This is a genomic window from Corynebacterium tuberculostearicum (genome assembly GCF_022347385.1).
GTDB classification, from domain to species: Bacteria; Actinomycetota; Actinomycetes; order Mycobacteriales; family Mycobacteriaceae; genus Corynebacterium; species Corynebacterium tuberculostearicum_M.
In genome coordinates this window covers 1-57,400 of sequence record NZ_JAKRDT010000001.1, presented here as the reverse complement: position 1 = coordinate 57,400, position 57,400 = coordinate 1, and the positions used below count along the sequence as shown (strand labels likewise).

Annotated in this window: 52 protein-coding genes and 1 pseudogene (1 of these 53 cut by a window edge); 18 read left to right on the top strand and 35 right to left on the bottom strand. The window is 61.8% G+C overall.

The window, feature by feature from the left end; translation table 11 throughout:
- Positions 1 to 114, top strand: the 3' portion of a protein-coding gene (locus MHK00_RS00265) for a YbjN domain-containing protein (protein ID WP_179386696.1). The gene continues 783 nt to the left of window position 1, outside the view; the window shows 114 of its 897 coding nt (coding positions 784–897); its start codon lies beyond the left edge, outside the window; the stop codon is at positions 112 to 114.
- Positions 115 to 123: 9 nt separating this feature from the next.
- Here MHK00_RS00265 and MHK00_RS00260 read toward each other — a convergent pair whose 3' ends face one another.
- Entirely contained in the window at positions 124 to 528 is a 405-nt protein-coding gene (locus tag MHK00_RS00260) for a hypothetical protein (protein WP_250409997.1), read from the bottom strand.
- 82 nt (positions 529 to 610) lie between these two features.
- Positions 611 to 1,405, bottom strand: coding sequence for a hypothetical protein (locus tag MHK00_RS00255; protein ID WP_250409996.1), 795 nt, complete (start codon positions 1,403 to 1,405; stop codon positions 611 to 613).
- A 164-nt stretch (positions 1,406 to 1,569) separates the two neighbouring features.
- Here MHK00_RS00255 and MHK00_RS00250 point away from each other — a divergent pair, with 164 nt between their 5' ends.
- The 5 genes from MHK00_RS00250 (at position 1,570) to MHK00_RS00230 (ending at position 7,381) form a co-directional block, all read left to right on the top strand.
- Complete coding sequence (locus MHK00_RS00250) at positions 1,570 to 2,109, top strand: TetR family transcriptional regulator (protein WP_250409995.1); 540 nt, start codon at positions 1,570 to 1,572, stop codon at positions 2,107 to 2,109.
- Positions 2,110 to 2,130: 21 nt separating this feature from the next.
- Positions 2,131 to 4,329: a glycogen debranching protein GlgX gene (gene glgX / locus MHK00_RS00245; protein WP_250409994.1), complete on the top strand. Its 2,199-nt coding sequence runs from the start codon at positions 2,131 to 2,133 to the stop codon at positions 4,327 to 4,329.
- A 13-nt stretch (positions 4,330 to 4,342) separates the two neighbouring features.
- On the top strand, positions 4,343 to 5,674 hold the full coding sequence (locus MHK00_RS00240) for an exonuclease domain-containing protein (RefSeq protein ID WP_250409993.1): 1,332 nt from the start codon (positions 4,343 to 4,345) through the stop codon (positions 5,672 to 5,674).
- A gap of 80 nt (positions 5,675 to 5,754) precedes the next feature.
- Complete coding sequence (locus MHK00_RS00235; RefSeq protein WP_005328828.1) at positions 5,755 to 6,372, top strand: hypothetical protein; 618 nt, start codon at positions 5,755 to 5,757, stop codon at positions 6,370 to 6,372.
- Between the two features lie 10 nt (positions 6,373 to 6,382).
- Positions 6,383 to 7,381, top strand: coding sequence for a GTP pyrophosphokinase (locus tag MHK00_RS00230; protein WP_250409992.1), 999 nt, complete (start codon positions 6,383 to 6,385; stop codon positions 7,379 to 7,381).
- A 22-nt stretch (positions 7,382 to 7,403) separates the two neighbouring features.
- On the opposite strand, the gene MHK00_RS00225 is transcribed toward MHK00_RS00230, so the two are convergent.
- The 4 genes from MHK00_RS00225 to ilvA are packed head-to-tail and all read right to left on the bottom strand — an operon-like array spanning position 7,404 to position 9,942.
- Complete coding sequence (locus tag MHK00_RS00225; RefSeq protein ID WP_023021235.1) at positions 7,404 to 7,793, bottom strand: RNA-binding S4 domain-containing protein; 390 nt, start codon at positions 7,791 to 7,793, stop codon at positions 7,404 to 7,406.
- Positions 7,794 to 8,033 (bottom strand): hypothetical protein, encoded by a 240-nt coding sequence (locus tag MHK00_RS00220; RefSeq protein ID WP_250409991.1) that lies wholly within the window; start codon positions 8,031 to 8,033, stop codon positions 7,794 to 7,796.
- A gap of 2 nt (positions 8,034 to 8,035) precedes the next feature.
- Complete coding sequence (locus MHK00_RS00215; RefSeq protein WP_250409990.1) at positions 8,036 to 8,674, bottom strand: YigZ family protein; 639 nt, start codon at positions 8,672 to 8,674, stop codon at positions 8,036 to 8,038.
- The gene (gene ilvA / locus MHK00_RS00210) at positions 8,674 to 9,942 is read right to left on the bottom strand and encodes a threonine ammonia-lyase IlvA (protein ID WP_250409989.1); all 1,269 of its coding nucleotides are present in this window, start codon (positions 9,940 to 9,942) and stop codon (positions 8,674 to 8,676) included. Before ilvA ends, MHK00_RS00215 begins: the two co-directional genes overlap by 1 nt.
- A 99-nt stretch (positions 9,943 to 10,041) precedes the next feature.
- Between ilvA and MHK00_RS00205 the strand changes: the two genes are divergently transcribed.
- Positions 10,042 to 11,898, top strand: a complete 1,857-nt coding sequence (locus tag MHK00_RS00205; protein ID WP_250409988.1) for a choice-of-anchor I family protein — start codon at positions 10,042 to 10,044, stop codon at positions 11,896 to 11,898.
- A gap of 63 nt (positions 11,899 to 11,961) precedes the next feature.
- Entirely contained in the window at positions 11,962 to 12,447 is a 486-nt protein-coding gene (locus MHK00_RS00200; RefSeq protein WP_250409987.1) for a hypothetical protein, read from the top strand.
- 49 nt (positions 12,448 to 12,496) lie between these two features.
- Here MHK00_RS00200 and MHK00_RS00195 read toward each other — a convergent pair.
- Positions 12,497 to 13,686 (bottom strand): annotated as a pseudogene (locus MHK00_RS00195) (cobalamin-independent methionine synthase II family protein).
- Between the two features lie 72 nt (positions 13,687 to 13,758).
- Positions 13,759 to 17,331, bottom strand: a complete 3,573-nt coding sequence (gene dnaE, locus MHK00_RS00190; protein WP_250409986.1) for a DNA polymerase III subunit alpha — start codon at positions 17,329 to 17,331, stop codon at positions 13,759 to 13,761.
- A gap of 27 nt (positions 17,332 to 17,358) precedes the next feature.
- Between dnaE and rarD the strand changes: the two genes are divergently transcribed.
- Positions 17,359 to 18,228: an EamA family transporter RarD gene (gene rarD / locus MHK00_RS00185; protein ID WP_250409985.1), complete on the top strand. Its 870-nt coding sequence runs from the start codon at positions 17,359 to 17,361 to the stop codon at positions 18,226 to 18,228.
- On the opposite strand, the gene MHK00_RS00180 is transcribed toward rarD, so the two are convergent.
- Genes MHK00_RS00180 through lspA form a run of 5 tightly spaced genes read right to left on the bottom strand, consistent with a single transcriptional unit; the run spans position 18,215 to position 21,538 of the window.
- Positions 18,215 to 18,484 (bottom strand): hypothetical protein, encoded by a 270-nt coding sequence (locus MHK00_RS00180; protein WP_005324562.1) that lies wholly within the window; start codon positions 18,482 to 18,484, stop codon positions 18,215 to 18,217. The two genes, rarD and MHK00_RS00180, sit on opposite strands and share 14 nt — an antisense overlap.
- A 9-nt stretch (positions 18,485 to 18,493) precedes the next feature.
- Positions 18,494 to 19,534, bottom strand: a complete 1,041-nt coding sequence (locus MHK00_RS00175) for an HNH endonuclease signature motif containing protein (protein ID WP_250409984.1) — start codon at positions 19,532 to 19,534, stop codon at positions 18,494 to 18,496.
- 60 nt (positions 19,535 to 19,594) lie between these two features.
- The gene (locus tag MHK00_RS00170; protein WP_040425205.1) at positions 19,595 to 20,131 is read right to left on the bottom strand and encodes a hypothetical protein; all 537 of its coding nucleotides are present in this window, start codon (positions 20,129 to 20,131) and stop codon (positions 19,595 to 19,597) included.
- Positions 20,128 to 21,054, bottom strand: coding sequence for an RluA family pseudouridine synthase (locus tag MHK00_RS00165; protein WP_250409983.1), 927 nt, complete (start codon positions 21,052 to 21,054; stop codon positions 20,128 to 20,130). Before MHK00_RS00165 ends, MHK00_RS00170 begins: the two co-directional genes overlap by 4 nt.
- Positions 21,047 to 21,538: a signal peptidase II gene (gene lspA, locus MHK00_RS00160; RefSeq protein WP_436232057.1), complete on the bottom strand. Its 492-nt coding sequence runs from the start codon at positions 21,536 to 21,538 to the stop codon at positions 21,047 to 21,049. The genes MHK00_RS00165 and lspA overlap by 8 nt, the downstream gene beginning before the upstream one ends.
- 41 nt (positions 21,539 to 21,579) lie before the next feature.
- Here lspA and MHK00_RS00155 point away from each other — a divergent pair, with 41 nt between their 5' ends.
- A complete protein-coding gene (locus tag MHK00_RS00155; RefSeq protein WP_250409982.1) occupies positions 21,580 to 22,521 on the top strand; it encodes a hypothetical protein in 942 nt (313 codons plus the stop codon).
- Here MHK00_RS00155 and MHK00_RS00150 read toward each other — a convergent pair whose 3' ends face one another.
- Complete coding sequence (locus MHK00_RS00150) at positions 22,522 to 23,172, bottom strand: WKL family lipoprotein (RefSeq protein WP_005324554.1); 651 nt, start codon at positions 23,170 to 23,172, stop codon at positions 22,522 to 22,524.
- Between the two features lie 108 nt (positions 23,173 to 23,280).
- Between MHK00_RS00150 and MHK00_RS00145 the strand changes: the two genes are divergently transcribed.
- Entirely contained in the window at positions 23,281 to 24,174 is an 894-nt protein-coding gene (locus MHK00_RS00145; protein WP_250409981.1) for an asparaginase, read from the top strand.
- Here MHK00_RS00145 and MHK00_RS00140 read toward each other — a convergent pair.
- A complete protein-coding gene (locus MHK00_RS00140; protein ID WP_250409980.1) occupies positions 24,171 to 25,559 on the bottom strand; it encodes a DNA polymerase IV in 1,389 nt (462 codons plus the stop codon). The genes MHK00_RS00145 and MHK00_RS00140 overlap by 4 nt on opposite strands.
- Positions 25,560 to 25,717: 158 nt before the next feature.
- On the opposite strand from MHK00_RS00140, the gene MHK00_RS00135 reads away from it, so the two are divergent.
- The 6 genes from MHK00_RS00135 (at position 25,718) to MHK00_RS00110 (ending at position 31,989) form a co-directional block, all read left to right on the top strand.
- A complete protein-coding gene (locus MHK00_RS00135; protein ID WP_250409979.1) occupies positions 25,718 to 26,698 on the top strand; it encodes an ABC transporter ATP-binding protein in 981 nt (326 codons plus the stop codon).
- 9 nt (positions 26,699 to 26,707) lie between these two features.
- Positions 26,708 to 27,769, top strand: coding sequence for an ABC transporter substrate-binding protein (locus MHK00_RS00130; protein WP_250409978.1), 1,062 nt, complete (start codon positions 26,708 to 26,710; stop codon positions 27,767 to 27,769).
- A gap of 3 nt (positions 27,770 to 27,772) precedes the next feature.
- Positions 27,773 to 29,437, top strand: a complete 1,665-nt coding sequence (locus MHK00_RS00125; RefSeq protein ID WP_250409976.1) for an ABC transporter permease — start codon at positions 27,773 to 27,775, stop codon at positions 29,435 to 29,437.
- A complete protein-coding gene (locus tag MHK00_RS00120; RefSeq protein ID WP_250409974.1) occupies positions 29,427 to 30,050 on the top strand; it encodes a metallophosphoesterase in 624 nt (207 codons plus the stop codon). Before MHK00_RS00125 ends, MHK00_RS00120 begins: the two co-directional genes overlap by 11 nt.
- Before the next feature lie 65 nt (positions 30,051 to 30,115).
- Positions 30,116 to 30,760: a GntR family transcriptional regulator gene (locus MHK00_RS00115; protein WP_005324538.1), complete on the top strand. Its 645-nt coding sequence runs from the start codon at positions 30,116 to 30,118 to the stop codon at positions 30,758 to 30,760.
- Positions 30,757 to 31,989 carry an MFS transporter gene (locus MHK00_RS00110; protein WP_250409972.1) on the top strand — a complete coding sequence of 411 codons (1,233 nt, stop codon included), beginning with the start codon at positions 30,757 to 30,759 and terminating at the stop codon, positions 31,987 to 31,989. The genes MHK00_RS00115 and MHK00_RS00110 overlap by 4 nt, the downstream gene beginning before the upstream one ends.
- 70 nt (positions 31,990 to 32,059) lie before the next feature.
- Here the strand turns inward: MHK00_RS00110 and ileS are convergent, their stop codons facing one another.
- Positions 32,060 to 35,230 carry an isoleucine--tRNA ligase gene (gene ileS, locus MHK00_RS00105; RefSeq protein ID WP_250409970.1) on the bottom strand — a complete coding sequence of 1,057 codons (3,171 nt, stop codon included), beginning with the start codon at positions 35,228 to 35,230 and terminating at the stop codon, positions 32,060 to 32,062.
- A gap of 288 nt (positions 35,231 to 35,518) precedes the next feature.
- On the opposite strand from ileS, the gene MHK00_RS00100 reads away from it, so the two are divergent.
- Positions 35,519 to 36,520 (top strand): HNH endonuclease signature motif containing protein, encoded by a 1,002-nt coding sequence (locus MHK00_RS00100; RefSeq protein ID WP_250409969.1) that lies wholly within the window; start codon positions 35,519 to 35,521, stop codon positions 36,518 to 36,520.
- Positions 36,521 to 36,595: 75 nt separating this feature from the next.
- Here MHK00_RS00100 and MHK00_RS00095 read toward each other — a convergent pair whose 3' ends face one another.
- The 19 genes from MHK00_RS00095 to mraZ all read right to left on the bottom strand — a co-directional run bounded on the left by MHK00_RS00095 (position 36,596) and on the right by mraZ (position 57,140).
- Positions 36,596 to 36,817, bottom strand: coding sequence for a zinc-binding dehydrogenase (locus tag MHK00_RS00095; protein WP_250409967.1), 222 nt, complete (start codon positions 36,815 to 36,817; stop codon positions 36,596 to 36,598).
- Positions 36,818 to 36,916: 99 nt separating this feature from the next.
- On the bottom strand, positions 36,917 to 38,092 hold the full coding sequence (locus MHK00_RS00090; RefSeq protein ID WP_250409965.1) for a DivIVA domain-containing protein: 1,176 nt from the start codon (positions 38,090 to 38,092) through the stop codon (positions 36,917 to 36,919).
- A 203-nt stretch (positions 38,093 to 38,295) separates the two neighbouring features.
- Complete coding sequence (locus MHK00_RS00085) at positions 38,296 to 38,589, bottom strand: YggT family protein (RefSeq protein ID WP_005324523.1); 294 nt, start codon at positions 38,587 to 38,589, stop codon at positions 38,296 to 38,298.
- Between the two features lie 76 nt (positions 38,590 to 38,665).
- Positions 38,666 to 39,118, bottom strand: coding sequence for a cell division protein SepF (locus MHK00_RS00080; protein WP_005324522.1), 453 nt, complete (start codon positions 39,116 to 39,118; stop codon positions 38,666 to 38,668).
- 104 nt (positions 39,119 to 39,222) lie between these two features.
- On the bottom strand, positions 39,223 to 39,921 hold the full coding sequence (locus tag MHK00_RS00075; RefSeq protein WP_250409963.1) for a YggS family pyridoxal phosphate-dependent enzyme: 699 nt from the start codon (positions 39,919 to 39,921) through the stop codon (positions 39,223 to 39,225).
- The gene (pgeF, locus tag MHK00_RS00070; RefSeq protein WP_150850919.1) at positions 39,921 to 40,652 is read right to left on the bottom strand and encodes a peptidoglycan editing factor PgeF; all 732 of its coding nucleotides are present in this window, start codon (positions 40,650 to 40,652) and stop codon (positions 39,921 to 39,923) included. Before pgeF ends, MHK00_RS00075 begins: the two co-directional genes overlap by 1 nt.
- A 24-nt stretch (positions 40,653 to 40,676) precedes the next feature.
- A complete protein-coding gene (gene ftsZ / locus MHK00_RS00065) occupies positions 40,677 to 41,996 on the bottom strand; it encodes a cell division protein FtsZ (protein ID WP_250409961.1) in 1,320 nt (439 codons plus the stop codon).
- Between the two features lie 312 nt (positions 41,997 to 42,308).
- Positions 42,309 to 42,980 (bottom strand): cell division protein FtsQ/DivIB, encoded by a 672-nt coding sequence (locus MHK00_RS00060; protein WP_250409960.1) that lies wholly within the window; start codon positions 42,978 to 42,980, stop codon positions 42,309 to 42,311.
- Positions 42,980 to 44,443 carry a UDP-N-acetylmuramate--L-alanine ligase gene (gene murC, locus MHK00_RS00055; RefSeq protein ID WP_250409959.1) on the bottom strand — a complete coding sequence of 488 codons (1,464 nt, stop codon included), beginning with the start codon at positions 44,441 to 44,443 and terminating at the stop codon, positions 42,980 to 42,982. Before murC ends, MHK00_RS00060 begins: the two co-directional genes overlap by 1 nt.
- Positions 44,444 to 45,544 carry an undecaprenyldiphospho-muramoylpentapeptide beta-N-acetylglucosaminyltransferase gene (gene murG, locus MHK00_RS00050; RefSeq protein WP_250409958.1) on the bottom strand — a complete coding sequence of 367 codons (1,101 nt, stop codon included), beginning with the start codon at positions 45,542 to 45,544 and terminating at the stop codon, positions 44,444 to 44,446.
- A gap of 23 nt (positions 45,545 to 45,567) precedes the next feature.
- Positions 45,568 to 46,968 (bottom strand): FtsW/RodA/SpoVE family cell cycle protein, encoded by a 1,401-nt coding sequence (locus MHK00_RS00045; protein ID WP_250409956.1) that lies wholly within the window; start codon positions 46,966 to 46,968, stop codon positions 45,568 to 45,570.
- A gap of 29 nt (positions 46,969 to 46,997) precedes the next feature.
- On the bottom strand, positions 46,998 to 48,389 hold the full coding sequence (gene murD, locus MHK00_RS00040; protein WP_250409955.1) for a UDP-N-acetylmuramoyl-L-alanine--D-glutamate ligase: 1,392 nt from the start codon (positions 48,387 to 48,389) through the stop codon (positions 46,998 to 47,000).
- Between the two features lie 42 nt (positions 48,390 to 48,431).
- Entirely contained in the window at positions 48,432 to 49,538 is a 1,107-nt protein-coding gene (gene mraY, locus MHK00_RS00035; RefSeq protein ID WP_005328919.1) for a phospho-N-acetylmuramoyl-pentapeptide-transferase, read from the bottom strand.
- Between the two features lie 30 nt (positions 49,539 to 49,568).
- Positions 49,569 to 51,098: a UDP-N-acetylmuramoyl-tripeptide--D-alanyl-D-alanine ligase gene (locus MHK00_RS00030; protein WP_250409954.1), complete on the bottom strand. Its 1,530-nt coding sequence runs from the start codon at positions 51,096 to 51,098 to the stop codon at positions 49,569 to 49,571.
- A gap of 2 nt (positions 51,099 to 51,100) precedes the next feature.
- Positions 51,101 to 52,636, bottom strand: a complete 1,536-nt coding sequence (locus MHK00_RS00025) for a UDP-N-acetylmuramoyl-L-alanyl-D-glutamate--2,6-diaminopimelate ligase (protein WP_250409953.1) — start codon at positions 52,634 to 52,636, stop codon at positions 51,101 to 51,103.
- Positions 52,637 to 52,645: 9 nt separating this feature from the next.
- On the bottom strand, positions 52,646 to 54,517 hold the full coding sequence (locus MHK00_RS00020; protein WP_436232058.1) for a peptidoglycan D,D-transpeptidase FtsI family protein: 1,872 nt from the start codon (positions 54,515 to 54,517) through the stop codon (positions 52,646 to 52,648).
- Between the two features lie 195 nt (positions 54,518 to 54,712).
- Entirely contained in the window at positions 54,713 to 55,510 is a 798-nt protein-coding gene (gene ftsL, locus MHK00_RS00015) for a cell division protein FtsL (RefSeq protein WP_250409952.1), read from the bottom strand.
- Positions 55,507 to 56,547, bottom strand: a complete 1,041-nt coding sequence (gene rsmH / locus MHK00_RS00010; RefSeq protein ID WP_250409950.1) for a 16S rRNA (cytosine(1402)-N(4))-methyltransferase RsmH — start codon at positions 56,545 to 56,547, stop codon at positions 55,507 to 55,509. The genes ftsL and rsmH overlap by 4 nt, the downstream gene beginning before the upstream one ends.
- Positions 56,548 to 56,705: 158 nt before the next feature.
- Positions 56,706 to 57,140, bottom strand: coding sequence for a division/cell wall cluster transcriptional repressor MraZ (gene mraZ, locus MHK00_RS00005; RefSeq protein ID WP_005324499.1), 435 nt, complete (start codon positions 57,138 to 57,140; stop codon positions 56,706 to 56,708).
- Positions 57,141 to 57,400 lie beyond the last annotated feature (260 nt).

Sequence of the window (57,400 nt, the reverse complement as noted above, 5' to 3'; positions counted from 1 at the left end):
CTTACCCGGCCGCAACTATTTAGCGCCATCGGCCGCGGGCTCAAGCACATCCTGCACGGCATCGATGACATCGCGCACGAAGTAACCGGCGCCTCCCCCGTCGAATGGCCTTAGACGCGCGGATCACCAATCCTCATCGGCGCTCACAAAGGCCGTGGACCAATAGGCAAACATCGCCATAAAGGGCGCTACCGCCCACGAGATGGCCGGGGAGAAATTTGGGGCGAACTCTACGACTTCCCCTGGGTTTTCTGGCGGATGCGTAGCAGTGACCCCGCCAAAGACATAAAACGACGCCGCCCCAGCCAGGGCACACACCCCGACCCACAGGAGCATCGACAAGCCCCGCCCTTGCCGGCGGAGATACGCGCCCAACCCCAAGAACAAACCAAGCAGGCCGGTAATGAGGGCAAAAGTGATAAAGGCGACGAACTGGGCGTTTCCCATCGCATCGATGGCATAGCCGCCGTCATCCACCTCATGGCCGGTAAGTGTCGGCCGGAAAAGCCCCCACAGCGCACCGGCCACGCCATACGCCAGGAGCGCACACGCGAGTAACCCCGCACCAAAACCTAGGGTGCGGGGTAACCGGAGTTTTAACAATGACAACTTAGTTACAGAAGGTCCAGTTGCCGTTCTCGCGGCGGAAACGAACCGTAGAGGTCTCGGTGCCCTCAGAATTGGACACGCTGACGGTTGCAGAAGCATCGTCGCCATTGACCACAACGTCGTTGACGGACTGCAGCTTGGTCGACTGCGGGATGGACTCCAGCTGGCCAGCGAACTTCTCTACCTCGGGGTTGCCACCGCCCTGCTGGCGCATGGTGTTGGCGTACTCAGCAAAGGACTGGTTCGGCAGGCTATCGACGTACTGCTGGTACTGGCCGAACTCCTGGGACTGCTCATCGCGGACTGCCTGGCAGGCGTGCTGCGGCATGTAGTTGAAGTATTCCTTCACATTATCGATCTCGTGCTGGCCGCGAACCAGCTGCTCGATGGCCTGCTTATCGCCATCATTAGCGGCCTGGCCGCCTTCGATCGGCTTGATATCCTTCGCTCCAGCGAAAGGATCCTCCCCATTGTTCAGCGGGTTGGCCAGCTGATCCGGACCCTCGGCAGCGCCGTCCTCGCCTTCTTTGCCTTCTGCACCCGCAGCGGCGTCCTTCTTTTCGCCGTCCTTATTCTGATCCTTTTCTTTGTCTTTGTCCTTGTCCTTGTCCTCGGACTTATCGGCATCTTTGCCCTCGGACTTATCTGCAGACTTATCCTCAGAAGACTTGGATGCCGTGGTGGCGGCAGCCTTCTTGGAATCGTCATTGTCATCCGAACCACACGCAGCCAAAGCCAGCGGGGTGACCAGCGCAACTGCGATGAGGGACTTCTTTGCAGGGGTCAAAAAGGACAAGGGAAAGCTCCTGAATCAATCTTGCGAATGTGAAGCCACCCCAAGGGCGGCCTCTTATTTGTCTTCGCAATACTAACAACCCGACGATGGAAATGACATTGAGACTCCGTTAAAAGAACCTGTGAACTACCGTCCCGCCCGGCCAAGTCCGTACAATTGCCAAGGTGCACATAAACCGCGAGAGTATTATCGACGCCGCTCTTTCCCTGCTTGATACCTACGGGCTTGGCGACGTCACCATGCGCCGCGTTGCTTCCTCCCTCGGCGTCGCCCCCGGCGCGCTCTACTGGCACATTGCCAATAAGCAGGCGCTCATTGCAGCCTTAGCGCAGGACATCATCTCCCCCGTTTCTGGGGAGTCGCTCGAGGATATCAGCCTCAATCTTCGTGATTTACTGCTCGCCCGCCGTGACGGCGCCGAGGTAGTCATTGCCGGCCTCTCCCTCCCGCAGGCCCCCGCCTGGGACCGCCTCTTGGCGGCCTTCACCGCTGCTGCCACGCGCAGCACCCTTGCTGCCGACAGCGCCCACCGCGCCGCCGCGCTCTCCGCCATTCACCTCGTGCTCGGCGCCACCTTGATGGAACAGTCCCAACGCCAGCTTGCAGAAACCACCGGCGAGACTCCCGCCGCAGATTATCGCGCAGACCTCATTCGCGGCGTACGCATTATTAACGCCGGACTTACGCACGGCGCTGGGGACTAAAATGTGGTTATGCTCGTGGGCATGAACACTCCCTCCATGGACGCAGTCCCCACGCCCACCGAGCGCTACGGCCGCCAAATCTGGCCCGGCAAACCCACCCCACTGGGATCCACCTTTGATGGATCCGGCACCAACTTTGCCCTGTTTTCCGAGGTAGCAGACAAAGTCGAGCTCTGCCTCATCGACAAAGAAGGCACCGAGGAACGCATCGAGATGTCGGAGGTCACTGCCCATGTGTGGCATATTTACCTCCCCAATGTCACCCCTGGCCAGCGCTATGGCTACCGCGTCTATGGCCCCTATGAACCAGAAAACGGCCTGCGCTGCGACCCTTCCAAGCTCCTTGTAGACCCCTATGCCAGGGCGTTCGACGGCGAGTTCGACGGCGATGCCTCCCTTTACTCCTATGACATTCATGCCGAGGAACCCGGCACCGGCCGCAACGAAGAAGACTCGCTGGGCCACACCATGCTGTCGGTGGTCATTAACCCCTTCTTTGATTGGCGCAGCGACCACCGCCCCCATATTCCCGATAACGAAAAGGTCATCTACGAAACCCACGTCAAGGGTATGACCATGACCCATCCGGACGTGCCGGAAGAGCTCCGCGGCACGTATGCCGGCATGGCCCACCCTGCCGTCATTGACTACTTCAAAGAGCTTGGCGTTACCACCGTCGAGCTCATGCCCGTCCACCAATTCCTGCAGGACGATCGCCTGCGCAACCTGGGCCTGCGCAACTACTGGGGCTATAACACCTTCGGCTTTTTCGCCCCTCACCATGACTATGCCTTTGCCAAGAAGCCGGGCGAGGTGGTCTCCGAGTTCAAGTCCATGGTTCGCGCCTTCCACGAGGCCGGCATCGAGGTCATCCTCGACGTGGTTTATAACCACACCGCCGAGGGCAATCACATGGGCCCGACCATTGCTTTCCGCGGCATCGACAATGGCGCCTACTATCGCCTCGTCGAGGGCGATGAGGCCCACTACATGGACTACACCGGCACCGGCAATTCCCTCAATGTCCGCCACCCGCACTCGCTGCAGCTCATTATGGATTCGCTGCGCTACTGGGTTACGGAGATGCGTGTCGACGGCTTCCGCTTCGACCTGGCGGCGACCTTGGCGCGGGAGCTTGACGACGTCGACAAGCTCGCTACCTTCTTCGACCTAGTCCAGCAAGACCCCATTGTCAGCCAGGTTAAGCTCATCGCCGAGCCGTGGGACATCGGCCACGATGGCTACCAAGTGGGCAACTTCCCGCCGATTTGGAGCGAATGGAACGGCAAGTACCGCGATACCGTGCGCGACTTCTGGCGCGGCGAGCCCGCTACCCTAGGTGAATTCGCCTCCCGCCTGACCGGCTCTTCGGACCTCTATGCCGATAATGACCGCCGCCCCACCGCCTCCATCAACTTCATCACCGCTCACGATGGGTTTACCTTGCGCGATCTTGTGTCCTATAACAACAAGCACAACGAGGCCAATGGCGAGGACAACCGCGACGGCGAATCTTTCAACCGCTCCTGGAACTGTGGCGAGGAAGGCCCCACCGATAACGACGATATCCGCAAGCTGCGCCGCCGCCAGGCCCGCAACTTCCTGACCACTCTCCTGCTCTCCCAGGGCACTCCCATGCTCTCGCATGGCGATGAATTCGGCCGCACGCAGGATGGAAATAATAACGTCTACTGCCAGGACAACGAGCTGTCGTGGATGGACTGGTCCATGCTGGAGGAAGAAAAATCTGCCGCGATGCTGGGCTTTACCAAGCGCGTGCTGTCCATTCGCAACCATCACCCCGTCTTCCGCCGCAAGCGTTTCCTCGCCGGCGGCCCACTCGGCGCGGACGTCAAGGAACGCGATATCGCCTGGCTGGTTCCTTCGGGCCGCCTGATGACCCAAGACGACTGGGACCACGACTTCGGCCGCGCCCTCATGGTCTACCTCAATGGCAATGCGATTACGGAAACGACCGCCCGCGGCGAGCGCATCACCGATGATTCCTTCATCATGATTTTCAACTCCCACGACGGCGAAATCGAGTTCACCCTGCCCACCAAGGATCTCGGCGCTACGTGGCGGCTGATGGTCGATACCGCCGATTCCGGCGGCTACCCCGCGGAGGAAACCCTCATTGAGGCAGAGGGTACGATCACGGTGCAGCCGCGTTCAACGCTGATTCTGCGTCAGGTTGAACCGCCCGTTTTCGATTCCTAGAGAAAGGCCCCTCGTGTCATTTCCCGCGCACGGCGCACTCATCGATGTCACAGCGGATAAACTCGTGCTCCACCGCACCCTGCTGGCTACCAGCCTCGGTGCCCCCGCCACTGAAGATATCCCGCTTGAGTCCATCGACACCGTGCACGTGAGTGAACCGACCCCCACCGGCTTCGGCGCCCTGGACTTGGGCGCCGCCGGCACTATCGCCTTCGCCCCGCACCAAGACCCGCAGGCCGTCGCCCGCGCCATTTCCGCCGCACAGCGCGGCGAAGCACCCTCTTCCGCCGCCACCATCCCCGGCCTTGATTTCACTGCTGTGGACGTGGAAACGGCCAACGACAACTGGGGTTCTATCTGCCAAATAGGCGCGGTGCGCTTCCGCGATGGCCAGGAGACCGCCTCCCGGTCCTGGCTGTGCACCCCTCCACCAGGCCTCGAGCACTTCGCGGATATCAACGTCTCCATCCACGGCATTACCGCGGACGATGTGGAAGGGGCGCCGGCATTTGCCGACGTCGCCAAGGAGCTCTTCGATTTCCTCGGCGGCGACGTGCTTGTCGCGCACAACGCCCAGTTTGATTCCACCGCACTGCGCTCCGGCCTGCTTACTGCTGGCGCCGAGGTGCCCACCGTGCCGCTGGCCTGCTCCCTCGCGCTGTCCCGCGATGCCTCCAAGGCCAAGGTCATTTCGGTACGCAACCATAAACTGCCCACCGTCGCCGCCCACCTGTCTGCGCCGGACTTCAGCCACCACGACGCCACCGAGGATGCCCGTGCGGCCGGCGAAATCATCGCCCGCTTGGCCGAGCGCTTCGGGCACACCGGCAGCATCCGCGACCTATTCACCGCACGCGAATTCACCTTGGGCCGCCTCGATTCCGAGGACATCCTGCCTATCCTACGTGCCCACACCGCCCCCACCTCCGCCGCGGATCTCGGCGCTGGGACCGACTTCCGCGACCAGACCCGAGCGGCCGGCTCCGCACAGAAGAAGTCCCGCGGGCCCGCCCCGTGGCAGTCCGTCGCCACCCCGGACACAATCCCAGAGCCAAACCCCGACGCCGACCCGGACGGCGCACTCTACGGCCAGCACGTCACCCTCACCGGCGATTTCGAGCCCTTTGATAAGGGCGTGCTGTGGCAGGGCATCGCCGAGCGTGGCGGCCAAGTGGCAAAGAACGTCACCAAAAAGTCCACCCTGCTTATCGTGGGCGAATGGGCAAAGAAGACCTCCAAGGAAAAGCGCGCGGAGGAGCTGCAGGCCAAGGGCCAAGAAATCGACATCTGGCCGGCCGATAAGCTCTTTGCTGAGCTGCAACTCGACGCCGAGCCGCCCTTCTAGGCCCACCCCGGGAACCAAACGGCGGTTTCTCCAGTCCAATAAAGGCGACCGCACCCTACCGCCACACTGGAGAAACCGCCGTGACCGTCGCCCTGCGCCCGCCTCGTCCCACCACCGCAAACCTGCTGCCTGCGCTCTTTGCCCGCTCGTGGCTGAAAGAACAGCGGCTTTCTGACGACGGCTTCTGCGACTCCCTCGCCACCATCCAGCTCTCCCCCAGCCTGTCCATGGCTCTGGTCTTTCCCGGCAAGCAGACCTTTCGCCGGCTCAGTCACCGCGGCCTCGCGGACATGGATATCTCCGCGCGCCGAGCATGGAACCACGCCTCCCATAACCTGCAGCGCGCCGCACTCGATTCGCAAGGGCTGCGCTTTTGGACCCGCCCCGCCGCCTGCGAGCTTCCTTCCGCCGCCCGTTTCGGTGGCTTGCAGGTCCGCTCCCACGGCGCACCGATTTCCTCCTGGATTGCCCACCCAGAGACCTTTACCGTGCTGGACAAGCACATGCGCCGCCTCCTGCGATCGCACTCCCTGACCTACCTGGTGCCGGACTCCGCCACGCTCTTTGCCTTTGCCCACCTGCCGGACACCTATGCCCGCCAACTGGCCGCCGATGCCGTCGCGCGCGTGCCCCGCCATCGCACCGTGCTCCACCCACGCCCGCTAGTATGGTCTAACGGATTCCCGCGGGAGTTATGAAAGGAGCACCATGCCGGAAAGTAGGATGTCGCGGCTGAGCAACCAGTACCACGACTGGGCGCGCAGCCACCCCACCGCCGCGGTGGACTTCCGCACCGCCATCGAGGACCTCCTCAATGACGCCGGCATCATCTTCGACCGCGTCTCTACCCGCGTCAAAACCTGGCCCTCACTGAAGGCGAAGGCCAAAAAGCGCCGCGAGAACGGCGATTTTGTCTATCCCCAGCCCTGGCAAGAGATCCACGATGTGATGGGCGTGCGTGTGACGTTGTATCACTCCACCGCTATTCCAGAAGCGCTAGGCGTTTTTGGTGAATCCTTTAAGGTTGAACGCTCCGTTGACAAAGCGGCCGAGACTCGCATTTCCGGCGGCTTTGGCTACGGCTCCCACCACCTGGTGCTGACTGTGACCGAAGATAGCGCGGCTGCAATGGAAGAGCTCGCCGCCTACGTGGGCTGGACCTTTGAGGTGCAGATTCGCACCGTCCTGCAGCACGCGTGGGCGGAGTTTGAGCACGATATCCGCTATAAGCAGGGGCCGAACCCACCCTCGCCGGAGGTAGATCGTCTCTTTACCTTGGCCGCGGGGCTTATCGAGCTTGCAGACCAGCAATTCGATGAGATCGCCGCCCTCAAGGCCCCCGATACAGAAACCGACAAGGACGTCGAGCTTACCGCCGAGACCCTGCCGGGCGTGCTCGCCATCATCTTGGGTAATCGCTTCCCGCTCTCGCGCTCGGAGCACTACCGCTTCTTGGCGGAGCTCTTGGAGCAAAACGGCGTGCGCCACTTGGGTCAGCTTGAGCAGCTGCTGGATGATACCGCCATTGCTCACGTCCACGACGCCATGCGCTACCGCTTCCGCCCCGGCCAGGTGCGGCTTATCGACGACCTCCTGCTCAACAAATTTGGCAAGCAACACATCGAGGCCACCGCCGAATCCGGCGACCGCCCGGGCCGCAAGCGGCGGCTTACTGCGCGCCTGAAAGCGCTACGCGCCGCCCACTAGTCGCGCAGTATGTTTCGGTAACTTACCGGAAACCGCCGCGGAATTTCTCCATGTCGCGGCGTTCCTTCTTCGTCGGCCGGCCAGCACCGCGCGGGCGCACGGGAACCGACGGCATAAACTCCTTGGGCGGCGGCGGTGGCGCATGGTCCGTATAGCAGGTGCGCGCGACGGGCGCGCCGACGCGCTTGGCGACGGTCGCTAAAACCTCGAGGTCATGCTCGTGGTGGTTGCGCCATACGCGCACGCGGTCGCCCGGCACCACCTGTTGGGAAGGCTTGACGGCCTCGCCATTGATCTTTACGTGCCCGGCGCGCACGGCGGTCGCGGCCGCAGACCGGGTTTTAAACATGCGAACGGCCCACACCCAGGCATCGATCCTGACGGGGCGGCCGCTAGGTTGCGGTGCCGGCATCTAGTACTGGTTGTGGTTCTCGTTGACGATTTTCTGGATCTTTAGCCAGTTATAGCCGCCACCTGCGACGGCGACGATGGCCCCCAGTAGCATCCAGGCCCAGAAGTTAACCGAAAGCACGCCGAGCACTACGCCCACACCGAGGCCGCCGGCCACGCATACGACGGCGTTGCGGGAGTGCTTGCGCACCTGCTGCTTGCGCTGCGCAATGGGGTTATTCGGTCGTTGCTGCATACTCATGGTCAGGATCCTACCTCAACCCACGCGCTGCCGGCCTCTGCCGCCTCGAGCTGGCCCTGCGAGATCGCTGCCAGCGTTGCTTCCAGCTCGTCCAGCCCGCCTGGGTGCACGGCCACGGTAAAGGTGACCGCGGCCGCATAGGCGGTATCGGTTATCTCATAGCCGCGCCCGCGCAGGTCCGCTTCCACGCGCCCGGCCGTCGCATGCGGGCACTCCACCGCATAAAGCTCCCGGCGCGCCCTGGTTACCGCGCGCACCTTCTCCATGGCCTCGCTCACCGCGCCGCCATAGGCATGCACCAACCCGCCGGCCCCCAACTTGATGCCGCCGAAGTAGCGCACGACTACCGCGCACACATCGAGCATGCCGGAGCCCTTCACCACGTCCAACATCGGCTTTCCAGCCGTGCCGGAGGGCTCGCCGTCATCGGAGGAGCGCTCCACCGGGTTCGCGCCATCGACGTGGTAGACGTAAGCGGAGCAGTGGTGGCGGGCGTCGGGAAAGCGGCTGCGGGCGGCGTCGATAAACGCGCGGGCCTCTTCCTCATTGGTGACGCGGCCGATCAAGGTAATAAACCGGGACCGCTTAATTTCAATTTCGTGTTCAACCTGGCCTACTGGGCGACGATAAGAATCCTGCATTAGGCCACGAGGAATTCATACTCGGGGGTGCCGGGCTTGAGGTACTGCACCGAAATCTTGGATTCTCCCATGCGCTCTAGCAGGCCCTCGAGATCTTCGGCACGGCTAAGCTGCAGGCCCACCAGCGCGGCACCCGTCTCGCGGTTATTGCGTTTGAGGTACTCAAAAAGCGTGATGTCATCGGTCGGGCCCAGAATCTCGTGCAAGAAATGGCGCAACTGGCCCGGCTCCTGCGGGAAATTCACCAAGAAATAATGCTTCAGGCCGCGGTGGACCAGGGAGCGTTCCATGATTTCGGCGTAGCGCAGCACATCGTTATTGCCGCCGGAAATTACGCACACCACCGTTGAGCCTGGTTCCAGGTCCAATTGGTGCAAGCCCGCCACCGACAGCGCACCGGCCGGCTCCGCAATGATGCCCTCATTTTGATACAGGTTAAGCAGATCCGTGCACACCGCGCCCTCGGACACGGTGTCGAAGCTCAGGCGCTCGCGATTGGCTGCCAAAATCTCATAGGGCAGCGCGCCAAGGCGCTTGACGGCCGCGCCATCCACGAAGGGGTCGACCTCCTCCAGCGTGACCGGTCCGCCGTGGTCAAACGCCGCTCTGAGCGACGCCGCCCCCTCCGGCTCCATGCCCACCACCCGGGTCTGCGGCGCCATATCCGCCACGTAGGAGGTGATGCCAGAAATCAGGCCGCCGCCGCCCACAGGAACGACGATGGTATCGAGCGACTTGCCCTTGGCCGAAAGCTGCGCCAGAACCTCCGCCGCGACCGTGCCTTGTCCGGTGATGGTATCGCGGGCGTCGAAGGGCTCGATGAAGGTGGCGTCGCGCTCGGCGGCGTCGGCATGCGCGGCCGCGGCTGCCTCGTCGAAGTTGGCGCCGACCACCACCAGCTCCACCTGGTCGCCGCCATGGGCCAGGATGCGGTCGCGCTTTTGCATCGGCGTGGGCTCCGGCACGAAAATCTTGCCGGCAATGCCCATCGTGCGGCAGGCATAGGCCACGCCCTGCGCGTGATTGCCGGCCGAGGCCGTAACAATTCCCCGGCCGCGCTCTTCCTGGGGAACATTCGACATACCGTTTAACGCGCCGCGAATCTTATAGGAGCGCACGTCCTGCAGATCCTCGCGCTTGAGATAGACCTCGCAGCCTGTCTCGGCCGACAGCCGGGCGCAGTACTGCAGCGGAGTCGGGGCGATTTCCGAGCTAATCCGCGCCTGCGCCTGCTGGATATCGGATGCATGGATGGTCGAATCAGTCATGTCTTGACAGTCTACCCATTCACTGGAAATTCACTGTCCTTTAGTTGCACCGTTACCTCCATCAGCAATAGTGGACATAACCACAAGAAAGGAATACTTATGCTTAAGCGCATCTCTCTCTGCGTTACCTCCTCGCTCGTCCTCGCCTGTGCCCCGGCCGCCCACGCCCATATCGTGGATACCGTGCTGGAACACTCCGCCCCCAACGCGGCACTGCAGCTGACCCCCATCGGTTCCCATGAATCCGGCGTGCTGGGCAAATCCGCCGCCGAAATCGTCGCCTACCACGCTGCGTCCCAGCGCATCCTCACCGTCAATGCGCGCTCCGGCGAGGTCGATATCCTGGACGCCTCCGATCCCACTAAGCCGCGCAAGATCGGCGCCGTCTCCGCCGGCGGGGACAAGGAAATCAACTCCGTAGCCGTGCGACCCGATGGCCTGGCCGTCGCCGCGGTACAGCAGGCGGACAAAACCGACAACGGCGAGGCGCTGTTCTTCAACGCCGAAACCGGCGAGGAGCTTGGGCGCGTAGGCGTAGGCGCCCTGCCCGATAACGTGCACCTCACCGCCGACGGCCGCCACGCGCTGGTAGCCAACGAGGGCGAGCCTTCCGACGCCCTCAACGCCGAGGGCACCGCCTACCTCAAGGACCCAGAGGGCTCCATTTCCGTCATCAGCCTGCCCGAGGACGTCGCAGCGCCCGCGCTTGGCGACGTCCACACGGCCGACTTCAGCGCCTTTGACACCACCGACCTCGACCCCTCGATCCGCGTCTTCGGCCCCTCCGAACACCACAACCTGCCTTCAAGGGACTTCGAGCCGGAGTACATCTCCTCCGCGGGCGGCAAGGCCTATGCCACGCTGCAGGAAAACAACGCCATCGCGGTCATCGATATCGAGTCCGCCACCGTAGAAAAGGTAATCCCCGCTCATATCGCGGACCACTCCCAGGTGCCGCTGGATCCGTCCAATAAGGATGACGCCGCGGAGCTGCGCACCATTCCGGTCAAGGGCCTGTCCATGCCGGACTCCATCGGCGCCTTCGAGGCGGAGGGCCAGACCTATTTCGCCACCGCCAACGAGGGCGATGCTCGCGAGTGGGGCGGCTATACCGACGAAGTAGAGCTCAAGGACCTAGTAAAGGACGGCAAGGTCTGCGATGATCTCGAGCTTCCCGAGGGCATTGAGGATAAGAAGTTTGCCGGCAACCTCAAGCTCACCAACGCTTCTGGCTGGAATGAAGAGAAGGGGTGCTTCGACGGCCTGTATGCCTATGGCTCGCGCTCCTTTAGCATCTACGACGCCGAGGGCAACGTCGTCTTCGACTCCGGCGCGGACTTCGAGAACATCACCAAGGATATGCCCGGCCTGAACTTCAACGCCGATAACGAGGATCCGGATTTCGATGACCGCTCCGATAATAAGGGACCAGAGCCGGAAGCCTTGACCATCGGCAAGGTTGGCGATCGCACCTATGCCTTCATCGGCGCAGAGCGCGTGGGCGGCATCTTTGTCTACGACGTAACCACTCCCGCCGAGGCAAAGTTTGTCACCTACGTCAACAATCGCGATTTCTCCGTTGGCTACGACGAGGACGATGTCGCTGCAACCACCAAGGCCGGCGACCTCGGACCAGAGGGTCTAGCCTTCGTTCCCGCTGCAGATTCCCCTACCGATGACGCACTCCTCATCGCCGGCAACGAGGTCTCCGGCACTACCACCGTGTTCTCCGTCAAGGACCTGCTTGCCGACGCCTCCGACAACGCCGACTCCCCCTCCACGTCCGCGGGTTCCACTGGATCCAGCAACGGCAGCAGCGTCGCTGCCGGCGTGGGCATCGTGGCTGGTTTGGTAGGTCTTGGTGCCCTGATTGGCGGGGCGCTGGGCTTCCTGCCGAAGACCGTCGACGAGTTCTATGCGCTGTTGCCGGCACAGGTGCGCCAGCTTTTGCCATAGACCTTCCGGGGTTTACCTGCTAAATTATTTGAGGCTAATACCTCTCACTCTAAAAGGAGAACCATGCGCAACCGTCTCAGCACTTCGCTCGTCGCCGCCACCGCCGTGGCAGCGGGCCTCGTTGCACCAGCTACCGCTTCTGCCGCTGAAGCGCAGCCGAAGCAGATCTCGGCTGAATGCCAGGCCGAGGTCGACAACGCCAAGGCAGAGCACCTCAAGAAGATCGAGAGCGGCGAGCTCGGATCTTCCGCCCGCACCCCGCAGGAGCTCATGCAGGGCCTGGCCAACGGCTACGGCTCTTCCGGAATGCCAAAGGAGCCGGACTGCGTAGCCGAGGAGGCAGAGGCGCAGCAGATCGAGGCACTCAAGCGCCTGCCTATCTGGGGTTCCTCTTCCCCAGAGAAGTTCCTCGAGGTCATGAGCTGGGTTACCGTGGCTGCCAGCCTCGTTGCCGCGCTGCTGCAGGCCCTCACCATGGTTGCCAAGGTGAACCCGGCCGTGCTGGAGCCGATGAAGAATGCCCTCAAGCAGTTGGGCGTGCGCTTCTAAGCACTAAATAATTGAGCCGCTCCGGAACTCCGGAGCGGCTTTATGCGTTTTAGAAGAGTTCTCGGGTAGCAATCTCCGCGCCCTCGACCAAGGACTGCAGCTTCGCCCAAGCAATCTGGGGGTGCAGGCGGCCGCCCAAGCCGCAGTCGGTCGACGCGATGACGTTTTCTGGGCCGACTACCTCCGCAAACTGGATGATGCGATCGGCCACGAGACGCGGATGCTCTACCGCGTTGGTGGAGTGAGAGACCACGCCCGGGTAAATCACGGTGCCCTCCGGCAGCGCGTGGTCCTGCCACACGCGCCACTCATGCGCGTGGCGCGGCGAAGCGGCCTCGAAGGAGAAACCGCCGACCTCGGCACGCAGGATTTCCTCGACGATATCCGCAAAAGGCACGTCGGTAACGTGCGGGCCGTGCCAGGAGCCCCAGCAGATATGCAGGCGCGTTTGTTCCTTGGGCAGGCCGGCGATGGAATCATTGAACACATCGATGCGCTCGCGAATAAAACCGCGGAAGTCCTCCACGGACGGCTCGGGATTGATTTGGTCCCAAGCCTCGGCCAGGTCGGGCGCGTCGAATTGCACAGTAAGCCCAGCATCGGTGATGGCCTGGTACTCGGTGCGCATGGCGCGGCCGACGTCGGCAAGCAGCTCATGCTCATCGTCGTAGTAGCGGTTGGTCAGGCGCGCGGCCGAGCCGGGCGAAAGGGCGGCGATGAAGCCAGAGGTGCCGGTTGGGAGGCGTCGGCAAGCAAGCGCACATCGGCGGCGACCTCATCCTGGCCGATGTAGGTCACAGGGCCGGTGAACTCTGGGTTCGCCACCTTGGCGCGGCCGGTGAAGATGCCAGAATCCGGGTCATTATAGGCCTCCGAGAACAGCGCGCGGTCGCGGCGATCAATAAACGACGTCAGCCGCGGCTCACCCGGCTTGGAGCGCACCACCTCGGCCGATTCCCAGCGGTCAGTATCCGTCATCGTCAACCCGCCCAGGCGGCTAAACGAATAATTCCACCACGCGCCATAATCCACCGCGCCAGAGGTGATATGGCCGTACTCGCCCTCGTTAATGATATCGAGGCCGAGATCGAGCTGCCGCTTGACGACGTCCGCTACCGCAGCCTCCAAAATCCCCTGAAACTCCGCGGCCGGCAGCTCCGCGCGCTGCAGGTTGGCTTCCAGCAGTTCCGGGGTGCGCGGCAGTGAGCCGACGTGGGTGGTGCGAATCTTTTTGACCATCAGGTTTCCTCCATCGACATAGACTGTGCTGTCTAGATTAGTGGAGGGTGCCTGCCGCCGCCGAGTTTAAATTCAGCCTAATATGCCCGCACCCATGGTGGCCTTGAGGTCGCCCATGAGGTTTCCGGATCGCTCCACACGCAGGTGGTCGCCGAGGATCATGGTGGTGGACTCGGAGCCGTCGACAAGCTCGAGGTACACATCCGACTCGCCCTGGTTTTTGAGCAGGACCTGTTTGAGCCGGGCAATATTTTCCATGGTGCACTGGTCCGTGCGCATGGTCAGGCGCAGCGGCAGACCGGCGCCACCGCCAGGGCCCAGCTCCGGCACGCGGATATCGGAGCAGAATAGCGAGCGGCGCTCATCACGCACCTTGACGTTCACTCGAGCGAGGATGATATTGTCCTCGACAATCTGCGGGGCGACGAGCGAGTACACCTTGTTGAATACCAGGATTTCCACCTGCGCGCCGTTGTGGTCTTCCACCGTGACAATGGCCCACGGCGAGCCATCGCGCTTGGAAAAGCGTCGGTCCACGCCCGAAATGATGCCACCGATGATGAGCTCTTGGCCGTTATGCACCTCGTCGTTGAGGATCTTGGTCAGCGGGGTATCCGTCTGCGCGGCTAGCGCCTCCTCGAAGCCATCGAGAGGGTGGCCGGAAACGTACAGGCCCAGCATTTCGCGCTCGAGGGCAAGTTCGTGTTTACGATCCCAGTTGTCTTCTGGGATATCCAGGGCAAAAGCGTTGGAGGCCGCATCGTCTTCTCCCCTGCCAATTCCAGCGAAGAGATCGAACTGGCCCTTATCCGCGGCCTTCTTGGTGGTTTGCACCGCATCCACCGCGTCCTCGTGGATGAGCATGAGGCCTTTGCGCGGGTGGTTCAAGTCATCGAAGGCGCCGGCCTTAATCAGCGCTTCTGTCACGCGCTTAGTGCAGGCGGCGAGCTCGATCTTGTCCAGGTAATCGCTAAAGGAGGTAAACGCGCCCTTGTCGTGGCGGGATTTGATGATGGATTCCACCACTTCCGAGCCCACATTGCGGATAGCGCCCATGCCGAAGCGGATATCCTCTCCCACCGCCTGGAAGTCCTCCTCGGACTCGTTGACGGACGGCGGCAGCACCTTGATGCCCAGGTGGCGGCAGTCCGATAGGTAGATGGCGGACTTATCTTTCTTATCGCCCACCGAGGTCAACAACGCGGCCATGTACTCCGGTGCATAGTAGGCCTTGAGGTAGGCCGTCCAGAAAGACACCAGTCCGTAGCCTGCGGCGTGGGACTTGTTGAACGCGTAGGACGCGAAGGGCTCGATGGTGCCCCAGAGCGCATCCATGGCGGACTTGGAGTAACCATTTTCTTGCATGCCACCCCAGAACTTGTCGTACTGCTGGGCCAGCACTTCGGGCTTCTTCTTACCCATTGCCTTACGGAAGCCATCCGCCTCACCGGCCGTGTAGTTGGCGACCTTCTGCGAGATACGCATGATCTGCTCCTGGTAGACGATGAGACCGTAGGTCTCATCCAGGATTTCCTTGAGCGGCTCTTCCAACTCCGGGTGAATTGGAGTGATTTCCTTGCGGCCGTTCTTACGGTCCGCGTAGTCCCAGTGGGCGTTCACACCCATCGGGCCCGGGCGGTAGAGCGCAAGGGAGGCCACAATATCCTTAAAGCCGGTCGGCTTCATGCGCTTGAGCAGCTCCTGCATGCCGCCGGAGTCGAGCTGGAAGACGCCCAGCGTATCGCCGCGCGAGAGCAGGTCATAGACCTTGGAGACCTTGGGGTCGTCGGCATGCAGCTGCTCCAAGTGGATTTCTTCGCCGCGGTTGCGCTTGATGTTTTCAATCGCATCGCCGATAACGGTGAGGTTGCGCAGGCCCAGAAAGTCCATCTTCAGCAGACCGATGGCCTCGCAGGCCGGGTAATCCCAGCCGGTGATATAAGCGCCGTCGGCCGGGCGCTTCCACATGGGGATGTGGTCCATGAGCCGGACCGAAGCCATAATCACCGCACAGGCGTGCACGCCCGCCTGCCTGACGACGCCCTCCAAGCCCCGCGCCGTGTCATAGATCTTTTTCACATCCGGGTCGGATTCCACCATCTGGCGGACCTCGGCGGCCTCGGAGTAGCGCTCGTGGTCCGGGTCCGTGATGCCCTTAAGCGGAATGTCCTTGGCCATGATGGCCGGCGGCAGCGCGCCGTTGATGCGGTCGGCCATCTGGAAGCCGGGCTGGCCAAAATGCACCTTGGCCGAGTCCTTAATGGCCTGCTTGGTTTTCACCGTGCCGAAGGTAATCACCTGCGCCACCTTGTCCTCGCCCCAGCGCTCGGCCGCATAGGTAATCATTTCACCACGGCGGCGGTCGTCGAAGTCGATATCGATATCGGGTGCGGACGGGCGCTCCGGGTTCAAGAATCGCTCGAAGAGGAGATCGTGCTCCAGCGGGTCGATATTGGTAATGGTCAGCGCATAGGCGACGAGCGCACCGGCCGCCGAACCACGGCCCGGCCCCACACGAATACCCACGGAGCGCGCGTGCTTAATGAGCTCGGCCACGATGAGGAAGTAGGACGGGTAGCCCTTCATCTCGATAACGGAGATCTCATACTTGGCGCGCTCGATATATTCCTCCGGTACATCCTGGCCGGGGAAGCGCTTTTGCAGGCCCTCCATCACCTCATGGGTGAGCCAGGAGGTTGGGGTGTGGCCCTCGGGGACGTCGGCAATAGGCATGCGATCGTGGGTGTGTTCTTCCCAGATCTCGCCGTAGTCCTGCACGCGCTCGGCAATCCACAAGGTGTTATCACAGCCATCTGGAATCATATCGTCCCAGGTCTCGCGCATCTGCGCGGCCGACTTAATGTAGTAGCCGGTGCCGCCGAACTTGAAGCGGTCCGGATCCATGAAAGTCTTGCCGGTCTGCACGCACAGCATCGCCTCGTGCGCCGGCGCCTGGGACTCCAGCACGTAGTGGCAGTCGTTGGTCACCAGCGGCGGCAAGTCCAGCTTGCGGCCGATTTCTAGCAGGCCATCGCGCGTGCGCTTTTCGATGTCCAGCCCATGGTCCATCAACTCCAAAAAGAAGTTGTCCTTGCCGTAGATGTCCTGCCACATGGCCGCGGCCTCCAGCGCCTCGTTGAACTGGCCGAGGCGCAGGCGGGTCTGGACGTCGCCAGAGGGGCAACCGGTGGTGGCGATGATGCCGTCGGCATGCTCGGCGATGAGCTCGGCGTCCATGCGCGGCCACTTGCCCAACTGGCCTTCATAGGAAGCCAGCGAGGACAAGGTAAAGAGGTTGCGCAGGCCGGTGGCGTTCTCCGCGATCATCGTTTGGTGGAGGTAGGCGCCGGACGCGGAGACGTCGTCGCGCTTTTGATCCGGCGTGCCCCACAGCACGCGCTTTTTGTTGAAGCGGGATTCGGGCGCCATATACGCCTCGATGCCGATGATGGGCTTGACACCGGCACCGGTCATGCGGCGGTAGAAGGCATCAGAGCCATACATGTTGCCGTGGTCGGTCATGCCGACGGCCGGCATCTCCTGGCGAACCACCTCGTCGGCCAGCATATCGACCTTGGCCATGCCGTCCAGCATGGAAAACTCGGTGTGGTTGTGCAGGTGGACGAAGGAGGAGTTTTTGGCCATGCGGCTCATCATAGCGGGGCGGTCAAAATGGGCTATTATTTTGTGATGCTCTACACGCTCGCCGCCTACATCATGTGGGGATTTTTCCCCGCGTTCTTCCCCCTGTTGCTGCCGGCATCGCCGCTGGAAATCTTGGCTCACCGCGTGTTGTGGACCGCGGTGCTGGTCACGGGATTTTTGCTCCTCAGCGGCCGGTGGCGCGAAATGGCGCGCATGGACAAGCGCACCTGGGGTTGGCTTGCGGCCGCGGGCGTGTTCATCACGGTCAATTGGGGTACCTACGTGGTGGCGATTAATAGCAACCACGTGGCCGATGCGGCGCTGGGGTATTTCATCAATCCCCTGGTGTCGGTCGCCCTCGGCATGGTGTTTTTGAAGGAGCGACTGCGGCCGTGGCAGGCCGGCGCGGTGGGCGTTGCGGCCATCGCGGTGCTGTACTTGACGTTCTTTACCGGCCAGGCGCCGTATATATCGCTGCTATTGGCGTTCAGCTTCGGCTTTTATGGGCTGCTCAAAAAGCAGGTCCGGGTGTCCTCGGCCGTCTCGGTCGCGGCGGAGGCGCTCGTGATGTCACCGCTGGCGGTGGGCTACATCCTGTGGCTAGAAACAAGCGGCCAGGGCACATTCGCCAGCGAGGGAGTCGGCCACGCGCTGCTTTTGGTCAGCGCCGGCTTGATTACCGCGCTGCCGCTCCTCTGCTTTGCGGAGGGCGCACGGACACTGCGCTTATCGACGATCGGCATGCTCCAATACCTCACCCCCATCATGCAGATGCTGTGGGCTCTCTTTGTCACCCACGAGCACTTTTCGACGCACCGCTGGATCGGCTTCGGCATCATCGGCGTGGCGGTGGCGATTTACGTCGCCGACTTGGTGCGCATGGCTAGGAGCGCTTAAGTTCCTCGCGGGCGGCGCGGGCGCGGCGACGCGCCGCCTGTTCCTCTTCTGCGCGCAGCGCCCAGCGCGGCATCACCACGACGAGAAAAATGCCATAGGCACATACGATCCCGGAAAACACCAGCGTCATCGGGGTGCCGCCGGTGACAAGGCCGATGAAAAGCGCGATGCCGGAAACCACCACCGCGACCCACGCGGCGATATAGCCAAATTTGTAGTTGGGCATCCACTGCGAAAAGGGCTGGCGTGAGGACATAGGTCTAGTCTACGCGGTGGTCGTATTCGTGGGCCCGGTATCGACGAGGTCCGGTGGAGGCGGATCCCAAGGGTTGACCCAGCGCACGCCGCGGGCAGTGCGCTCGAAGCGGCCATTGCGTGGCGGGCCGGTGCGATGATCATCGTTGCGACCGTTGTGGTAGGCGCAGGCGGTGGTGAGGTTCTTCGCATTGGTCCACCCGCCGCCGGCCCAACTGAAGATGTGGTGAACCTGGCACTCATCGGCGGGCTTATTGCATCCCTTGACCGGGCAGGTGGGATTTTCCGCCGCGGCCATCATGAACTGCTTCCAGGTGGCCCCACGGCGCATGCGGTACAAGTTCACTGGGCCCTCTACGGGGTGGAGCAGGGTGACAAATCCCTCCTCGGCAAGCGCACGCTGGGCCAATTCAGCACCCGTAATCTGCGCGCCATTGGTCATGGTCAACACCACATCGTCGCTGCCATGGGCCACGCCAACCAACTTATCCAGTGGCACCACAACGTTGGTGCGCACGGTTGCGGCGGCGCCGGTACCGGCGCGGAAGAGGGAGGCGACGTCGGCAAGCGAACCGGCATGCTGGTGCAACTCGGCGATGAGTGCGGACGGCCCAGTGATGGACAGCGTCCAGGGTTTGCCGGCGGCGCGGCGCCGCAACCGCACCCCCGGCTTGGGTTCGCGCGGCGCGCGCATCTCGCGCAGCTTTTTGCGAGCACGCCTTTCCATCTCCCGCGTATCGCACGCGATATGGGTGAGCTCGGCGCGCAGGGCCCAGGCGCGGGCTTGCGTGGGCGCGCGCCGGGCATGCTTTTCGATGACCGCCAGCGTCGGCAGCGAATGTCGGTTGCGGCGGGCCCCGTCCACCGCGCGGCGTTGGCGGCGGCGAAAGCTGGTGGTCCCGAAGTAGACCTGCGCGAGCTGCGCTACGGATTCTGCTTCTGCGTCGGGCATGCCAGCGGCGGTAAGGTCCGCGGCGGAGGCGTCGGCGGCCTCGGCGAGGAGGTCCATCGCCGAGTTGAGCGCCGCGATATAAGCCCGAATGTGTTCCATGCCCTCGATGCTAAAAGCGCTGGGCGGCCACCGCGCGCCACAGGTCCCAGGAGGGCGATATTAGCTGGGAGGGCGGATGGCGAAGCTGCCCCAGGCGGCGTCCGCGGGTGCGGGTTCGACGGCGGCGACGGAGGGGGTGGAGGCGACGTCGGCAAGCTGCGCGCCCGACCCCCACACCACGGCGGCGCTCACCGCGGAGGGGCGCTGGCCATAGGAGGCATCGATGCGGTCGAAGGCGCGTTGGATGACAGCGGCGCGGTCCTCGCCGGCGGTGGGTTCGGGGACGTCAATGGGGGCGGTGGAGCCGATAAGGATGGCATCCATGCGCGGGGCGGCGGCGACGGCGGCCGCGGCGGCTACGGGTGGCAAATCCTCGTCGAAGGTAACAAGGGCGTAGGCAGGCGCGTCCGGAATGTCGCTACCGGATACGCGCGCAATATACTCCGCGCGCGTCTCGCCATCCGGGCCGAGCTGATCGCCTTGTACTTGCGAAGAGGCCTGGGTCCCTAGGGCGCCAAAAAGCGCGAGCGCGGCCAAAAAAAGCACCGCAAGCACCGCCAGGGCCGCTAGCCGACGCCGCCGGTAGACCTTCCTCATCCCCGCAGAACCTCCAAAGCGTGCTCGAGATCGGCCGGGTACGGCGCTTCAATCTCGAACCACTTGCCGGTGCCGGGGTGGGTAAAGCCGAGCTTTACCGCGTGCAGCCATTGACGCTGAAGCCCAAGGCGCTTAGCCAAGTTGGGATCCGAGCCGTACATTGGGTCGCCCACGCACGGGTGGCCGGTGGCGGACATGTGCACGCGAATCTGGTGGGTGCGGCCGGTCTCTAGGTGCACCTCGATGAGGCTGGCCTCGCGGAAGGCCTCGATGAGGCTGTAATGGGTGACGGCCGCTTTGCCGTCGTCAAGCACGGCGAATTTCCAGCCCGACTTGGGGTGGCGGCCGATAGGTGCATCGACGGTGCCCTCGATGGGATCCGGCAGGCCCTGCACCACGGCGTGGTAGGTCTTTTTCACGCTGCGGTACTTAAAGGCATGCTTAAGCGCGGAATAGGCGCGCTCCGAAGAGGCCACGACCATCACGCCTGACGTGCCCACATCGAGGCGGTGCACGATGCCCTTGCGCTCGGTCGGCCCGGACGAAGCCACGGTATAACCGGCCGCGCGCAGCCCGCCGATGACCGTCGGCCCGTCCCAGCCCACGCTGGGGTGCGCGGCCACGCCCACCGGCTTATGCACGCAGATGATATCGGCATCGCTGTAGAGCACATCCATGCCCTCGACCAGCTCTTCGCGCGGCAGCAACGGTTTTTCTGGCTCCGGCAAAAGTACCGAAACCACGTTGCCGGAGGTCAACCGCTCGGATTTGCCCAGCTCCTGAGAATCAATGGTCACGCTGCCCTCGGCGCACAGCTGCGCGGTGGCGCTGCGGGAAAGGCCGAGGAGCTTGGCTAGGGCGGCGTCGGCACGCATACCCTCTAGGCCTTCAGGAATGGGGAAGCTGCGCATCTGCCTATTCATGCTCGGCCTTCCTTTCCTCCAGCACCATGGCGATGATGAACAGCACCACGCCGCAGGTAATGGCCGCGTCCGCAATATTGAACACGGCGAAAGAGCCAACCGAAATATAGTCCACCACGTGGCCGAACCAGAAGCCGGGGGCGCGGAAGATGCGGTCGGCGAAATTACCTAGCGCACCACCGGCGATGAGCGCTAAGCCCACCGCCTGGCCGGAGTGGGTAATGCGCGGGGCGGCAATGGCCACGCCGAGCACAAAGATCAGCTGGATGGTGGTAAAAAGCCACGTCGATCCCTCCCCGCCCATGGAAAAGGCGGCGCCAGGGTTAAAAAGCAGAGTAAACCGGAACCAATCCCCAATGACCGGCAGGGGCTCGCCCTCCGTGAGGACGGAGAGCATTATTTGTTTCACGGCTTGGTCCACCAACGCCACGGCGATGACAACCGCGGCGATAAGTCCTGTCTTGCTCCTTCGTTTTTGACTCACCCGCTCTATTCTAAACGGGAGCGTCCGGTATTTTGGTAAGCGTGTTTCGAGTCAAAGTTTTTGCAGCCCTGACCACAGCCGCCGTGGCGCTTACGGCGTGTTCCTATGAAAAGCCGGGACCCGCGGTAGAACAGCCCGTGGGCCTGACTATCGACGCTCCACGCGTCACCGTGGACAATCCCGGCACCGGGGAGAAAAAACTCCTGGAATACCGCGATATCGACTCCACGCAGGACGTGAACTACCGCGTTACCGAGGGTTTTTCGCAGGACCTGCTCAAAAAGTCTGCGGCCGAGAAGTTTCAGGCCTCCGACGTCGATTCCACCACCACTACCCTGCCGCTATCGGCCAAGGTAGATAAGGCTAGCGAGGACGTTGAAGATCAGCTGCCGGCCACCCGCAATGCCTTCGTCACGGCCGGTGCGCCGGAAACTTCTGGCGACACCGACGTCTCTTCGGCCGAGGGATTTCAATTTGGCTGGCGCGGTCAAAATACTGGCCAGATGAATTCGCTGCGCCTGGCCGCACCCCAAGACGCCACGGATGAAGCCCGTGGCTCTGTCGAACAGGCGATTATGAAGCTTACGGCCTTACCCGTGGTTTTCCCCACCGAGGAGGTAGGCAAGGGAGCGAGCTGGACGGTGGATTCGCGCGTTACCGGCGAGTCCACTCTGCTGCAGACCACGCGCTATACGGTCGATTCCATCGAGGGCGACCAGGTCAAGCTCAACGTAGAGGTAGAACAGCGGCCGTCGCTAGGCGCACTGTCCTTTGAGGGCCAGGCCCAGGGCACGGAGTTGGAGGACAAGGAGCTCAAGGTTGTAGACTCCAGCACCCAGTCCAAGGGCAACATCACGGTAGACCTGAGCAAGCCGCTGCCCGTGGGCGGTGACGTGTCTTTCGACACGAAGGTCATCTATGGCGCCGCCGGCTCGGAGCTGCGCGTGGTGCAGTCGAGCCTGACGGAGCTGAACTTTTCCTAATTACTCGGCCGGTGCCTCAACGGGGGCCTCGGCTGGCGCTTGCTCGGCGCCGGCAGCCGGGGCGTCGCCTTCAGCCGGGGCAGCATCGCCCTCGGCCGGTGCCGGGGCGGGTGCGGAGGCACCGGCGCCGGTATCCGCGCACATCTCCGGAACCTGCTCCGGCGGCACGGTGTTTTGGATGAGCGTGCAAGCCCAGGCCTTGGAAAGCTTCCAGGTGCCATCTTCGTAGACGAATTCCACCTGGTCAGCGGTCTGCTGCTGGCCGTCAGCGGTGGTGAAGTTCACGGTGGTCAGCACGGACTGCGGGTCATAGCCCGGAAGTACGGGATCGACGACCTCGAACTCGGCGCCGGATTCCGCCTTGGACTGTGCCATGGTGTCAAAGATTTCCGGTGCGGTCTCGCCGCCCTGCACGGTGGCGGTCTTTTCCTGCTCAGAGGCGTTCGGATCGGTGGCCTTGGCCAAGATGGCGTTGAGGTCCGCCGGGGATGGCAGCGCTGGGGCGGCGGAATCGCCGTCGGAAGAGGCGGATTCCTGCGCCTCGGTGTTGGTGGCGGCGGTATCGTCCTGCTCGTCGTCGGAAGAGCAGGCGGCCAGGGCGGTGGCCGCGGTCAGTGCGAGGCACGCGGCGCTAAACTTGCGGAATTTCACTTCTAACTCCTCACGTCTGGGTTCTAAACTCCCATCAGTTTACAGCTGCACCAGCCTTTTCCGGGCTGCGCCCGCCGCGTGGGCGGAGATTTCTTTAACCTTGAGTGCATGACCCGACTTGCTTTGATCGCCACCGGCGGCACGATCGCGTGCACCACCGTGGCCGATGGTTCCCTGGTTCCCACAATCTCCGGCGCGGACCTTGCCGCTGAAATCGACGCCGAGGTAGTGGAGTTTCGCCAGCTCGACTCGTCCTCTATTACTTTGGCGGACCTCGATGAGCTCATTGCGGTGGTCAATGAGCACACCGCGCGCGAGGACATCGGTGGCGTGATCATCACCCATGGCACCGACTCCATGGAGGAAACCGCGTTGGCGTTGGAGATTTTCTGCGCAGGGGCAAAACCCATCGTGCTTACTGGAGCGCAGCGCGCCTACGATCACCCTGCGGCCGACGGCCCCACCAATCTGCGCGCTGCCCGCGAGCTAGCGGCCAGCGGGCGCCCTGGGGTTTTCCTCTGCTTCGGCGGCGAGACCATCCCGGCGCGCGGTGCGCGCAAGCGACACACCAGTGACCTGCGCGGGTTTGAGTCGCTGCCGGTTCCTGGCACCACCCCGCGTTTGCATCCTGCCCCGCTGGCGTCGCAGCATATCGAGATCATCCCCGCCTATCCGGGAGCGGGGCGCCTGCTGGTCGACGCCGCCGTAAACTCCCCCGCCTCCGGTCTCATTGTGGAGGCCATGGGCTCGGGAAATATGGGCGAGGGCATGGGCCGCGCGCTTGCCGACGCCCTCCACGCCGGCCTCCCCGTCATCATTTCTACCCGCACCCCCTATGGCCCGACGGCGCTGGCTTACGGTGGCGACGGCGGTGGCGAGAGCCTGGGCAAACGTGGCGCCATCAACGCCGGATGGTTCCGCCCGAGCCAAGCGCGAATCCTACTCGCGGCGGCGCTAGCCACCGGTACCGATCCGGCAGAGCTTTTTGCTCAGGAGGGCTAGTCCTCGCTGGTCAGCCAGTCCTGCCAATCCAGTGAGTCGAGCGGGTCTGCTGGCACGAGCGCGGGATCATTAGCCGCGAAGGATTTGGTGCGGCCAGGACCCGTGGCGCGGGTTTCAAAGCGCACGCTGACCACCCCGTGGCCGGCACCTTGAATCCAACCGTGGCCGTAATCGGGGTGGAAGACGTCTTGCGTGGCGTGCCACTGGTTATCGGTTTCTTTTTCCACCGTCACCGTGGGCGCTGGAATGGTCGGCGTTGCGTCGTCACTCACCCCCGTCTCATAGTCCGTATCCGCCGGTGCAGGGCGCACTATTTCGCGGTCGAGCTCCGGAAAAAGCACGTCTTGGCGAGCGGCCTCCAGGCCGGAATAGCTCACCCCTACCAGGCGGATGGGCCCCAGCTCATCGGGGTAGCGGGCAAGCTTGAAGGCGGCGGCGGTGAGCACGGCGGCGTCGTCAGTCGCATAAGGCAAGGTGGTCGAGCGCGATTCGATATGAAAATCCGCCATGCGTAGCTTCACCGTTACGGTGCGCGCCCCGCGCCCATCCTTAAGCAGCCGGCGGTGCGCACCCTCCGCAGCCCGGGCGATGGCCGCATCGACCTCCGGGGCGGTCTGCAGGTCTTTCGGATAGGTGTGCTCAGTAGAAATCTGCTTAGAAATAGCACGCGGCGCCACCTCACGGTCATCGATGCCACGGGCTAGCTGCCACAGCTGCAGCCCCACCACGCTGCCGATGGAAATCTCTACTTCCTTGCGCGTCATCGCCGCAAGCTGCCCAATGGTTTCTACGCCGATGGACTTGAGCTTCGCACCAGTCACCGGTCCGACTCCCCACAGCTTGTTCACCGCAAGGGGGTGCAGCATATCTAGCTGGCGCTCCGCCGGGATAACAAAGGTGCCATCAGGCTTCGCTTCGCCCGATCCAATCTTGGCAAATTGCTTGCCCGATCCCGCCCCAATGGAGCACGGCAGACCCGTTTCCTCCCGAATGAGCGCGCGCAGCTCATCCGCCCAGCGCTTGACCTCCTCCGGGCTCGCCCCTTCCAGGGCGGCGGGTTCCATAAAGGCCTCATCGATGGAAAGTTGCTCGATGACCTCCACGTGTTGCGCGATGATGCCAAATACGCGGCGCGAGGCCGCCGAATACACCGCCCGGCGCGGCTGCACTACCACCGCGCGAAGTCCAACAAGCTGCTGCGCGCGGTACATCGGCATGGCCGAATGCGCACCGTACACGCGCGCCTCATAGGAGGCGCCAGCCACCACGCCGCGCCCACTGGTACCACCCACCAAGACGGGACGCCCTTGCAAGGTAGGCCGGGTCAGCTGCTCGACGGAGGCGAAAAACGCGTCCATGTCGATGTGTAGAACCCAGCGTTGCATGCGGACCAGTCTAATAGGCGCGCTCACGGGTGCACTCCTGGGTGTTTGCGTGCCGTTAATTAAAGCTTTTATTTCTTTCCATCTCCACGTCACCCACATGCAATATTACGGCCTTATCTTTTTCGAGGTTATTTCTTGAAGAAAGTATTTCGCTGATTATGAACTCACCCCACGTCATCTTGCGCGGCGTTAAGCGCGAATTCGCCGATAATACGGGCCTCCACGAGACCGATCTAAGCATCAACCGCGGTGAATTCATCTCTATTCTGGGTCCCTCCGGCTGCGGTAAGTCCACCCTGCTGCGTTGCATAGCCGGATTAGAAACGCCTGACTCGGGAACCATCTCTTTCGGAGAGATGGAGGTATTTGGTCCACGAACCAACGTGGCCGTCAATAAGCGCCGGCTTTCGATGGTCTTCCAGGACCTCGCACTGTGGCCGCACATGACGGTGGAAAAGAACATCGAGTTTCCGCTGACCACCCCAGGCAATAAGGTGGCAGCAGGCCAGCGGGCCGAGAAGGTCCGCGCCTGCATGGACATGGTGGGCATCGCTTCCAAGGCGAAGGCGCGGCCGAACCAACTTTCCGGTGGCCAACAGCAGCGCGTTGCCATCGCCCGCGCGTTGGTTTCTAATCCAGATGTCCTGCTTATGGATGAGCCGCTGTCCGCCCTCGACGCCGCGCTGCGCGTGCAAATCCGCGCAGAGCTCACCCAGCTGGCACAGGAGCTGGGGCTGACGGTCATCTACGTCACGCACGACCAAGCCGAGGCACTTGCCATGTCGGATCGCGTCGTGGTTATGAATCAGGGCCATATCGAACAATTCGCGGATCCGGTCACCCTTTACGAACAGCCGGCCACCGATTTCATCGCTGGCTTTGTAGGCACCATGAACCGCCACCCACAGCTGCCCAATGTGCGTCCAGAAAATCTCACCGTCACCACTGCGGAGGAAGACACCGGCGCCTCCCCGCGCCGGGTCGAGGCGCAGGTTCTTGGCGCTCACTACATCGGTGGGCGCTACGAGTTGCGCTGCGACGTCCCCGGGGCGGAGGAACCCTGGGTGACGTATTCACCGCATCGCTTCACTCGCGGCGAGACCGTCTACCTCAACTATCCATCTTCTCTTTCTGCATAGGAGCCACACATGTTTACCAAGAAGTTCACCGCCACCATCGCCACCACCGCTGCTGGTGCGCTCGCCTTGACCGGTTGCGGATCCGTCGAGGACAGCGCCGATACCGCCACCGACCAGTCCACCTCTTCTGCCGAAAAGTGGCAGGCACCTGAAGGCCTGTCCGGCGAGGTGGATTACTACTCGGCTAACCCGCAGGGGCTTACCGACGCCCTCGTGGAGGCCTTCGAAGAAAAGACCGACGTCCACGTCAACGTCTTTGCCGATACCACCGGCAAGATCACCGCCAAGCTCAAGGCCGAGGAAGCCAACCCGCAGGCTGACGTGGTCTACCTCGCCTCCTGGGCGGCAGCTAGCAAGCAGGAAAAGTCCGGTGCCCTTGAAAAGTACACGCCGGAGGGAGCGGACAAGGTTGTTCCCAAGTGGGCGTCGGAAAGCGGGGCGTTTACCGGCCGCGATGGTTCGGCCCTAGCGCTGGTAACCAACACCAACGTCGTGGACGAGGCCCCGAAGGACTGGGAAGATCTCACCGATGAAAAGTACAAGGACCAAATCATCATGCCGGACCCGCGCGAATCCGGTACCGCAGCCGACCTCATCGCGGCCATGGTAGATCAGTGGGGCGAGGAGAAGACCTGGGATCTCTTTGACAAGCTCTTTGACAACGGCATGATCGTCCAAGGTGCCAATGGCCCAGCGCTGGACCAGGTCACCTCCGGTTCTCGCGGCATCGTCCTCGGCGGCGTTGACTACTCCGCATACTCCGCACAGAAGAAGGGCGAGCCGCTCGAGGTTGCTATCCCAACCTCCGGCACCACGGTTACCCCGCGCCCAGTCATGATCCTCAAGTCCTCCGATAACAAGGAAGCAGCCGAGGCATTCGTGGACTTCATGTTCTCCGATGAGGCGCAGGAGATCTCGGCCTCCAAGAACATGATCCCGGCTAATAAGGACATCGCTCCAAAGAATGGCCCGAAGCTGGACGAGATTAAGACCCTCAACGATGACCTCGATGGCCTGGTTTCTCAGTCCAAGGACATCAAGGAAACCTTTGCTAAGCGCTACCTGAAGTAACCGATGAGCTCCACCACCACTCCCCAACGTCGCCTTGGGATCTACGGGGTCCTTCTCATCTTGCTTGTCCTCGTCGCCGCGCCGCTAGCCTCCGTGCTGGTCAACGCGGCCGTGGGCTACCACGATGAGCCCTCAGCCCTAGGCAGCATTGTCCAACCGGGCATGCTGCACATCCTTGGCAATACCATCTTGCTCTCCGTGCTGGTCGTGGCATTTGCCACGCTCATGGCCGCGCCGCTCGCCTTCCTCCGTTCGTGGACGCGGTTTAGCAGGGCCAATTGGATCGAGATCGTCATCATGATCCCGTTTATGACCCCGCCCTTTGCGGCGGCGATGGCGTGGATGGATTTCACCCGCCGCGGTGGTGTGGCCGAGATGCTGCTCGGCCACGGCGCCGGCAAACTCGCCCACGATGCCATCTACTCGGTGTGGGGCATGGCCTTCATCATGGCCGCGGAGCTTTTCCCTTTCCTATATCTCATCCTGCGCACCTGCCTCAATTCCATTCCGGCGTCCACGCTGGAGATGGCACAGATAGCCGGCGCGAGCCGCTGGCAACAAGCCGTGCGCATCATCGCTCCGAACATAATCGGCCCCTTTTCCCTCGGCGCGCTGATTATCTTCATTAAGGCCGCCGGCGAGTTTGGCACCCCAGTTACGCTTGGCAACGCCATTGGCTACAAGGTGCTCGTCTCCTCCATCTATGAAGACGTCACCATCGACCCCCTCGATTTTTCCAGCGCCGCTGCCTCCTCGTCGGTGCTCTTTGCCATCGGCGTGGCCGCCTGGGCTTTCCAACAGTGGATTTCACGCCGCGACCTCTCCGGCGGTGGCCGAGTAAGCCGCCCCGTACATATCCGCCTCGGCTCGGTCGGCACCGTCTTCGGCGCTGTGGTGACCGCAATAATCTTCATGGCCGCGGTGGTCATCCCCTACCTTTCCATCACCTTGGCCGCGATGACCATTCTGCGCTCGGCCCCGCCTACGCCTAATAACCTCACCTTCGATTACTTTTCCATCGTTGTGCAGATGCCCACCGCTCAAGAGGCACTTGTTCGCTCCATCGGACTAGGCGCCCTTGGCGCGACCACCGCCGTTGCTCTCGGCGTCCTCGTCACGGTGCTCACCCGCCGCCAAAGCACCATTGCCGCAAAATTCAGCGATTTCTTGGCCATCGCCCCCGACACCGTACCCGGCATTGTCCTGGCCATTGGATTTATTTTGCTGTGGAACTCTCCCTGGCTGCCATGGTCGCCCTACGGCACTATGGGCATGCTAGTTATGGCCTTCACCGTGCTCTTTTTGCCCATGGCCATCCAAAACATCAAGGCTTCAGCAGAGTCCGTCTCCCCTACCGTCTACGAGGCCGCTGCAATTTCCGGCTCCTCCACTTTGCATACCTTTGGGCGCATCACCCTGCCCCTGCTTGCCCCTGGCATCTTCGCTGGCTGGCTCCTCGCCTTCTTCGTAGGCATCCGCGAGCTGGTCATGTCCTCGCTCATTCGCCCCAGCCAGGTCAACCTCTTGGCTCCGTGGATTATGAACCAATTCGATCAAGGCCACCGTGCCGAGGCCATGGCTATGACGCTCATCGGCGTCGGAACCTCCACCGTTGTCTTGGTAGCTATCACCTGGTGGCAAAACCGGAAGGCCGCACATGCCCGCTAGCATTTTTGTCTTTGCCGATCTGCACCTAGGCCGCCCGGGCGCCCCTGGGCTGGACTGGGCCCTGCAAGAACTCGAAGTTGCCGCCAATAGTGGAGCCACGGCGTGCGTGTGCTTGGGCGATATCATCGACCGCAACGCTGAGGCGTCCGAATTCGTGCCCCAGGCCCGCGCCGTAATGGCCCACGCTGCCACACTATTCGGCGAGGTCCACTTCATTTCTGGCAACCACGATACCCACCACAACCTGGACTTCCCGCCCGAGGTCACAGTCCACGGCACGCAGGTGCACACCTTTCGCATAGGAAACACCACGGTTCTAACCGCAGCGGTGGCCACCGATCCGGACCCGCGCCGCCTCCAGCTTCCGCCGCGCCCGAGCGACGGCCCCGTCCTCGGCCTCCTACATTCTTCCGTCACCGGTGAGTTTTCTAAAGGCACCTGCCTGCCGCTTTCCGTGGCTGAGCTACAGGCCTGCGTGGCCGATGCCTGGATCCTTGGGCACGTCCACACCCCGCACACGCTTGCCGACGCCCCCTTCATCGGCTGGGTCGGCATGGGCCACGGCTTACTCTTCCACCCCGATACGTGCCACGTCACACGTTTGCCTAGCTAGATCCGTTCCCCACAAAGTGCCACCACACACTTGCTTGCATGCAAGCTTGCATGCAAGATGGATGCATGTCCAATGAACGAATGCAGCCCGCCGCGGAGCGCGCCTATGACTTCGTCAAAGAGAAGATCATTGACGGCTCCTTCGAGCCCTCGCAGATGCTTTCCGAGGCCTCCCTGGCTACCGAAATGGGAATTAGCCGCACCCCGATGCACGAGGCTTTCCTGCGCCTAGAGGTCGAAGGCTTTCTACAGCTCTACCCCAGGCGGGGTGCGCTCATCGTGCCGATCAGCCCGCAAGAAATCCGCGAGGTCTATGAGGCACGCTTGCTCGTGGATAGGCACTGTGCTGAAAAGATCTGCGCAATGTCTGATGCCGAGCGCGCGGACATCGCTGATCAGCTGGACGCGACCATCGCGGAGCAGGACACTGCGTTGGATGGTGCAGACCTGCATGCCTATACGCATCTTGATGCGCGTTTCCACCAGATCATCATGGATGGCGGTGCCAATAGCCTGCTGGCTGGGCTGGGACACCAGCTGCGCGAACGCCAGCAACGTTTTACCGCCACGGCCATTGGCCGCAACGTGGCCCGCGCCCGCACCTTCGTGGATCAGCACCGCACGCTTGCCGATGCCCTCCGCACCGGCGACCTCGACGCCTACCTTTCCGCATTGGACACCCACCTAACCAACTCGAGGAATCAACTATGACCGAAAAGTTTGCCAAACACTCATGGTTTCCCGTCGCTGGCAGCATGGTCGCTGTCGCGTGGGGCGGCAATGAGTTCACCCCTCTCCTAGTCATGTACCGCGAGGAGTCACACTTCTCGCAGGTCACCGTCAATGGCCTCTTGGCCGCCTACGTGCTCGGCATCGTGCCTGCGCTGCTGATTTCTGGCCCGCTTTCGGACTACATTGGCCGCCGCCCCACGATGCTGCCTGCCGCGCCACTATCGCTGCTCGGTTCCTTCCTTCTGTCCATCGCACCGAACGAGCCACTCGTCATCGCCGTGGGCCGCATCATGTGCGGCTTGGCTTTGGGCATCGTCATGGCGGTCGGCTCCACGTGGGTGGCAGAGCTCATCACCCGCGCTGGCGGCGATCCCGCTGCCGGCCCGCGCCACGCCTCGATGTGTCTGACCTTAGGCTTCCTCATCGGCGCCGGCCTCGCATCGGTGCTGGCCCAGTGGGGTCCGTGGCCGACCCACTTGGCGTATATCCTGCACATCCTCCTCACCGTTGCCACCGCTATCTGGCTGATGAAGACCCCGGAAACCCGCCCGCCGCGTGGCGCTACGGTAAAAGACACCTTCCTTGACTTAAGCATCCGCGACATGCTGCGCATGCTGCACATTCCCTCCGCAGCGCACCGCCGCTTCGTGCGCATTGTTCTGCCGGTCGCACCGTGGGTCTTCGGCTGCGCTGGCGCCGCCTATGCCCTCCTGCCCCAGCTTCTGTCCGAGTCCGCTGGCGATGCCCCCATCGCTTTTTCCGGCCTGATGACCGTTATCACCTTGGGCTGCGGCGTTGGCATCCAGATGCTCGGCAAGGTTATCGATACCAGCCGCTCCGCCCGCGCTTCCGCAGTTGCCATGGGCGTTATCACCGTGGGCACCATCCTCGGCGCGGTTGCCTCCCATACTCGCTCCCTGCCGCTCGGCATCGCCGGTGCCGCTGTCATGGGTGCAGGCTACGGCCTCGCCCTTGTCGCCGGTCTCTCCGAGGTCCAGCGCATCGCCCGCGCCGAAGAACTCGCCGGCCTCACCGCCGTGTACTACTCGGTCTCCTATACCGGCTTCTTTATCCCCATGGCCTTCAGCGCACTCGCGCCGCTGCTCGGCTTTACCACCCTATTCCTCATTGGCGCCGTGCTCGCACTGTGCTGCCTCGTTAACGTCGTCCTCGGCTGGCGTGCTCACCTGCCCGGCCCGGTCCGTTAAGTCCTATCACTCATAAAAAATTGCCCAGCCGCTAAGGCTGGGCAATTACTTTTAGGTGGCGGCTAAGGCGCTACTGCTTAACGACGGTAGCCTTAACCCCCTTCACCACCTCGTGCACGTCCGCACCATCAAGCGCCTCGGTGGTCACCTGGAAATCGGTGGCGAGCACTTCACCGGCGATGTGGTCGGCGTGACGCTCCGCCCAGGCCTTCTTCTCCTCTGGGACAGAGAGCACGGCCGCGATGCGGTCCGAGACCTCGAACCCAGAAGCCTTGCGGGCATCCTGCAGGCCGCGGATAACGTCCGCTGCCCAGCCTTCGGCCTCGAGCTCTTCGCTCACCTCGGTATCGAGTACTACCAGGCCGTCAAGGCCCTCGATACGCGCGGTGGACTTCGGATTCGCTGCCTGCAGGCGCTCGGTGTACTCATCCGGGCCAAGCACGATTTCGCCGTCCACTACGACCTCTTCGCCGCGGCGTTCGTAGTTGCCCGCCTTGAGGTTCTTGATGGCGCGCTGCACGTCCTTGCCCAAGCGCGGGCCGGCGACCTTCGCGTTGCAGACAACCTGGAAGGTGCCTACCGAATCGACGTCGTCAGTGAGCTCAACTTCCTTAACGTTGACCTCGTCGCGGATGATATCGGCAAAGTCCGCCAGGCGCTGCGCCCCATTGAGAGCCACCGTCAGCTTCGGCAGCGGCAAACGGTTGCGCAGCTTATTGGACTTGCGCACCGAGGATGCAGCCGAAGCGACCGCGCGAGTCGCATCCATCGCAGAGACAAGACCTGCATCGGACGGGTAGTCCGCAGCCTGCGGGTAATCCGCCAGGTGCACCGAACGCTCACCGGTCAGTCCACGGTAGATAACCTCTGCCACGTGCGGCAGCAGCGGTGCCACCACGCGAGTCACGGTCTCCAGCACGGTGTACGAGGTATTAAACGCCTCAGGATGGGCGTCCTCGCCCTCCCAGAAACGATCGCGCGAGCGACGAACGTACCAGTTGGTCAGGACGTCGGCAAACAGGCGCACTTCTTCGGTTGCCGTGGCGATATCGGTATCGGCAAGCGCCGCGTTGACATTGGCCACGACATCGTGGGTCTTGGCCAAGATATAGCGGTCCAAAACATGCGTGGAGCTGGTGTCGAACTTTGCTTCCTTCTCTGCGTAGAGCTGCAGGAAGGTATAGGCATTCCAGATAGGCAAGATCGCCTGGCGCACGCCCTCGCGAATGCCCTGCTCGGTCACGATGAGGTTGCCTCCGCGCAGGATAGGCGAAGACATCAGGAACCAGCGCATGGCATCCGAGCCATCGCGATCAAAGACCTCGTTGACGTTCGGATAGTTGCCCTTGGACTTAGACATCTTAAGGCCATCGTTGCCCAGCACGATGCCATGGGCCACGACCTTCTTATACGCCGGGCGATCAAAAAGCGCGGTGGACAGCGCGTGCATCACATAGAACCAACCACGCGTCTGACCGGAGTACTCCACGATGAAATCGGACGGCGAGTGGGTCTCAAACCATTCCTTATTCTCGAATGGGTAGTGCTTTTGCGCAAAGGGCATCGAGCCGGACTCAAACCAGCAATCCAGCACGTCTGGCACGCGGCGCATCATCGACTTACCGGTCGGATCATCCGGGTTCGGGCGCACCAACTCGTCGATATGCGGACGGTGCAGCGACTCCGGACGGACACCGAAATCGCGCTCCAGCTCATCCAAGGAGCCGTAGACATCCATGCGTGGATAGTTGTCATCATCGGACATCCACACCGGGATAGGCGCACCCCAGTAGCGGGTACGGGAGATATTCCAGTCGCGCGCACCCTCGAGCCACTTGCCAAACTGGCCATCTCGGATGTGCTCCGGCAGCCACTCAATCTCCTTGTGGTTGAGCTCCACCATGCGATCGCGGAACTCGGTCACCTTCACGAACCAGGCCGGCAGCGCCATGTAGATAAGCGGCTCGCCCGAGCGCCACGAGTGCGGATAGGAGTGCTCGATGGTTACGTGGCGCACCACTCGCCCAGCAGCCTTCAAGTCCTTGATGATGTCCTTATTCGCATCAAAGACCAGCTGGCCCTCATACGGCGGAACCTGCGAGGTGAACTTACCGTCCTCATCCACCGGGATGACCAGCTCGATGTCGTACTGATTGGTGGTATTCATGTCGTCTTCACCAAACGCAGGAGCCTGGTGTACCACACCGGTGCCGTCCTCAGTGGTGACGTAATCAGCGATCAAAACCTGGTAGGCATTGCGCAGATCCGGGAAGAAGCCGAAGATAGGCTCATAGGTAAAGCCCTCGAGTTGCGCGCCGGTAAACGTCTCCAGTACCTCGGCCTCCCCTAGTTCCTTCTCCAAGGTGGCCAACAGGTTTTCCGCCATGATGAAGGTACGGCCATCAAAATCGCCCTCCGTAGCCTTAAAGAGCACGTAAGTAACCTCTGGATGAACCGCCAAGGCCTCGTTCGAAGGCAAGGTCCAGGGGGTGGTGGTCCAGGCGAGGAAGGAGGCGTCGGCAAGCGCAGGGTGCTCCGCCAACGTCTTTTCTGCCGCGCTTCCCGCGCGCGCGCCCTCCACTGGGAAGGTAACGGTCAGGGTTGGATCCTGGCGCATCTTATAGGAATCGTCCAGGCGGGTCTCCTGATTGGACAAAGAAGTGTGCTCCGCCCAAGAGTACGGAAGAACTCGGAAGCCCTTGTAGATGAGGCCCTTGTCATAGAGCTCCTTGAACGCCCACATGACCGATTCCATGTAGTTGATATCCATGGTCTTGTAGCCGTTGTCAAAGTCCACCCAGCGGGCCTGGCGGTTGACGTACTCTTCCCACTCGTCGGTGTATTCCAGCACGGACTTAGCGCAGTATTCATTGAACTTTTCCAAGCCCATGTCCTCGATCTGCGCCTTTTCAGTGATACCCAGCTGCTTTTCCGCCTCCAGCTCAGCGGGCAGACCGTGGGTATCCCAGCCGAAGACACGAGGCACGTAATTGCCAGCCATGGTGCGATAGCGCGGGACGATATCCTTCACATAACCGGTCAGCAGGTGTCCATAGTGCGGCAAGCCGTTTGCGAATGGAGGGCCATCGTAGAAAATGTACTCTGGGCAGTCCTTGGTCTTTTCTAGCGAAGCCTGGAAGGTATCATCCTGCTTCCAGTACTTCTGGACTTCCTCTTCCATATCTGGGAAGCGGCTGGAGCCGCCAGTCATGTCGACCTTGGGGTAAACCTTTTTCGCCATAATTATCCTTCACTCTTAACACGGTGCAGGGACGCGCCATCAAGGCTCGCGGTACCACCCTGCTTGAGCCCGAAGGCTCCGCTTCGTTTCGGTGAAGGAGTTGACGGTCCCACCCGTCCAGTTCTACTGGGCCACACTGGCTGTTCTTCTGAATTGCTCCCCGGTGATGGCCGGATCACTGCGTGTAGGCCACAGTATAGCGCCCCAGAATCTTCGTGCACAATAAGTTATCCACAGGCGAAAAATTTTCCCTTGTGGGGGCTTGCGCGGGGAAATAAATTGTGAGTCGTGAACGCGCTAGATACTTACCTCGCAGCCATGGCACCCGGGATGGACATCGTCCTCGGGTGCGCAGGCATGTCCGAGGACGACCTCTGCGCGCGTGGCGCCGCTGAAAAGACGGCCCGCGAGTTGGCATTGCTCAAAGAGGCGTACTGCGGCACGACCAAGTTCACAAGGAAGCGTCGTCGTGCTATCGAAGGAGCTCAGCACAATGGGCATTCCATCGTTGCGTTATCCATCATTGAAAAGTATGCACGCAAGATGCCCACGCTTTTCGACGCATGGGTCCTCCGCGAACAGCTATGCACCACCAAGGCCACAGCAGCGGCACTAGAAAAGCTGGCGCAATCCAAGGTTCCGAAGAAAAAGCGCAAGGTAAAGCCTGGTGTACGCATCATCCGCCGCAAGGATGCGCCGTGGACGTTAGCTATCGACGGCTCGTCCTCGTTCATTGCAGACCTCCACGCGGCGGTGGAGAACCAGGATAAAAAGCCGCTGGATGTGGTGGAAGATACCTTCTTCGGCAGCGATACGGGGCAACGAAGCACGGTGGTAACCAATGTCATCGTGCGCTTGGAAGACTACGTGCGCATCGTCAACGGTGATGGCGAGGAAATCACCTTGCAGATGACCAACGGAGCAACGCTTACGGGAGCGCAGTATGTGCGCCGCACGTTAAAGGAGCATGGGCTCATTACCCTGGTGAGCCCCTATGAAGGCGCGGTGAACCTGTACCGCACGGAGCGCTTCGCCAATGCTAAGCAGCGGTTGATGGCGGGTGCGGAAAATCCGGTATGCCCATGGCCGCGCTGCGCTAAGCCTGCCGACGAATGCCAAATTCACCATCTGGAGCCGTGGTTGCACGGTGGATTGACCAATATCGCGAACTTATCCACAGCTTGCGCGTACCACAATGGCGCCAACGATGACGATCCCAATGCCCCTCCGCTGCGCGGGCGACTTGCCCGTACCAACGGACAGATTCGGTGGCAACCGCCCGATTGCTAGAACCCGACTGCGAAATAAGGCGCCTCGCGCGCCTTATTGGCATGCCTGCATGCGAGAGATGTGGGGCCGGCGGTGCTAGTCCTCGCGGAAGGCTGCGCGCAGCGCCTCCTGCTCGGGGGATTCAGTTGCCTTGGCTTTGTCGGTGCGATGTTTATGCGCCCAGTCCAGGATGAAGCACACGAGTCCGATGCCGGCGGCGGCAAAAACGATATACAACGACCAGTCGGCTCCCGAGATAACGAAGTTGACCAAGGCCACGAATGCCACGAGGGCGAGAACTAAAGCGGCAACGAGCACAGTGGTTCCTTTCGGTAGGAGCGGGCTAAAGCACGACGGTCTAAAACAACAATAGCGCCCCCGCCGCGGTGGCGGGGGCGCTAGGAAGAACGGGGTGGCTTAGTTGTTGCCAGCCTCGCCGTTCGGTGCGGCGGTGCCGCGGGTAGCCAGCTCTTCCAGCTGAGACTCCAGCAGGGTCTTCAGGCGAGTGCGGTACTCACGCTCGAAGGTGCGCAGCTCGGAGATGCGAGCCTCCAGTGCGGTCTGCTGCTGCTTGACGGTGTTCATAACCTCGGTGTGCTTGCGCTCGGCATCAGCCTGCAGGGACGCGGCCTTCTCCTCAGCCTGACGGATTTGCGCCTCTGCACGGGAGGAAGCATCAGACTCGGTCTGCTTTGCCTTAGCCTCAGCGTCAGATACCAGCTTCTTGGAGCGGGAATCTGCGTCCTGCAGCTGGGCGTCGTACTTCTTCTGGGCGTCGGCAAGCTGTGCCTTGGACCGGGAATCTGCATCGGTCAGCTGCTTCTCGGCTGCAGTGCGTGCCTCGGACAGCATGGACTCGGACTCCGCACGAGCCTCGGAGGTCAGGCGGTCTGCCATCTCCTGTGCCAGACCCAGAACGCGGGCAGCCTGCATGTGGGTTTCCGGGGTAGCCAGGCCATCGGCGGTCTGTGCAACACCAGCACCTGCGATACCCGCTGCCGCTGCACCAGCCTTGGAGGAACCAGCTGCGGAAGCGGACTTCTTCAGCTCGTCGTTTTCCTTCTTGGAAGCCTCGAGTTCCTTCTTAGCCTGTGCTGCCTCCGCGCGGGCTGCCTCTGCATCCTTCTTCGCCTGAGCAGCCTCCTCGCGGGCTGCCTTCAGGTCTGCAGAAGAGGAAGCAGCAGCGGAGCCAGACGCCTGCGCCTTGGAAGCCTCAGCCTGGGCAGCCTTAACCTGCTCCTGTGCCTTCTTGGTCTCTTCCTTAGCGCGGGAAACCTCGGACTTGGAGTCCGCCAGCTTGGTTTCGTACTCGGCGCGCAGCTTGGCCTCAATCTCCTTGCGCAGCGCAGCCTCATCGGTGCGGGTGGAAGCCGCAGTTGCGGTACCAGCAGCACCGGCGCCAGCACCCGCCTTGGCCTGGGAGTTCAAATCGCTAACCTGCGCCTGCAGGTCTTCGTTCTCATCCTGCAACTGGGCAAGGGCGTCCTCTACGAGGTCGAGGAACTGATCCACCTCGTCTTCGTTGTAGCCGCGCTTGCCAATCGGCGGCTTGCTGAACGCGACGTTGTGAACATCAGCTGGTGACAGTGGCATGTCTTCTCTTCCCCTTCAGGTTGGTACAACCCCGGAGCTTCCAGGGCCTTAGGAGTGCGGTTCAGGTCTAACTAAACCTTCCCCACAAAGGTACATGTGGTTCATAATACGGGTTATCGCGATTTATCGTAACCAAACGCCCACAATAATCGACGCCCCGCCGAGTCTCAACGTTTACCACAGGTTTCGAGGCGACGGGGGTGCTACGTCAGAAAAATCATCTGCAAGATCATTGTGAGTATCGACAGCAAGACGAACAGTACAAGCACCGATACATCAAGCGCTACGCCACCCATTTGCAGAGGCGGGATCAGGCGGCGCAACGCCTTGACCGGCGGATCCGTAATCACAAACAGAGGCTCCGCTATAACCATAAACCAGCGTGGAGGGTTGAACTGCCGCGAGAAGGACTGGATCATCTCAATAATGATGCGGGCGATGAGCACCCACGTATAGATCCGCACGAGCAGGATAAGAATAATTCCGAGTTGTGTCACAATAACCGAGCCTATCGAATAAACCCCCGCAGATGCCCAATCGGCACCCCACGGGGGCTAAATGAAACGTGCTGCTTTAGCGCAGGCCTGCGGCGCGCTCGAGCTCATGCTTTGCAATGTCCGCAGACTTAGGCACGATGGAAAAGACCTTGCGCTCAGTGTCCATACCCTTGGTGAGGTTGAGCATACGCCCCTCTAGGCCGAAGCAGAGGCCGGCAGCGAAGTCGATGAAACGCTTGGCGGTGGCCTTTTCGGCGTCAGTCAACTCGAAGACAACGGCATCGCCGTCGCGGAAGGGCTCGCCTACCTTGGCGGCATCATTGAAAGACGTCAGCGAGATGGCCACGATGGTCGGGACGAATTCCTCCTGTACCGGGGCCGGCTCGTAGGACTGCGGGGCGCGGCGAGGTGCGTAGGCCGAGGAGCTATTTTCGGAGTAACGCGGCTCCTCGTTGTAGTAGGCATCGTCTTCTTCGATGTCCACCGGGCCCAGCCCGAAGAAATCCTTCGTCTTATCAATGAATGACATTTTTGGGTCTCCCTCTGACCTAAATTTGTACAAGTCTAAACGCGTAAAATGTGTCTGGTGTGACTCATGTGATTTACGCCGTGAAATGCGCTTTTGCGATGTTTTTAACCTACTGGCCGCGGCCCCATGATACTGGTTCCGACACGCACGATATCACTGCCCGCAGCAATTGCCTCGGCCATGTCCGCACTCATGCCAGCAGACATTTTCAGCGGTCGATCGAGCTCAGATGACAAGCGATCTACCTCTCCGCGGACGTTTCGGAATACCTCGCCAGCATCGGCATCAAGTGGCGGAACCACCATGAGTCCGGCAAGTTCCAAGTGCTGCGCGTCTTCTACGGCACGCACGACCTCATCGAGTACGTCTGGAGTTACACCACCACGAGCCCCATCGCCGTCGACGGAGACTTGGATGAAAACTGGCAGATTACCTTCGCGCTCGCCTCGTTCCTTGGCTAAGGAAACGCCTCGCTCCAGTGCGTGGGCGAGTTTGAGGGAATCAAGCGAATGCACGCTGGCCGCCCATCGGGCTACATGGTTGGCTTTCTTGGTCTGGATTTGGCCAATCATGTGGAAACGCAGCTGCGGCAGCTCAGCGGCCTTGGCACGGGCCTCTTGTTCCCGGTTTTCGGCGACGTCGGTAACTCCTAGATCTGCCAGCAGGGAAATATCCGCAGCTGGGTGAAATTTCGTCACCGGCAACAGCTGCGGCGGTTTCCGCCCTGACTGCGCTGCTAGCCTTTCAATCTCGGCACGGGTGTCCGATAGGTTGTGTTCTAGCTGTGCCTTTCGGTCTGACATTACTTAGCCTCCAACCAAATTAGTCCAGCCTGGCGGCCGGTGGTTCCTTCGCGCCGATAGGAAAAGAAGTCTTCGTCTTCGATGGTGCAGCGCGGGTCGGATTCAATCGCGGTGATACCTAGCCCCATGAGCTGGCGAATCAGCCCTGCGCGCACATCGATGCCCCACGTGCCCTTCGACGTCCGAGTCTTGGAGCCGGGCAAGCGGCGCTCGACGTCAGTGGCCATTTCCTCAGGCACTTCGTAGTTCTTTCCCGAAGCAGCCGGCCCCATAACCACCTGAATGCGCTCGGGCTGTGCGCCAAGCTTCTGCATTTCGCGCACGGTATTGACCACAATGCCGTTGCGGGCGCCCAAGCGGCCGGCGTGGGCGGCAGCAATGACGCCAGCGGCGACGTCGACAAGCAGCACCGGCGTGCAATCCGCAACGAGAACGCCTAGCCCGAGGCGTCGCTGGGTGGTGACAATTGCGTCTGTGGCTGGCACGGGCTCGTCCTGTGGACCATCGACGACGGTGACGGTATTTGTGTGCAGCTGTTCCATCCACACAATGTCGTCCAGACCGGTCACGCGCTTCAGGCGCTCGCGATTAGCGGCAACCGCGGCGGGGTCATCGCCGACGTGGTGCCCCAAGTTGAAGGAGTCGTATGGAATAGCAGACGCCCCGCCAGCACGGCTAGTAAAAACCATGCGGACGGGGCGTGTGGTGCGATGTTCCTCGTTTACTGGCATGCACACCAGCGTAGCGCTTTGCGCTTAGCGCATGAAGGAAGGCACGTCCAGATCGTCGTCGCCGTCATCGTCACGACGCTGCGATGGGCGGGACAAACGGTAGTCATCGCGGCGCTCCTCGCGGGAGAAACGGTCAGAGTTGGTGAACAGACCGCTAGATTCTGGGCGACGCTCCTCGGCAGGGCGCTGCGGAGTGTAGCGCTCTCGCTCCTGGCCGGCGCGCGGCTCGTAAGAGTGGCGCGGGGAGTAGTCATCCTGTACCGGCTGAGCGGCAGCAGGCTGCGCCGGTGCCGGGGTGACGGGCTCTGCGGCCTCGCGCTGGCGATTATCAAAAAGGGAACCCGGCTTGCGCTGTTCCTGCGGCTGCTGCTGCTGCGCAGCGGCCTGGGTCATATTGGCCTCGGCATCGAAGCCGGTGGCGATGATGGTGATGCGGATTTCATCGCCCAAGGTGTCGTCGATGATGGTACCGAAGATGAGGTTGACGTCCTCGTCGGCGCGCTCTTCCACCATGGAGGCGGCGGCGTTTACTTCGTGCAGGCCAAGATCGGAGCCGCCAGCGATGGACAGCAGCACGCCCTTGGCACCTTCCATCGTGGATTCCAGCAGCGGGGAGTTAATGGCTTGCTCAGCAGCGGTCATGGCGCGGTTATCACCGCGGGCGGAACCGATACCCATGAGCGCGGAGCCAGCGTCAGACATGACGGAGCGAACGTCCGCAAAGTCGACGTTGATCATGCCCGGGATGGTAATCAGGTTGGTAATACCCTGCACACCATTGTGCAGCACCTCATCGGCAGCGCGGAAAGCCTCAACGATGGAGAGCTCTTCCCCACCGAGCTGCATCAGGCGATCGTTCGGGATGACGATGAGGGTATCGCAGACCTCGCGCAGCTCCTCAATGCCGGCCATGGCCTGGCGGGTACGGCGAGCGCCTTCGAACTTGAACGGGCGGGTGACAACACCGACGGTCAGCGCACCCATTTTCTTCGCGATAGACGCCACGACCGGAGCAGCACCGGTGCCGGTGCCGCCACCCTCGCCAGCAGTCACGAAGACCATATCGGAGCCCTCGAGGGCGTCTTCAATTTCGGACTTGTGGTCTTCTGCGGAGGTCTTTCCTACCTCAGGGTTAGCGCCGGCGCCGAGGCCACGGGTGGCCTCACGGCCAATGTCGAGCTTGGTGTCTGCGTCAGAGAAAATGAGGGCCTGGGAGTCGGTGTTGATGGCGACGAACTGAACGCCCTTGAGGCCTTCTTCGATCATGCGGTTGACGGCGTTGACGCCGCCGCCGCCGACGCCGACGACCTTGATATCCGCGAGATTGTTATTGGAAGAGATCATGTGAGTAGGTCTCACCTTTCGCTACTTTAAGTCTGCACGTGCATTAAACGAGGAATGTAATGCGCTCCGCCGAAGGCGAATCGCGTTCCTTTCCATCTTTAACGACAGCGGTGTAATTTTCACGCACATTTTCCGCGTGTCGAGACCCTCAAGTTCCACTTTAGGGTTGCTCACCTGCGGTTTTATAAGTCACACCCGCATCATCCGCCCCACGGTTCAGGCACTAAAAAGAGCCCGTGCAGCGCACACGCCTAAGCGGTGCTGCACGGGCCCACAAGAGCGATAAAGGCACCTGCGGGGGCACCCGTCGCCCTATCCGCGGGTGGTGACCAACTCAGGGTTGGAAATATTCCACTCGCGGCCTTCCATCTTCAACACGGTGGCGAAGGCATGCGCCTTGTCCTCATCGTTAGAATCGCTGGCACCCCAGAAGATGCGCCGGTCATCTTTGGTGGTGAAAGTCAGCGAATATTCGCCCGCCACTTCCAGCTTTGCTACTTGGTTGCGGACGTCGTCGGAAAGCGCTGCAATCGCACGCACCGCATCCTGGGTTTGCGGGGAGCCGCTATCGACGGAGCCCGTCACCTCAACCGCGCCCGCGGGAGGCTCAGCGGAGGTAAATTCCTCGCCTTTATCATCGATCAGGTAGGGCTTATTATCGCGCTTTACAAACGCCACGGCCTTGTGCTCGGCCACGTTGATGGTCAAGGTCGAAGGGAAATCGCGAGAGACTGTCACCGAATCGACCCAGTCCAATCCAGCAACGCCGGAAGCTGCCTCACGCGCGTTAACGCGCAGCAAATTTTCGCCCTTGGGAACCCCAGAGGCTTCCTCCACCTGCGCGGGATCGAGCTGGTGGACGCCTTCGACGTGAAAATTGCGTACCTTCAGGACGGGAACTGTCCACATCACGGCGGCCGCTATGACGGCCACGGCGACGATTGCGGCGATGACCCCAGCGATGAGCTTTGCGGAGACGCGCACTAGCTTGCCCGCAATTCATCGAGGATTTCCGCCGCCACCATGGTTACCGAGCCAGCACCAATAGTCAGCACCACATCGCCCGGCTCCACCACCGACACGACGTCGCGGGCGGCGGCGGAAAAATCCGGCTCGAAAATGACCTGCATATCAGCGGGCATCTTATCGGTAATGATGCGGGAGGTAATTCCCTCCACGGGCTGCTCGCGAGCGCCGTATATGTCGAGTACCACGGCGGCGTCGGCAAGCGAGAGTGCTTGGGCAAACTCGGCGTCGAATTCCATGGTGCGCGAGTACAGGTGCGGCTGGAAACACGCGATAACGCGCCCGCCGTGGCCTTCCGCCTCGACCTTGGCGCGGGCGGCCCGCAGCACTGCCGCAACCTCGGTGGGATGGTGCGCATAATCATCAAAGACGCGCACGGGTTTGCCCTGCTTGTCGACGCTCCCCCGGTACTCGAAGCGCCGCCGCACACCACCAAAGTCAGCCAATCCCTCGGCGATGGCGGCTGGAGCGCCACCGGAGAGCACACCGGCGATCAAGGCACCCATGGAATTGAGCACCATGTGGTGGCCTGGGATCTGCAGCTCGTAGCGCACGGTTTCAGAAACGCCAGGAAGGTCGAGCTTGACGGTGGTGTCCATGCCTTCCGCGGTGGTATCTTCGCGCACCAGCTCGGCGGCCAACGGCACGGTAGAGGTAAAAGACTTCTCCGGCGAGCCATAGGCTACGACGTTGATGCCGCGCTCGAGTGCCCGCTCGCCAGCCCGGGCAGCGTGCTCGTCTTCAGCGCACACAACGAGGTAGCCGGTCTCCGGGGTAACCAAGTCAGCAAAGTCATCGAAGACTTGGAAATAGGCTTCCTCGCTGTGGAAGAAGTCGAGGTGATCGGGCTCGATAGTCGTGAGCACCGCGACGTCAGGGCTATAGCGCAGCAGGGAGGCATCAGATTCATCGGCTTCGGCGACGAAAGCTTCCCCGGTGCCACCGTGGGCATTGGTGCCCGCGCGATTGAGCTGGCCGCCGATGGCGAAGGAAGGATCGAGACCCGCGTGTTGCATCGCGCTCACGGTCATCGACGTGGTGGAGGTTTTGCCATGGGTGCCAGCCAGCAACACCTGCTGGTGGCCTTCCATCAACGCGGCGAGCAGATCGGAGCGGCGAATTACCGGGATATCGTTATCCTTTGCGGCTACTAGCTCCGGATTGTCTTGGGGAATGGCGGCAAAAGAAGTAACCACGACGGTGGGCAGTTCACCAGACAGTCGCAGATTTTCCGCGGCGTGGCCGATGGCGACCTTGGCACCCATGGTGCGCAGCACCTCAACCGGGGTGGAGTCTTTGACATCGGAACCTGTAACCACTCCGCCGCGAGCGGCGAGGATTCGCGCGAGCCCCGACATGCCGGAACCACCAATGCCGATGAGGTGGACGCGGCGCAGATCGTAGTGTGCGGGATCGGTCATTTACTTATCCTTCCTTCCAGCGGCGTCTTCGGCCTCGGATACGCGGGTGGCGATGCGGTCTGCGATGGTATTTGCCACGTCTCCGGCGCTGGCATGGGAGGCGGCGTGCGTCATCGACTCGAGGCGTTGCGGGTCATCGAGAATGCCGCGCACCTCGGAGATGAGTCGCTCTGGGGTCAGCTCCGCGTCCGGAATCTGGATGGCGGCGCCTGCCTCGACCACGTCGCGGGAATTGAGCGCCTGTTCGCCATTGCCGTGCGGCAGCGGAACGTAAATGGCCGGCAGGCCTGCGGCGGATACTTCGGCGACGGTCATCGCGCCGGAGCGGCACACGACGAGGTCAGCCACCGCAAGGGCGGAGCCCATGTCCTCGATATACGGCAGTGCGGCGTAGTTCGGGTGTTCTGCGGGCGGGTCATTCTTCTTGCCGTAGGCGTGCAGAAGCTGGAAGTCCTGTGCCAAGTCCTCTACCGCTCCGGCAACAGCGCGGTTGATGCTGGCCGCGCCTTGGGACCCGCCGGTGATAAGAATGGTGGGAAGCTCGGACAGGTTCCACTTGGTGCGCGCGTCTGCGGCCAGGTTGCCATTCGGGTCCTCCGCCAAGCTCGGGCGAACGGGGATGCCGACGACCTCGCCCGGCATGCCGGAATCTGGGTGTGCGTTGAGTCCGATGCCGCCCATTTTCACGCCGAGCTTATTGGCCATTCCAGCCAAAGCATTGGTCTCGAGAACATAAAACGGGATGCCGAGGGATCGCGCAGCGATATAGGCCGGCCCGGCCACGTAGCCGCCGGTGCCAAAGACGACATCCGCCTCGACGTCTTTGAGTACCTGCTTGGCCTCCCCCACCGCGCGGGAGAGGTTGAACGGTAGCTTGAAGAGCTGCGCGTTGACCTTGCGCGGGATTGGCACGGGGGTAATCAGGCTAAGGTCCACGCCGCGGGCGGGAATAATATCGCGCTCGAGGCCCTTTTCGGTACCGAGAGCGGTGATGCGTGCGCCGTGGCGCTCACGCAAAGCTTCGCCTACGGCGAGGGCGGGTTCAATGTGTCCGGCGGTGCCGCCACCTGCGATGACGACGGAAATAGGCGTGGAATTCATAGCCTAAAGGCTACCAGCGCCACCTAGCGATAGCGGCGCTCGGCGCGCGGATAGCGGCGGCCGCTTCCGGTCACGGGGCGGCCAAAGCGCTCCTCGCGCACGCGGGATCGCGGCTCCTGCGGACGGGCGTGACGGCCCTGCTGCTTCTTCTTCGGCTTCGGCACTGGCTGCGGCTCGCCGATGAACAAGAGGCGGTCGAACAGCGGGCGGCCGAAGTTCTGCATGGCAGAAATTTGCATCGGCTCGTGACGCGCCACGTTGCACAGGATGCCCATCGAGCCAATCGTGATGATCGCCGCGGTACCGCCGGCAGAAATCATGGGCAGCTGAATACCGGTCACCGGCAGCAGGCCAATGACGTAGCCAATATTCACAAAGGCCTGGGTGACCACACCGATGGTCAACGTTGCGGCCAGCAGGGACTGGAACTGGTTCTGTGCGCGCATCGCGGTGCGCAAGCCCACATAGCCCAGTGCGGCGAATAGCACGATGACGAGCGCACCGCCCCACCAGCCGAGTTCCTCACCCACGATGGCGAAAATAAAGTCATTTTTCGCCTCGGGAAGGTAGAACCACTTGGCACGGGATTGGCCAATGCCAACGCCCCAGAAGCCGCCGTCGGCAAGCGAGAGAAAGCCCTGATAGGACTGGAACCCCGTACCTTGAGTATCGGAGATATTGCCCACTAGGGCGTCGAAATAGGTGTGGAAGCGGTTGGAGCGGAAGCCGCCGGAAAGGAAGATAAACAGCAAACCACACACGGCTGCGACGCCGATGGTCGCCGGAACGCGCCAGTCGACACCCGCGAAAATCAGAGTGAAGACCACCACGAGGGCAAAGGACAAAGCCATGCCCAAGTCGCCCTGAAAGACGATGAGCAAGAACATAACGCCGGCGATGAGGGAGTACATCATGAAGGGATCTGTCACCTTCATGGATTTGTGCTCCTTATCCGCCAATACCGTCGCACCAAACATGCCTACGGCGATGCGGGCAAGCTCCGAGGGCTGCAGGGAGAACGGGCCCAAGTAAATCCAGGACTGGGAACCTACCTCCTCGCGGCCGGTGCCCACGCCGGGGATCAGCACGGCGATGAGCAAAATGATGGACAAGCCCACAATCCACGGCACGCATTTGCGCAGGGTATGAGGCGACACCTTGAGGCCAAACCAAAAGGCGACGAGGCCCAAGAACACCATCACGCACTGGCGCAATGCCTGGTTCCATACACCGCCGTCCTCGGTGAGGGAAGTAGCCATGGAGGAAGAAAAGACCATGAGCACGCCGATGCCCACGAGGAAGAAGATGATAAAGCGCAGCAGCTGGTAATCAAGGCCTGCTTCCTGGCGGGCTCGCTCGCGCAGCTCGCGAACGCGGTCGCCAAAACTCTTGGAGCGCGGGCGCTGCTGGGAGGTGGCCGTCATGTGTTCTCCTGATCCTTAAATCTAAAGCTCTACTTACGGGTAAGCTCCCGCGCGGCCGCGGCGAAAACATCACCGCGTTGAGCCATGCCGGTATACATATCCAACGATGCCGCAGCGGGCGCCAAAAGAACGGTATCCCCGGCGTCGGCGTGTTGCAGTGCAGCCTCCACCGCAGCATTCATGGCTGCGAAAGGCTCCTGCGTTTCGATGACGTCCACCGAGGCATGCGGCGCGTGGGCGGCGAGGGCCCGGGCAACCTCTTTCCTATCCACGCCCAGGACTACCGCGGCTTTGATGTGGGCGGCGTGCTTGGCGACGAGCCCGTCCACCTCCGCGCCTTTCAACTGCCCGCCGGCAATCCAGACCACGGAATTGAGCCCCTTGAGCGCAGCATCCGCCGCATGTGGGTTGGTGGCCTTGGAATTATCGATGAACGTGATGCCGGAATGCTCATGGACCACAGCGCCGCGGTGCCCGGCCACGGTATACGCTGCCAGCCCCTGTGCAATGGACTCCGGGGTGGCGCCTGCCAGACGCGCGACGCTGGCTGCGGCCGCAGCGTCTAGGACTCCTGCCAGGCCGGCGGGCTCAATGCCCTCTGCGGACGCGAGAGCCTCGCGCTGCTCGTTAAGCCGCGAAACAAGACGGCCGGCACTTACGCCCACCTCTCCCTGTGTGGGTTCAGCGGCGGTAAAGCCGAAGAGGTCTGTGGTATCCGCGGCGTAGCGGACCGCCTCGGCGTCATCCTTGCCCACCACAGCGACGTCACCGGAGAGCACCTTGGCCTTCGCGCGGGCATAGGCATCGAACGAACCATGCCAATCCAGGTGGTCATCAGCCAAATTCAGTAGCACGCCCACATCCGGGCGCACATGGCTGGACCAATGCAACTGGAAAGAAGATAGCTCGGCGCAGAGAACGTCGACGCGAGGGGTGGCCGTGAGGGCGTCGAAAAGCGACACGCCGATATTGCCCACCGCCAGTGCGCGCTTGCCGGTGCGCTTGGCATCTGCCTGCATGATCTGGGCCAACATACCGGTCGTGGTGGTTTTGCCGTTGGTTCCGGTAACTACCAGCCAGGTGCGCGGCGCCCCGAAGACGCCCGCACGATCCAGGCGGTAGGCCAGCTCCACGTCACCGATAACCTCTACCCCAGCGTCCTGGAAAGCAACCAACAAAGGCGAATCGGGACGCCAGCCCGGCGAAGTAACCACAAGGTCAAAATCGCCTTGGGCGGCAGAATCGACGTAGACGGTTGCTACCCCGTATTCCTCCGCCAATTCCGCCAGCGCGGTCTGGTTGGAATCTGCCACGGTGGTATCCACCCCGAGGCTTGCCAGCATAGCGACGCAACCGCGCCCTGATACTCCCGCCCCGGCCACGAGCACTCGCCCGCGCAACGAGGATGGCAACTCGGTCATCTCTATTCCTCTTTCCTCGATAAAGCTAAAAAGGCGTGAGTCTTAGGAAGCAAAGCCGACGGCGGACAGCCAGTCGCCGTAGAAGATGCATACGCCGGCAATGGCGGCCATGGCGCTCAACAGCCAGAAGCGGGTGACCACGGCGGTCTCAGCCCAGCCACCATTTTCAAAGTGGTGGTGGATGGGCGCCATGCGGAAGAAGCGCTTTCCGGTGCTGCGGAAGACGATGATCTGGATGACGACGGAGACCGTCTCAATCACGAAGATGGCGCCGATGATGATCATGAGCAGTTCGGTGCGAGTCGTCACCGAGAGGCCGGCGACGAGGCCGCCGAGCGCAAGCGAACCGGTATCGCCCATGAAGATCTTTGCCGGTGCGGCATTCCACCACAAAAAGCCCAAGCAACCGCCCAGGCCGGCTGCAGCCAGTACGGCCAAGTCGAGCGGATCGCGAACTTCATAGCACCCTGCCGCTGGCGAGACGGCGCAAGAGTTGCGGAATTGCCAGAAGGAAATCAGTGCGTAGGCGCCCATCACCATCGCGGTGGTGCCTGCGGCCAAGCCGTCGAGGCCGTCGGTGAGGTTCACGGCGTTCGACCACGCAGCAATGAGTAGATAGAGAAAGACCAGGAAAACAATGGTGCCGATGATGGCGCCGCCCACGGCGATGTCGAAGGTTTCAAAATCGCGAACGAAGGAAAGGTTGGTAGACGCTGGGGTCAATCCGTGCTCGTCTGGGAACTGCAGCGCCAGGATGCCGAAGATGAGCGCCACGGCCAGCTGACCTACCAGCTTGGCGGTCTTGTTCAGGCCGAGGTTGCGCTTTTTGAACAGCTTGATGAAGTCATCGGCAAAACCCAGACCGCCCAGGCCCATGGTGAGGAAGTAGACCAAAAGACCGGAGGGGCTAAAACCACCGTTACCGGTCACGCGGGCGTAAATTCCTACCACGAGGTAGGCCACGGTGATGGCCAGCAAAATCGCCAGTCCGCCCATGGTGGGGGTGCCGCGCTTGCGCAGGTGCAGCTGCGGTCCGTCCTCGCGGATTTCTTGCCCCTTGCCTACACCGGAAAAGTAGCGCACCAACATGGGAGTGGTAAAGATCGCGACGAGGAAGCTGAGGATGCCCGCGATAATGATCTGAGTCATTGCTAGAGGTCTTTCTCCTTGTACTGAGGACTAATGGCGATTGAGCTGTTCTGCCACGCGCCACAGGCGCTGGGCATTCGATGACTTGATGAGGACTACATCTTTGGCCTCGCGCCCCGTCCAATCTTCGATGCCGGCAGGCGCTACCCTAATGATGTCTTCGACCGCCGCCGCAGCGGCGTCAACATCCGGGCTGATAGTAGTATTTATACCCCGCGCCTGTGCGGCCTCAACCATGGCCCTCATATTATCGTTGTCTCCCACGGCCACGAGGTGGTCAACATGGTACTTGGAAAGCACCTCTCCCAATGCGCGGTGGGCGGCCACTGCTTCTCCGCCGAGCTCGCCCATCTCACCGAGCACGGCGATGGCGCGGGCATCCGGTCGGGCGGCCGAGGTATAGGCCAGCGCAGCAATGGCCGCGTGCATGGAATCGGGGTTGGCGTTATAGGAATCATCGATGGTGGTTACTCCATCGCGGCGGGTACGCACGTCCATGCGGTGTTCCGAGGCATTCTGGTGCCCGGATAGCGCGTTGGCTACCACCTGCGGGTCCATGCCCGATTCGATGGCCGCGGCGGCCGCTGCCAAAGCGTTAGAAACCTGGTGCTTGCCAAAGACCTGCAGCTTCACCGGAAGTGGGTCCGTTCCCGGCGCATGCAGCACAAACGAGGGGCGGGCGACGTCATCGAGCTGGATATCGCTGGCGTAGTACTGGGCGTCGGAAGCCGGCGGCTTATTGGCCGAGTAGTAGACGACCTTGGCTGAGGTGCGCGGCGCCATGCCGGCGACGACGGGATCATCGGCATTGAGCACAGCGACGCCGCCCTCAGCGGCCGAGGGCAAGGCTTCCACGAGCTCGCCTTTGGCCTGGGCAATATTCTCGCGGGAGCCAAACTCACCCAAGTGTGCGGTACCAACATTGAGTACCACGCCGACGGTGGGCGCGGTGATGGTGGTCAGATGGCGGATATGACCGATGCCGCGGGCAGACATTTCGGCAACCAGGAAACGGGTGTGCTCATCGCAGCGCAAAGCGGTATACGGCAGGCCGACCTCGTTATTAAAGGAGCCGGGAGGAGCGACGGTGTCGCCCTCAGCGCGGAAGATTGTGGCCAGTAGGTCCTTGGTGGAGGTCTTTCCGGCCGAGCCGGTCACGCCGACGATGTCTAGGCCCTGCTCGGCGGTCAGGCGGCGCGTGACTTCTCTCGCGATATCGGATAGCGCCTGCACCACCGCGGCGGCCGAGCCGTCCTCGTCGTGGGCATAGATATCGGCATTGGCGGCATCACCGGTAACGCGGCCTTGCGGCTTGACGACGACCGCCGGAACCCCCACCGGCCGCGCCGCCAGCACCGCCACTGCGCCCTGCTCGATGGCCTTTTCTGCATAGTCGTGGCCATCCACTCGGGCACCAGGCAGGGCAAGGAAGAGCCCGCCCTTTGTCACCTTGCGGGAATCGAATTCGATGAACCCGGTAACGCGCTGGTCTGGGTCAGACACGCAATCGAGGCTGCCCCCGGTGATTTCGGCAATATCGGCAATAGAAAGTGGAATCATGTCTACTCCTTCGCATCCCCAAGGGTATCGCGGTGCGGGGTTCCGGCCAGCTTTTCCCCGATGGCGCGGGCCATTTCCTCGCGGTCATCAAAGTGCAACGTCTTTCCGTTCACGAGCTGTCCCACCTCGTGGCCCTTGCCCACGACGATGACGGCATCGCCCGGCTCGGCCCAATCGACGACCTCATCGATGGCACGGGCACGGGAGCCTACCTCGCGGATATCGCCCTGCGGGGCGGCGTCACGCGCGCCCTCCACCACCGCCGCGCGAATGGTGGCGGGGTCTTCGGAGCGCGGGTTGTCATCGGTCACCACGGTAAGGTCAGCGCGGCTGGCTGCGGCTGCGCCCATGATGGGCCGCTTAGAGCTATCGCGGTCTCCGCCGGCGCCGACGACAATGCCGACGCGACCTGTGGTTCCCTCCAGCTGACCACGCAGGGTGTCGAGCACCGCGGCGATGGCCGCGGGCTTATGCGCGTAGTCCACTACGGCCACAAAGTCTTGGCCGCGGTCGATGCGCTCCATGCGGCCAGGGACTGCGACCTTCTCCACTCCCGATAGGAACTCCGCTGGGTCCTCTCCTACCGCGGTGGCCATGCCGAGTGCCAAGCACGCATTGGCGATATTGAACTCGCCAGGTAGCGGCAGCCGGAAGGTGAAATTGGCGCCGTCATAGTCCAGGGCTACCTCTTGGGCACCGGTGGCCTCGGTGGCGGTTTGGCGCGCGCTGATCGTGGCCGCAGCGCCCTGGGTGTCCACCGTAGTCACTTCGTGGCCCGCGCTCTTGGCGACGCCGCGCATGCGCTCGCCCCACTCATCATCGATGCAGAGGACGGCTCGCTCGGCCGCCTGTTCCCCAGCAAAAAGCTTCGCCTTGGCCTGGAAGTAGTCCTCCATTGTGGGGTGAAAATCGAGGTGGTCCTGGCTCAGGTTCGTAAACCCGCCTACCGCAAACCGAGTTCCGCGCACGCGTCCGAGCTCCAGCGCATGCGAGGACACTTCCATCACCACATGGGTAACTCCCTCGTTCTTCATGCGCGCGAAAAGCTCTTGTAGGGTCGGCGCCTCAGGCGTGGTGAGCGAGGTGGGAACCGGCGTGCGGTTGATACGGGTACCGGTGGTTCCGATAAGGCCCACAGAATGCCCGGCGTGGAGCAGGCCGGCCTCCAGCAGGTAGCTGGTGGTGGTCTTGCCGGAGGTGCCGGTAACGCCGATAACCGTCAAGTCTCGGGTGGGGTGGCCGTAAATCTCGGCGGAAATGGGGCCGAGCACGGCACGAATATCCTCCACCACCAAGATGGGGCGGGTCTCTTGGGCCTCGGTAAGCAGGTCGAGCCCAGCGGCGTCGGTAAGCACGGCTCCAGCCTTGGTATCGCGAGCGAACTGCGCGCCGTGTACGCGCGTGCCCGGCAAGGCAGCAAAGAGCGCGCCTTCCGGCAAACGGGAAGAATCCAGCCCGCACGCGGAGACCTCCACGGAGGCATCACCAATGACGCGCCCACCGGAAAGCTGGGCGAGAGTATCCAAAGAAACGGTCATACTAAGCTCCTATTGTGCCCGCAGGGTCAGCCGCGGTGCTGGTTTCGAAGTCGGAATATTGTCACGATTAAGTAGCCACGAGGCGATATCACGGAAGATAGGTGCCGCCGACTGGCCGCCGCCTCCATTGTCCTCCACGCCGGACTTAGGCTCATCCAGCATGACGGCAACAACGAAGCGCGGATCATCGGCCGGCGCAATGCCGGCAAAGGTGATCCAATAGGCGGAATTCGAATACGCCCCGGTATTTGGGTCCACCTTCTGGGCCGTACCGGTCTTGCCGGAAAGCTGATAGCCCTTAAGCTGCGCATTGCCGGCCGTACCATTTTGCAGGCCGGCATCATCGTCCTGGAAGACGGCGCGGAACATATCCACCGTGGTTTTGGCAGTCTCCGGGCTTACCACCTGGTTCTTTTCCGGTTCCTCTAGCTTTTCGTCCTTGCCGTCTGGGCCCTTGACCGAGTCAATGATGCGCGGCTCGATACGCTCGCCGCCATTGGCCAACGCTTGGTAGACGCTGGCCATCTGCAAGGTGGTCCACGACTGGCCCTGGCCAATAGGCAGGTTAGCGAAGGTGCCGCCGGACCATTGCTCCAAGTCTGGGACGCTGCCGGCCGATTCGTTCGGCAGCTCAATACCGGTGGTATTGCCCAACCCAAACTTCTTGAGGTACTCGGCGTACTTCTCTTGGCCCAACTTATCGGCGATCATCAAGGTACCGACGTTGGAGGACTTACCAAAGATGCCGGTGGTGGTATACGGCTCGGTGCCGTGTTCCCAGGCATCATTGACCGTCACGCCCGCCATATCGATGGAACCGGGGACCTGGTGCACCTCATCCGGGGTGGTCACGCCCTCCTGCAATGCAGCAGCCGCGGTAACCACCTTGGCTACAGACCCCGGCTCATAAGGATGGGAAACGCTGCGGTTTTCAAAGTCCTTACCCTCATCAAGCTGATCCTCAACATTCTTATTGGGATCCACGGTATCGGTATTGGCCATGGCAAGGACCTGGCCGGTGGCAGCATCGAGGACCACTGCTTCCGCACCAGAAGCCTTAGAGTTGGCCTTGGCCTTTTCCAGCTTTTGCTGAACGTAGGTCTGCAGGTCCAGATCCAAAGTGAGGGTGACGTCGCGACCATCAACGGTATCCACGACGTCCCGCAGAGTGCCCGGGATCACCTGGCCATCTGCGGATACGTCCTCGGTGGACTGGCCGTCAATGCCAGTAAGTTCCGTATCGCGCGCGGCCTCGAAACCGAACTGTCCATGGCCGTCCATCGACACCTTGCCCACAACGTTTTCGCCAATGGCGCCGTTGGGGTACTGGCGAATGTCTTGGCGGTCCGCTGCCACTCCGTGGTACTTATTGGCGATCTCTACGGCAACGTCCGGGTCGACGTTGCGCACCAGTACCTCATACTGGGTATCGGCTTTGAGCTTATTGAGGATGTCGTCCTTATCCACCTTGGAGGTCGAGGCGCCGGAATCCTCAATCAGCTTCGGGATTCCCTCAGACATGTCCTTGAGGGTCTCCTCCATCTTCTTGGTGAGGAAGCTATCCAGCTTCTTATCATCCATGCCCTCGGTCGAGCCATCGTTTTGGGCCTCGATCTCGGCCTTGTCCTTTAGCTCATCGCGAAGTCGGGTCGGCGAGACAGTCAAGGAACGAGACTTCATCGTGTAGGCGAGGCGCTGGCCATCACGGTCTAAGATCTCTCCCCTACGGGCCGGCTCAATATAGACGCGCTCGCGCTGCGTTACGGCCTTGGCGGAAAGGTCTGGGCCCCACACAAGCTGCACCCACGCCAAGCGCCCAGCGAGGACGACCATCGCCACGAGCACCACGGATACGATGATGCGCAGGCGTTTGCGCATCATTTTCTTTTGCGGCACCGCGGAGCTGGCAGAGCGGCGCGGGCGGCGCCTAGCCTTACTTGGCGTAGTCACAGTCCAGTGTCACCTTCCCTATTTCCGCCACAATTTCTTGCGTGTATTGATTGTGCCCTACAAAAGTGAGAATGCCCGCGCCACCACGCGCGAGCATCATCTTTTTCACCGATTATTCTTCTCTAGCTACTCGGCGCGGCTGGCATACGGCGCACGGGCAGGAAGGTTAGGTCGCGCATTGTCTTGGGCGGCACCGGCATCGCCGGTCTCGCGGTCCGAGTTGCGGTCGCCGGCATCGCCACCATTGCTGGTGCGCTGCTGTCCCTGTGGCACGGCATTGAGGGAATCCGACATCCCCTCAGTGTCCTTTGGGTCGCTAGAAGCCTGGCCCGGGCGGATTGGTTCACCGTTGACATCAATGAGCTTTTCGGTATCCGGGGTGCCTTCGCGCTTGTCGACGATCTTTCCATCGCCGCCGACTTCCGCAATGCCCGGCTGCTTGGGAATGGCCATTCCCATTTTGTCCGCGCGGCGCGCAATATCAGCAGAAGAGCTGAGGTTTTCTGCATCGCGGTTGAGGGTCTCAATCTGGTTATCCAGTTGGGAATCCTGCACGGTCAGCTGCTGGATGGCAAAGGTTTGCTTGGTAGACAGACCCGACAGCCACATGGCCAAGGCCACACCGACGATAAGCAGGGTGAGGGAAATGACGCCCAAACGGGTAAGGAGCCCGTTCTTCTTCGGCTGCGGCTGCAGCTGACGGCCGCGGAAGCTCACTACCTGCTTCGAGCCTAGGCGCTTCGTGCTGCGGTGCGGCACGCGAGTGCGGCTCGGAGCACGCTTAGTGCTGGGACGCTCGCGCAGCGCCGTCGGGGCTCCGGTATCGATTCCGGTGGTGAAGTCTCGGCTGGCGCCCATGGTGCGAGTGGCCTCTCTGTCGCGGCTGTCAGTCTTTAGGTGGTTGCGGCGTGGGATGGTGCTCATTGCCTGCCTCCCGGCGGTAGAAATTCTGGCATTCCCTCGAGTCTTTCGATGGCACGAACACGCACCGACGCGGCTCGCGAATTTTCCGCGACCTCCTCTTCAGAGGCCTTTTCCGCCCCGCGCGTAACGATCTTGAACTTCGGCGCGGTGCCTGGCAGATCCATCGGCAGCCCAGCCGGCGTCTTGGAAGTGGTCAGTTCTTTGAAGGCTGCTTTAACGATGCGGTCTTCCAAAGATTGGTAGCTCATGAATACGGCACGGCCGCCTTCTGAAAGCGCCTGGGTTATGACCGGCAGGACATTTTCGATAGCTTCCAACTCGCGATTGACCTCAACCCGCAGCGCTTGGAAGGTGCGCTTGGCGGGGTGCCCTCCGGTACGGCGGGTCGCAGCGGGAATGACATCATAAAGCAGCTCAACGAGCCGCGCGGAGTTCTCGAAAGGCTCCTTGTCGCGCTCTTTCAACACGGCAGAGGCAATTTTTCCCGCGAAACGCTCATCACCATAGGTTTTGAGGACGCGAGCCAAGTCACCGTGCGAATAGGTATTAAGCACATCCGCCGCAGTAATCCCCTGCGAAGGGTCCATGCGCATATCCAGCGGTGCATCCGCCTTATAAGCGAATCCGCGGTCAGCCTGGTCTAGCTGCATGGAGGAAACACCAAGGTCAAAAAGGGCGCCGGCAATGCCTACGGTGCGGGCCGAATCAAAGATGTCGCCGTCGCCTTCCGCGATGGCGCTGCCCAGCTCATCGAATCGTGCATTAACGCCGACAAAGCGATCGCCATAGGGCGCAAGACGTTCGGATGCATTGCGCAGCGCCTGCTTATCGCGGTCAACGCCTATGACTCGAGCCTCGGGGAAAGATTCCAGGAAGTAGCGAGTGTGGCCACCGGCGCCCAGGGTGGCGTCGAGAAGCACTGCCTTATCCCCCGCCGCTTCTACCTGGGGGCGCAGGAGATCAGCCATGCGCTCGCGCATGACCGGCACGTGGCCGTGGTTTTCGGCCACATCATAATTTAGGTCTTTGGTAGCCATGTCTCCCCGCAACCCCCTTTCTCAAATTCCCTAACTTCCAGTGGTGGAAAGCATGCGAGTGCGTATAGGGCCCTGTCCGAGGCAGGTTTCTGATATCGGGGAAGTACACCAGAATCATCCGCCTCGGACAGAGTCCTTACACGCACTCTTGTGCAGGCTTAGAGCAAGCCCGCCAGCACGTCATCGGCATCTGCTGCCGAATAAGCATCTTCAGTTTGCGACTGGTACTCAGCCCACGCGGCTGCGTCCCAAATTTCGAGAAAGTCCACAGAGCCAACCACAACGCACTCCTTGGACAAGTTGGCATATTCCCGATGCCCCGCGGACAACGTAATGCGCCCATGCCCATCCGGCCGCTGTTCGTCCGCACTTGCTGCCAAGTTACGAATGAAAGCACGTGCTTCTGGGTTGGTTCGAGAAACCGCCGCAGCCTTCCGCGCACGTGCCGCAAATTCCTCCCGCGGGTACACGGCCAGCGAGTGGTCCTGCCCCTTGGTGACCATGAGGCCACCCGCGAGTTCATCGCGAAACTTTGCCGGAAGCGTAAGACGTCCCTTGTCATCGAGCTTCGGAGTGTAGGTTCCGAGAAACATCCCGGCGTCCACCTTCCTTACTCAAAAACTCCGGATTCTCTTACTTCAGAATCGAGACCCTTGAGCCCCTCTTTCCTCCGCTGCGCCCCACTCTACCCCACTTTCCCCCACCTAACCCACTTAAAGCGGCGTGTCCCTCGGATTACTTTCAATTACGTGCAGCTAGATAATGGTTTTTCCGGTGGGAAGAAATCCCGCGAAAGGCCTTGACAGCCCACTACAACCACCCCACTTACCCCACCCGTAACACCAATATCTGT

What these genes read in the sequence shown, in the direction of transcription:
- glgX (WP_250409994.1), top strand. Translation starts at nt 2,131, where the DNA reads ATGAACACTCCCTCCATGGACGCAGTCCCCACGCCCACCGAGCGCTAC.
- MHK00_RS00230 (WP_250409992.1), top strand. Translation starts at nt 6,383, where the DNA reads ATGCCGGAAAGTAGGATGTCGCGGCTGAGCAACCAGTACCACGACTGG.
- MHK00_RS00225 (WP_023021235.1), bottom strand. Translation starts at nt 7,793, where the DNA reads ATGCCGGCACCGCAACCTAGCGGCCGCCCCGTCAGGATCGATGCCTGG.
- MHK00_RS00220 (WP_250409991.1), bottom strand. Translation starts at nt 8,033, where the DNA reads ATGAGTATGCAGCAACGACCGAATAACCCCATTGCGCAGCGCAAGCAG.
- MHK00_RS00215 (WP_250409990.1), bottom strand. Translation starts at nt 8,674, where the DNA reads ATGCAGGATTCTTATCGTCGCCCAGTAGGCCAGGTTGAACACGAAATT.
- ilvA (WP_250409989.1), bottom strand. Translation starts at nt 9,942, where the DNA reads ATGACTGATTCGACCATCCATGCATCCGATATCCAGCAGGCGCAGGCG.
- MHK00_RS00205 (WP_250409988.1), top strand. Translation starts at nt 10,042, where the DNA reads ATGCTTAAGCGCATCTCTCTCTGCGTTACCTCCTCGCTCGTCCTCGCC.
- MHK00_RS00200 (WP_250409987.1), top strand. Translation starts at nt 11,962, where the DNA reads ATGCGCAACCGTCTCAGCACTTCGCTCGTCGCCGCCACCGCCGTGGCA.
- dnaE (WP_250409986.1), bottom strand. Translation starts at nt 17,331, where the DNA reads ATGGCCAAAAACTCCTCCTTCGTCCACCTGCACAACCACACCGAGTTT.
- rarD (WP_250409985.1), top strand. Translation starts at nt 17,359, where the DNA reads ATGGGCTATTATTTTGTGATGCTCTACACGCTCGCCGCCTACATCATG.
- MHK00_RS00180 (WP_005324562.1), bottom strand. Translation starts at nt 18,484, where the DNA reads ATGTCCTCACGCCAGCCCTTTTCGCAGTGGATGCCCAACTACAAATTT.
- MHK00_RS00175 (WP_250409984.1), bottom strand. Translation starts at nt 19,534, where the DNA reads ATGGAACACATTCGGGCTTATATCGCGGCGCTCAACTCGGCGATGGAC.
- MHK00_RS00170 (WP_040425205.1), bottom strand. Translation starts at nt 20,131, where the DNA reads ATGAGGAAGGTCTACCGGCGGCGTCGGCTAGCGGCCCTGGCGGTGCTT.
- MHK00_RS00165 (WP_250409983.1), bottom strand. Translation starts at nt 21,054, where the DNA reads ATGAATAGGCAGATGCGCAGCTTCCCCATTCCTGAAGGCCTAGAGGGT.
- MHK00_RS00145 (WP_250409981.1), top strand. Translation starts at nt 23,281, where the DNA reads ATGACCCGACTTGCTTTGATCGCCACCGGCGGCACGATCGCGTGCACC.
- MHK00_RS00140 (WP_250409980.1), bottom strand. Translation starts at nt 25,559, where the DNA reads ATGCAACGCTGGGTTCTACACATCGACATGGACGCGTTTTTCGCCTCC.
- MHK00_RS00135 (WP_250409979.1), top strand. Translation starts at nt 25,718, where the DNA reads ATGAACTCACCCCACGTCATCTTGCGCGGCGTTAAGCGCGAATTCGCC.
- MHK00_RS00130 (WP_250409978.1), top strand. Translation starts at nt 26,708, where the DNA reads ATGTTTACCAAGAAGTTCACCGCCACCATCGCCACCACCGCTGCTGGT.
- MHK00_RS00125 (WP_250409976.1), top strand. Translation starts at nt 27,773, where the DNA reads ATGAGCTCCACCACCACTCCCCAACGTCGCCTTGGGATCTACGGGGTC.
- MHK00_RS00120 (WP_250409974.1), top strand. Translation starts at nt 29,427, where the DNA reads ATGCCCGCTAGCATTTTTGTCTTTGCCGATCTGCACCTAGGCCGCCCG.
- MHK00_RS00115 (WP_005324538.1), top strand. Translation starts at nt 30,116, where the DNA reads ATGTCCAATGAACGAATGCAGCCCGCCGCGGAGCGCGCCTATGACTTC.
- MHK00_RS00110 (WP_250409972.1), top strand. Translation starts at nt 30,757, where the DNA reads ATGACCGAAAAGTTTGCCAAACACTCATGGTTTCCCGTCGCTGGCAGC.
- ileS (WP_250409970.1), bottom strand. Translation starts at nt 35,230, where the DNA reads ATGGCGAAAAAGGTTTACCCCAAGGTCGACATGACTGGCGGCTCCAGC.
- MHK00_RS00090 (WP_250409965.1), bottom strand. Translation starts at nt 38,092, where the DNA reads ATGCCACTGTCACCAGCTGATGTTCACAACGTCGCGTTCAGCAAGCCG.
- MHK00_RS00080 (WP_005324522.1), bottom strand. Translation starts at nt 39,118, where the DNA reads ATGTCATTCATTGATAAGACGAAGGATTTCTTCGGGCTGGGCCCGGTG.
- MHK00_RS00075 (WP_250409963.1), bottom strand. Translation starts at nt 39,921, where the DNA reads ATGTCAGACCGAAAGGCACAGCTAGAACACAACCTATCGGACACCCGT.
- pgeF (WP_150850919.1), bottom strand. Translation starts at nt 40,652, where the DNA reads ATGCCAGTAAACGAGGAACATCGCACCACACGCCCCGTCCGCATGGTT.
- ftsZ (WP_250409961.1), bottom strand. Translation starts at nt 41,996, where the DNA reads ATGATCTCTTCCAATAACAATCTCGCGGATATCAAGGTCGTCGGCGTC.
- murC (WP_250409959.1), bottom strand. Translation starts at nt 44,443, where the DNA reads ATGACCGATCCCGCACACTACGATCTGCGCCGCGTCCACCTCATCGGC.
- murG (WP_250409958.1), bottom strand. Translation starts at nt 45,544, where the DNA reads ATGAATTCCACGCCTATTTCCGTCGTCATCGCAGGTGGCGGCACCGCC.
- MHK00_RS00045 (WP_250409956.1), bottom strand. Translation starts at nt 46,968, where the DNA reads ATGACGGCCACCTCCCAGCAGCGCCCGCGCTCCAAGAGTTTTGGCGAC.
- murD (WP_250409955.1), bottom strand. Translation starts at nt 48,389, where the DNA reads ATGACCGAGTTGCCATCCTCGTTGCGCGGGCGAGTGCTCGTGGCCGGG.
- mraY (WP_005328919.1), bottom strand. Translation starts at nt 49,538, where the DNA reads ATGACTCAGATCATTATCGCGGGCATCCTCAGCTTCCTCGTCGCGATC.
- MHK00_RS00030 (WP_250409954.1), bottom strand. Translation starts at nt 51,098, where the DNA reads ATGATTCCACTTTCTATTGCCGATATTGCCGAAATCACCGGGGGCAGC.
- MHK00_RS00025 (WP_250409953.1), bottom strand. Translation starts at nt 52,636, where the DNA reads ATGACCGTTTCTTTGGATACTCTCGCCCAGCTTTCCGGTGGGCGCGTC.
- MHK00_RS00020 (WP_436232058.1), bottom strand. Translation starts at nt 54,517, where the DNA reads ATGATGCGCAAACGCCTGCGCATCATCGTATCCGTGGTGCTCGTGGCG.
- ftsL (WP_250409952.1), bottom strand. Translation starts at nt 55,510, where the DNA reads ATGAGCACCATCCCACGCCGCAACCACCTAAAGACTGACAGCCGCGAC.
- rsmH (WP_250409950.1), bottom strand. Translation starts at nt 56,547, where the DNA reads ATGGCTACCAAAGACCTAAATTATGATGTGGCCGAAAACCACGGCCAC.
- mraZ (WP_005324499.1), bottom strand. Translation starts at nt 57,140, where the DNA reads ATGTTTCTCGGAACCTACACTCCGAAGCTCGATGACAAGGGACGTCTT.